This is a genomic window from Tahibacter soli (assembly GCF_025717065.2).
GTDB lineage: Bacteria > Pseudomonadota > Gammaproteobacteria > Xanthomonadales > Rhodanobacteraceae > Tahibacter > Tahibacter soli.
Window position 1 is genome coordinate 173,015 of the sequence record NZ_JAOVZO020000018.1, and the last position, 57,671, is coordinate 230,685.

Sequence of the window (57,671 nt, forward strand, 5' to 3'; positions counted from 1 at the left end):
CGCTGGCGCAAGTGGCTTTCGACGGCACGCTCGACCCGACGTTCGGCGACGGCGGCAAGAGCACGTTCGCATGGGACGTCGACGGCGACGGCGTACCGAACGACGGCGGCGCGCTGGCGATGGACGATCAGGGAACGATGGCGATCGTCGGCGGCAAGACGATGGTGTTGCGAGGGGACGGGTCGGACGATCTGGCCTGGGTGGTGGCGAGGGTGGTGCTGGAGCCGTGAGGGCGCGGCGGTTCTGCGTGTCCGGACGGCGGTGCATCCGGAATTCTCTGACGCCGAGCCGATCAGGCCACACGAGTCCGCTTCGGCGGCGCGATGAGGCTCGCAGCAGGAATGCCGAAATCCGAGTGCAGGCGCCACACCATCTTCAACGTCAGACGGCGTTTGCCGGACAGCACTTCGTAGACGCGATTGGGCTTGCCGATGGCGGGTGCGAGGTCCTTCGGCGACAGGCCCAGTTGCTCCATGCGGAACTTGATGGCTTCGATCGGATCGGGCAAGTCGATCGGAAAAGTCTTGGCCTCGTAGGCCTCGATGAGCGTCGTCAGAATCTCGAAGTAGTCGCCGCGCTCCGACCCGGGCTCAGGCTGGTCGTCGAACATCGCGGACGCTTCGCGCAAGGCGGCGCGATAGTCGTCGTCGGTGTGGATCGGTCGGATGTTCATGGGATTACTCTTGGGAAACGGTGTTGGCGTCGATGTCGTCGTACTGCTGATGCGTACCGATGAACTTGATGTAGGCGGCGCCGAATTCGTACGCCACGGCGACGATGAGTCGATAGTCGTTGCCCTTGATGTTGAACACGACGCGCCGGTTCTTGAGGATGCTGGCCGAACGGTAATAGTGCTTGATGTCGTTCGGCGTACGCCAAACGGCGCTCCTGGCTTCGTCGCACCAGGCTTTCAAGGGCTGCTCGGCATCGGGATGACGCTCCCAAAACTCCCTGAGCTTCGCGATCGAAACGATCTTCATGGGCTCCGACCAGTCCCAATTTGGGACTCGCTGTGATAGTGGCGTCGATGACGCGGGAAGTCAACGTTCTTGCCTACTCGCTCAGTTCGCTCTCGAAGCCGGCTCGGCAAGATTCCAGCGCACCTACCAGTTCGACCACGTAGGACATCAGCCACGCGAAGCTCGCAAGATCGTCGGGGTCGATCGGATTCTCCACATCCTGGCAATGCGCCAAAGCATGGTGCTCGCGACGCGCAAACCTTCAAGCAGACAGGTGCGACCGGACTCGGCCGCATGCCAAATGCGGTCAGCATCGAGAGGCGCGTCGGAAGCGGGACGGACAATCAAGTCGGTGATGCTGGGTTCGGAATCGAGCACGGCACTTCTCCTTCGTTGGGGGAGGAATCTATGAAGCACTAGTGCTTTGTAGCACTGGTGCTTCGTAGATGTAAAGCACTCGTGCTGAGACACTGCGCGTCATGGCCAGAGATCAACCACAAATCAACATTCGGATTCCCGCCGAACTGCGCGACAGACTCGACAAGGCGATGGAGAAGTCAGGCCGTTCGTTGACGGCCGAGATCGTCGCCCGGCTGGAGCAGTCGCTCCTTCAGGCGAGCGCGGACCCGCAAGCAGATGCCGTCATTCGGTACATGCTCGCGTTGAATGCCTACGAGGCTCGGAAAGATTCCGTGTCGAGAATGGTCGATGAGTTCGGGCGCAAGAAGCGCAAGACGGAAGAAGAGCGTGCGGCGATCCATGCTGCGCAAGCGGAACTCATTCTTGTGGCTGGCGTGCTCGATCGTCTCAAGCTTGAGTTCGAAAGCGTCGTTGAGCGTTCCGCAGCAAGTTGAGCGTATTGACCCAGCGTTCCGAATCGTAAGCGTCCAGATTTGCATCGCAACTCTAGAGAAGTCGGTGAGCCTCAAGCCAGCGTCTGTACTTCGAATACTCTGGCTGATCAATTTCCCTGTATTGATCTGCAAATGACTTGTAGAGCTTCACCATCTGCTCATGAGTCAGACGCAGTGCGTCAAAAGCGATCTCCGCATCAAACTCACAAGCAAGATCAATACATTCGACAGATCGGACAAATTCGTCCGGGGGGCAGTACGCGTGATTTTCTACATAATGGACTATTAGCGCAGGAGCCGCAAAGTACGAGCCTAAGTTCGTTTTGTCCGGCACCAATATCTCGCCATTCCCCTTTGGCCTGTCAGCCTCCCCCGAGAATTTCTCGACAGCACAAATAGAACAATAGTGGTAGCCCCGCATACGATTAAACGTATACAGCCTCGGATAGGAAGCTCGACCGATCTCTCGCAAATTACGCAGCGCGAGATCCGAAACCGCCCCAAATTCATACTCAAAACCAGACTCCAACCACCCAATGTTCTTAATCTTGGAAATTGGATTTACGCGAACGTAATCAGAAAGATCCGCATAGCGCATTTCAACCCCTACTCGTCATGATAAACCGCACACACAGACCATTCCAAACACCTTGATTTTCTCCAAGTATTTCAGAAAGACTGATCGGTCGATCCGTTGAGTATGACTCGAAGAAATTCTGGACACCCAAGCTTTGGGTCAGTGCATGCCGGCGATCGTCATGCCTACGACGTGACGTCATTCTGGCGGCGGCGCATCAGGTGATTGCCGCCGAGCCACGCACGAATTTTCCGAACCTTGAATGCCCGGAGTTGCGCCACGAATTTTCTGAACCTTGAGTGTCCGGAGTTGCGCCATCCGAAGTTGCGTCGCCAGAGTTGTGTCCATGTCGTTGCATTCCGTACACCCAAACCCGGCGCTATCTCGTTAGCGTGTCAGCTGCGTTCAACATCGAAAACCCTACGATAAATTCCTTCCGCCCATTTTTTTACTTCGCCGGCATCCTCGAACTCGTTTGCGGTAAGATCATTAATATCTTGCAGTGGAACCTCGTCGTTACTGATCAATTGCAAGAACTGTTTCCGAAGCGCGTCAATATCCAAACCCAATTCACTCGATCGTATCTTGTCCCTGAGATCATCTACACAACACCATTCGACATGCAAAAAATCCCTCATGACTCGCTTCAGAGGGTCATCTGGGTGATCGACTTCGCCGAGCTTCTTCATTTTATAAAATCATGAGTACGGGAACGCGCGGAATTTTTCCGCAATTGAATTTTGGACACTCAAGCATTGCACGTACTCGGAATTCTGGAGCAATGGCTGGAAGCGGTCCAAGCTACCCGGTTGCACCAGTATCCGCATGCCTTGGTGGGTGTGCGTATAGACGGGAAACAATGACCGCCTACGATGAATTTCGGTGGTCCGAAACCGGTTCGCGTACTGATCAGTCAAGACGCTTCGTTATGACGATGCAACCGATCAGGTCGTCGCTTTCACCTGCAACTCCGATGATCGAATGTCGCTCATCGACAAAAGCAAATTCCGAAACACGAAGATCCCTTGGAAGCCCCTCAAGCGCTTCGATCAGTTCCCTGATCCCTTCAAGACGGGCGCCGGTAAGCTTCGACACTTCCAAACGACGCTTGAGCGAAGGAACAAGATCGCGACCACTCCCCGAAAAGGAGGTTGGCCCCAGTCTTCGCAACTCGTAATCTTCCAGAATAGCAGCCGCTTCAGTTGCCCAAGACACTCTCGGGAACCGCTTGAGCTCAACCACCAAGCGTTCTTTGCTGATCACCATTTCACCTCGGCGCCAAAACACAGCAACCTTCTCGAACCCCGCGCAACAGGAGCTCGTCCTCCTGATAGTAGTCGGGAGAAGTCTCCCAGCGCCATTGCACTCCAGGAGGCGGAGCACCGGCCTCGACCCTAAGTACTACGCCGTTTTCTCCGGCCCGGGCGAGAGCATATTCCTTTCTACGCGTCCAAGAGGTGTACGGGCTATCCGCCCAAACCCTGTTTTCATAATTTTCATCACTAACACCCGCCCTCCCGCCCTCCGGACTTTTCCACAAGAACGAACGAAAAAACATATCCCGCACTTCATCGTAAGCGTCCGGCGCCGCCACATTCTCGAACCCGATCATCAGAGCAATGCTTGTCGCTCACCTTCTCAGAGCGCCAAACGTGCAAGCATCGAAGACCGAAGCATTCTGGCGTCGTCACGTTGAAGCGTGGCGATCGAGCGGCCTGACGCAGAAGCAATATGGCGCCAAGCTTGGTATCAATGCGTTGACGTTGGCGCATTGGAGCTACCTGCTCAAGCGCAAGTCGAGCACGCCTGGGCAAGCTCTGGTGCCGGTCCGCGTGGTCGGCAACACACTGCCGGCGACCATCGAGTTGCAGCATGGCGCCTGGCGTATCGCCGTGCCGGTCGGAACGGATCCACGCTGGCTCGCTGCATTGATCCGCGAGACCTTGGCATGTTGAGCCCGACGTCATGGTGGATCGCGGTGGAGCCGATCGATCTGCGTCGTGGCATGGATGGCTTGTTGACGGCGATTGCGATGCAGTTCGGTCACGACGGACTCGCCGGTGGCGCGTACGTGTTCCGCAATCGCAGCGCCACGCGGATCAAGGTGATCTGCGCCGACGGCAGCGGCGTGTGGATGTGCGTGCGGCGCTTGCGCGAAGGCCGCTTCATCTGGCCGCGCAGCAGCGATCGCGTCTGCGAGATCGACGCGCAGTCGTTCGCGTGGTTATGCACGGGTGTGGACTGGCATCGATTGTGCGCAAAACCGCTGGCCGGCGCGCTGGTATAACTTTACAATCGGCGCATGAGTGTTGATGCATCGACCAACGACGATCTGCAAACGCGGTTGCGCGAAGCGCTGGCTGCGTTGGCTGACCGCGATGCCCTCATTGCCCAGCGCGATGCACAGATTACCGAGATGGCAGCGGTCGGCGCTTACCGCGCCGCGCGCATCAAGGTTCTCGAAGCACAGATGGCGGCGATGAACCGCGCCCTGTACGGCCGCCGTTCCGAACAACTCGACCCGGCCCAGCGGCAGCTGTTCGAGGAGTCGCTCGAAGAAGACATCGTCGCGATACAGACGGAGCTGGAGACGCTCAAGGAATCGCCGTCTGCACCGCGGCGCCAGCCCAAGCGCCTGCCGTTGCCGGAACACCTGCCGCGCGAGGAGGTTCGTCACGAGCCCGCCTCGTGCACGTGCACGCAGTGCGGCAACGCGCTGACGCCGATGGGCGAAGACGTCACCGAGCAGCTCGACTGCAAGCCGGCCGAGTTCTTCGTGCGCCGCCACATCTATCCGAAGTACGCGTGTCGCGCGTGCGAGACGGTGACGGCCGCTCCGAGCCAGGCGAGCGTGATCGAACGTGGCCGACCGGCGCCGGGCCTTCTGGCACACGTGCTGATCAGCAAGTACGCCGATCACCTGCCGCTGTATCGCCAGCAGCAGATCTACCAGCGCAGCGGCGTGGAACTGGCCCGTTCGACCCTGGCCGACTGGACCGGTGCCGCCGGCGTCGCGCTGATGCCGCTGGTGTCTGCGATGAAGGCCGATCTGTTGCAGCGCCCGGTGATCCACGCGGACGAAACGCCGGTTGCGCTGCTCGATCCGGGCGCGGGCAAGACAGCACGTGCGTATCTGTTTGCCTACTGCGCCACGGACGGACCGCCGATCACGATCTTCGACTTCTGCACCAGTCGCAGCGGCGAACATGCCAAGAACTTCCTCGGCGCCTTCCGTGGCCATCTCGTCGTGGACGACTACGCGGGTTACAAAGCCCTTTTTGCAGAAAACATCACCGAAGTGGGCTGCTGGGCGCATATTCGCCGCCTGTTCTTCGAGTTGCATGCGGCGAAGGCCAGCGCGCACGCTGAACCGGCATTGCGCTACATCGCCGAGCTGTACCGGATCGAAGCCGAGATCAAAGGTCTGGATCCGCCCGAACGGCTTGCCCGACGACAACGCGATGCGCAACCGGTGCTCGATGCGTTCAAGCAATGGATCGACAACCTGTTGTCTGCCGCTTCACCCAACAGCGGCCTCGCCAAAGCGCTCGCGCATACCCGCAAGCGCTGGCCGGCGCTCGTGCGCTACGTCGACAACGCTTCGCTGCCCATCGACAACAACCCGGTCGAGCGTTCGATCCGGCCCATCGCCGTGGGTCGCAAGAACTGGCTGTTCGCAGGCTCCAAAGCCGCCGGCGAGCGTGCCGCCGCGATCATGAGCCTGATCGCCACCGCCAGGCAGAACGGCCATGAGCCTTACGCGTATCTCAAGGATGTGCTGACCCGCCTGCCGACACATCCCGATCGGCGCGTCGCCGAACTTCTGCCGCACCGCTGGGGCTGACTATCGCGGCTGATGTGGTTGTGGGGAAGGTGGTGAGGCCGAGCGCTTACGCCAGTATCGCGACTGCGTGCCCTGCACTTGGCCGAGCCACGCACTCTCCGATAGACCCAGCCGCCGAACAATGCTCGGCAATGATCGGTCGATGGCGCCGGGTTTGCCACCGCGAATCATGCGTCCGGTTTCGTCGACAAGCTTCAAGTATTCCACTTCGCTGACGCCGCACGACGGGCCGCCTCCCGCGATCGGCTGCAGTGGTCGGTCGAGCGCTTTCGCTCGCTTGATTGCATCGAAGCGATGGCGGAACGACACGTTCTGCGCCGCTTCCGGCGTGTCGACCATGCGCGCTCTAAGCGGATTCAGATCGACATACGTCATTGCGCTCAGGACTGCCGAGTCGTCGAGCAGTGCCTGGCAACGGAACCGACCTTCCCAGAATCGACCTTTGCAGCCATCTTCGGGGTTGGCCGCACGGGCGATCGATTCGTTCAGCGCTCGCATGAACCAGCTGAGGCTGCCGAGTCGCGATCGATACTCGGCGATTTGCGTTTCGTTCCCGACGCCGACGTCGATTCGCTGCTGCAGCGTCTCGCTGATGTCGTGCTTGCGTGGCGATACCGCAAACCAACGACGCAGGACGGTTTCCGCGTTCCACTGCTGCGTACCCTCGGGATCGGTTCGTACGACCAGGTGAACGTGATTGCTCATCACGGCGTATGCGTAGACCGCTACGGCGAACTGCGCGGCCAAGGCGACGATGCGTTCCTCGATCCACCGCTTGCGGTGTGAGAAGTCGCTGCCCGTCACCGGATCACGACCGCACAGCCACGCGCGACGAACGCAGCGCGAAACGACGTGGTAGGTGCCGGCGACGTGGGCGTCAACGATATGCATGCGGGCGATCGTCATGCCTGCAGCGTGCCGTCACTCTGGCGGCGGTGCATCAGGTGATTGCCGCCGAGTTACGCAGGAATTTTCCGAACCTTGAGTGTCCAGAGTTGCCTTCCCGCATTGTCGTAGGTTCGTAGCCGCCGCCCTAGCGAGGTAAGCCACGCATGATCAGCCTGTTCGCCGGAGAAGAACGCTCGGCCAAGCGCGACCGGCCGGGCGACCCGCTGCAAGTGTTGGATCGGCACATCGACTTCGCGGCGCTGGCCAAGGCGGTCGATGCAAAGCTGGTGATCGGCGATGCCGGTCGCGGCGGTCGTCCGCCGTATCCGACGGAGCTGATGATCCGGTTGCTGGTTGTGCAGAACTTGTACAACTTGTCGGACGATGCGATGGAGTATCAGTTGCTGGATCGGGCGAGTTTCCAGCGCTTCGCCGGTCTTGAGCAAAGTGGTCGAGTGCCGGATGCCAAGACGTTGTGGGTATGGCGCGAGCGGCTCAAGAAGCAGGATCTGATCGGCGATATCAGCGAAGCGGTGGGCCGGCAGCTTGCGCAGGCGGGATTCATTGCGCGGGGTGGCCAGATCATCGACGCGAGCATCGTGACGGTGCCGATTCAGCGCAACCGGCGCGATGAGAACGAGGCGATCGGTCGCGGCGAGGTACCGCCGGACTGGAGCGAGGCCAAGCGCGAACAGAAGGATGTCGATGCGCGCTGGACGATCAAGCACGGCAAGAGCTACTACGGCTACAAGCTGCACGCGAACACGGATCGGCGCTGGGGCTTCATTCGCCGTATCGAGGTGACGAGCGCCTCGGTCAACGACACGACGGTGTTCGAGTCGATTCTGGATGCGACCAACACGAGTCGGGCGGTCTACGCGGATCGCGGCTATGCGAAGGCGGCGCGCGAACTCGCGCTACGTGAGGCGGGCTATCGAGATCGCATCCAGCGCAAGGGCCAGGCGGATAAACCGCTGAGCCAGGCCCAGCGGCGTCGCAACCGACGCATTGCGCGCCAGCGGGCGTTCGGCGAGCACCCGTTCGCGCGCTTGGCGCAGATGGGCGGCAAGTGCATCCGCACGATCGGTCTGGCACGAGCGCGGATGATGATCGCGTTGAAGGTGATCACGCACAACGTGATGCATCTGGCGAGGTTGCAGCACCGCGGAATCGTGCCCGTGTGAGGGGCCGCCGCCGCCGCGATGCGGCGAGTGAGCGGCAATGATCTATGTAGCCGCACCCGGTCCAGCCTCATGAATCGTCGCTTCAGCGAGTTTGTGCTGTCGCGAAGGGGTTATTCGAGGTGCCCTTGAGGGGTATTGACCCCGTCACTCTGGCGGCGGCGCATTGGGCGATTGCCGCCGAGTTACGCAGGAATTTTCCGAAACTTGAGTGCCCAGAGTTGCGTCACATGCGGGCGATCGTCATGCCTCCAGCGTGATGTCGTTCGGGCGGCGACGCATCAGGCGATTGCTGTCGAGTTGCGTAGGAATTTTCAGAACCTTGAGTGTCCAGAGTTGCGGAAATATCTGCGCAGTGTAGAACGGCAATTCTGAGCGGAAACCATATCCACTAGGTAGATTAAAATATGCAGATGCTTTCAATAATCAACCTCGACTTATGACCGTGCAGATTGGCGCCTACCTTTTTTTCTGAAATCCCACGTTTAAAAACGCGAAGCCCTTGCATCTGACCCAGTCGTGATCGGCATAAACACCAGACAAGGTTTGTAGCATGTATTTCTTTTCATACAAAGAATTTGAACTCCCAAATATGAATCCCATAAATTCGCCGGGCAAAACTCTATAGATGACATCAGCAAGCAGAAGAGAGTGCTCAACAAACATTTTTTCCAAGCTCGGATAACCCGCATTAACGAGATCAAGATAGACACCGCTCAACTCTTCGTTGAAGCCTTCATCCTCTGACTCTTTCTCAATGAATTTCTTGTAGAAATCTCCAAATTTTTCATTGACACAAGAACGACTAATATCCACCGAGAACGTCATTGCATACTCTAGTGGGATCCGTCTCCCAAACTCGTACGTATCAACCCCTACCAAATTACTATCAACAACGACACCATCTATCTCGCACCTAATGGCTTCGATCATCATCACTCCCTCCCCGGCGGACTTACTTCGACCCCCCGTCCGAGCCGAACAACAAATACCCTGACGGTTTAAAGAAAGCACCTTTCTCGGAAACTGATAGGGATCTCCGTAGACCACTTCGCTGAAAGAAGTCCTGCGGCCTTCCTATCGGCCCGCTTGGCGGCTCGTTTCCGGTAGTTATCCTAATTCCTCTTTCCGAATTTAACACACCATTTTCATCGAATGCGTCGAGAATACTTTCCACTTGCCTGCGCTTCAGATTTGCATCGAAACCGATATCAAGATCACTGTCCGCTCTGTAGGCCCCCTCTCCAAAGAAGGAACGCACACGACTTCCGCCCAATACGACGGGAATATTCTTTCCGGATTTAAATGCGGCATCAAGCAAAGCACGCGCTTGCTTTTTTCGAGCCCAGGAATAGCGCTTGAAGCGTACTGGGCCTGTTCATCGACACTATCGAAAAGGAAGCTTTCCGAGCGATCGAGCTTGAAATCATTATCGGGATTAAGATCAAGCTTTCGCTGCAGCAAGATTTCCTGGCGAGCTGACTCAAGAACGGAAAAGGCCTCGCTTCGCTCGACTGATCGCCTGACTGCATTCGCAACACTTTTCCCACCCGCACGAATCAGCCCTCCACCGCCTGCACCTAGCGACGCTACAGTTATGCCTGTGTCGGCGACCAAATTGCCCTGATCGAAGTAGTCACCACGCTTGCCAGCTTCGTCAATCGCCATGAAGCGATCGGCAGTCTTGTTGACCGCGTAGTCATACGGCCCTTGGTCATAGATTTCTCCGCCGGCACGCACTACACCGTCGACCGCGCTTCCGAGCCGATCCGTGGCTTCGTAGCCACTGGCCAGTCCGACTTGCTCTGCAACTGCCTGACCAAAAGTGGCCGCCGCAATAACTGGCCCGGCAACCAGACTCTCTGCAGTATCGGCAACGGCCATTGCGCCGCCTGCAACACGCGCAGTGTTAGGCGAGATCGCCTGAAACGCACGCTCCTTCTCGGCGGCCGGCGCAAAATGGTAAGCCATCATGCGACACACGAGTGGTGTCGCACAGCGGCCTGAGCGATCGACATAGACCGTCGGGTTTGCATACGCGTACAGGTACCGATGCAGGCTCGGCGGTTCCAGATCCGCACCGTGCGCCGGGTCTTCCGTCGCAAACCTCGCCACCGCCGGGTCGTAATACCGCGCCTTCGCGTAGTACAGCCCGCTTTCCGAGTCTTTGATGTACCCCGTGAACCCCACCGGCTGCTCATCCATCGCCACCAGATTCGCATTCGCCTGATCCCGCAGCGGCGTGACGACCTGCCCGCTCGTCCCCTGCTGCGCAATCACCTCGCCCCACGCGTCATAGCGCGTTCTGGCGCTCACCGCCCCCTGCTGCGTCAACAACGCAATCGGGCTTCTCAGCGCATCGAGCAGATAGTGCCGCTGCTGCGGCGTCGTGCCCGCCTTCGTTTCGCCGATCAACTGCGTCGCGCTGTAGTGATATCGGCTCAACGTATTGCCGATCGCGTTCGTCTCCGCCAGCAGGCTCGTCTGGTCGTACTGGTACTTCGTCGTCTGCGTGCCCTGCGATTTCGCCAGCCGCATCCCCTGCGCGTCGTAGTCGAACGTCAGCGGTGCGTTCGCGCCTTCCTGCATCTGCGTCATGCGGTCGCGCGCGTCGTAGTCGTACGTGCGCAGAACTCCATTGCCCGTCTGCGTCTTGAGATTGCCGCTGTCGTCGTACGTCTGCACGACGTTGACGTTCGCCACCGCGTCCGCGCGGCTCGTCAGCTGGTCTCGCGCGTTGTAGCCGAGGATCGAGTCGCTGACCGGCTGCCCGTTCGCCGTCGCCGTTTCGCGCGTGCGATTGCCGACTGCGTCGAGCACGTAGTTCGTCACGCGTTCCGGTTCGGTCACGCGGTCCAGGCGATCGGCATCGTCGTAGCGATACGCCGTGATAGCCTCGCCGTTTGTCGTGCCGCCGTTCGTTTCCTTCTGCTCGATCCGGTTGCCGTTCAAGTCGTAGCGATACGCGTAGCTCGCGATCGTCTCGCCCGCCTTCGTATGCGCGATCGATTCGATGCGCCCCGCGTCGTCGTACGCGTATTCGCTCTTGCTGCCATCCGGCCGCGTTATCGATGCGAGCTTGCCGGCCTTCGTCTGCGTCTGTGCCGTCGTGCCCTGCCCCGGCACCGTGATCGCCGTGTTGCGGTTCAGATCGTCATAGCCCCACACCGTTTCCGCGCCGTCGTGGTCGACGAGGTGCGTGCGGTTGCCGACCGCGTCGTAGCGGTAGTCCACGCTGCGGCCGTAGGCATCGACTACGCGCTCGACCCGGTCGAACGCGTCGTAACGCCGCGTTTCCGTTCGCGTGTCGCCGCCGATCGTCTCGGCCACGCTCGTCACGTTCGCATTGCCGTCGTAGTGCCGCACCGTCTGCGACGCTTCGTTCGGGCCGGCACCGCTGTACGTCGTCGTCAGCGCGCGGTTGAGCGCGTCGTACGTCGTCGCAATCGTGCGACCGTTCGGCGTGTCGATCGACATCTGGTTTCCGTCGGCATCGTACTTCCACACATATGCCGCGCCGCCCGGATACGTCTTGCCCGCGAGCCGGTTGCGCGCGTCGTACGCGAACGTCGTGATTCGGTGGTTCGCGTCCTCGATCGACGTGCGGTTGTTCGCCGCGTCGTAGCCGTACGTCGTGACGTGATCGAGTGGATCTTCGACCGTCTTCAACCTTCCCGCATCGTCGTAGCCGAACAACCACGTCTTGCCGTTCGGCCGCTGCCGCTGCGTCGGCTGGCCGCTGCCGTTGTACGCGTGCGTCGTCGTCTCGCCGGCCAGCGTCTGCGTTTCGAGATACCGCCGCTTCGTGTACGTGTAGCTCGTCGTGCGCGCGTCGGCGTCGGTCGCCGTTTCGATATCGCCTTCGGGCGTATACGTCCACGACGATTGCGCCTCAAGCGGCCGCGTCTCGCGCGTCTTGCGGTTCGCCTTGTCGTACACCGTGCGCGTTTCGCGGCCCAGCGCGTCGCGCAGCATCGTCACGTTGCCTTCCGCATCGCGCGTCAGCGTGTCGAGGATGCGCCCGTCGCGCGCGTGGCCGATCGCGCGGTTTTCCTTGTCGTACGCGGTGACGCTGAGCACACCGCGGCGGTCGACGTGCGTGAGCACGTTGCCGAGCGCGTCGTACGTCCAGCGCTGCTCGAAGTCGCCGTCCGGCGTCGTCGGATCGGTCTGCCGCTCGCGCTGATTCAGCGCGTTGACCGTGTAGGTCGTCGTCTGACCGCGGCCGTTGGTTTTGGCGACGACGTTGCCGACCTTGTCGTAGGTCGTGCGCGTGATCGCTGCTACGCCGTCGACATCGGGATACCCGGTCGATACGCGCCGGCCGAGCGTGTCGTACGTATGCGTCGTGACGAAGTGGCGCGGATCGGTCTGCGATTCGAGATCGCCGTGGATGTTGTGCACCGTCACGATCGTGCGCGGCGTCGCGCCCGGCAGCGTCTGCGTGTGCGGGCGGTGCAGCGCGTCATACGTCTGCGTCGTGCGGCGGCCGTCGGCGTCGCGCTGCTGCGTGACGAGGCCGTCGCCGTCGAGCACGCGCTCTTCGACCAGACCGTCTTCGTCGTCGGTGCGCGTCAGGCGGTCGGCGCTGTCGTACGCATACGCCAGCACGCGACCGTTCGCGCGCCGTTCGCTCGTCTTGTTGTTGCGCCGGTCGTAGCCGAACACTACGCGCTGGCCCGCTTCGGGACCGAGCTGTTCGACGAGGTTGTTGCGCGCGTCGTAACGCAGCGTCGTGACGTTCGCGCGCGCGTCGGTGCGCGTGAGCACATTGCCGGCCGGATCGTAGGTCTGGCGCCGCGTGCCGTCTTGCGCATCGGTCGTCGTGGTCGGACGACCCGCGTCGTCGTACGCGATGCGACGCACCTGCGTGCCCGAACCGCGCGGGTTCTCGCGCGTCTCCACGGTCTTCGCGTCGTTGCCGTCGTACTCGTCGCGTACGACGCGGCCCAGCGGCGCGGTCTCGACCGTCAGACGGTCGCGATTGTCGAACGTGCGCGTCGTCGAACGGCCTTCGCCGTCGATTTCACGCAGGCGCGAAAAGCCAAAGCTCGCGCGTCGAGGTCAATACAAGTCTCGCTATGGTCGTCGCAGTTTAGCCCCGTGCTCGGCCGGTCAAGGACTGTGCAAGTTCGCTGCGCGAATCCTTGACCGGCCTGCGCGCGGGGCTCTGAAAGGTCGCCCACAGCGATCTATCGCCAGCAAGGGCAGAGCGCGAACGGCGCGGCGCCAACCACGCCGTTCGCTGACCACAAACCACTTACACAGAGGTGGATATGGCTAAGCGCAAGATTACCTCACGCGTCACGATCCGGAAGCACATTCATGTCGGTACGGTTCACTATCCGCCTCTCGATTCGAACCACTACGGCCCCGTTCGAGAAGTTCCCTACATCCGCCTGCGCGGTCGCTGGCTCGTGGCCGCGGGGTTCGCACCGAACGACCTTCTCGATGTTCGCGCTGAGAACGGCCGGATCGTGATAACACGCGTGTAGCACAGAACGGCGAAAGCCTCGCAGGGCGGGGCTTTCGTCGTCCATGTCGTTGAATTCTGGATGTCCAAAACTGGCTGGCCCGGCTTCTTCACATCATCCTTGTGATCGATTTCCGGCTGCCTCATGCCAGGATTTAGAATCCCGCAGCCGCTTCAATACAAGGCAACCCAGCAGCTCGCCGGAACTCGCGTGCCTGAACCCTTGAACCAAGTAATGTTCACTTTTTACCACCAGCACATTGATCGAAGTGTCGGGCGGAAGGCGCTTCATAGCGTCAACGACCTCATGGGCGCCAGACACTTCTAACCCAGCCTCACGCGCACTTTTGATACGAATAGTAAATGTTGCCGCAAGAGAGCCAGCCCCTTCGCTTCCCGGATCACTTGAAAGAGCATTGAAAGGCTCACTCGAAAGCACTTTCAAGGCATATTCGGACCACGCCTTTCCGGGATCCACAGATCTAAGTGCGCTTTTCAAGTCGTCGACTAATTTCATTTCTGTTCCTCCGGAGTGATGACGTCGACCCCATCACGAATACCGCGCAGCAGGATCCCCTGCTCGAACCATTCATCAACAGAATACTCCCCCTCCAAGTGGCATTCTCGGAGCGTTTTGTTAGGCGCTCTAAGTTCAACCATATTGGCTTGGTCGAAAAAATGGTGTTTCCGTATCCTGACGAGGCGTTCATTTTTTCATACCTTTTAGAATTCGACAACCCGCCCAGCCTCTCTAATTATTTTTCCAACTTGACAGATCAACAAACCATTCCTAATGGAATAGAACTCGAATTCATTATCCCCGTCATCATTCACGATCTCGCAAGCGACTTCACCGGCCGCGTCCACTACAACTTTAGACAGACAGTAGAAGAACTTCACGACATTCCTGGAAGTGTCTCTACCCACATAGTCAAACTCCAGATAGTTTGAACCAATATCAGCTTGGACTGAATACTCTTCAGCCAACCTCTTTATCTTCTCAACGTCGGTAGCTTCTAGATCATTAAAGGTTAGGTATGCCGAATATTCCTTCATTGGGGATTACTCCGAAGTGTGGATTTCGAAACGGACGCCAACTCGTTCGCCGTTCCGCCGAATGAAATCCTTCACTTCACTCGCAGGCGCACCGCCGCGGAATTCGAACAATGCCTTTCGCTGCGTTATATGGGCCGCTTCGAGGGTCGCTCGAATTTGTAGACGTCGCTTCTGGCTCATAAAATTCTTCCCACTAAGTTCAAACGCTGGCTTTTCCCCAACGACCTTAGGTCCAAAGGTCTGGCCAACGTATGTATCGCTCACCATATCAAATTCACGATCCCCAAAACCTTCTATTTTTACACTCGACTGCCCGTTGAAACGCCTGGCAAAATCTTCGGCGGCGGGATCAATGTCGTTGGTCAACGTCAGTCGCCTGAAGGGGGAGTGAAAGCCCGCAGCCTCGCTGTCGGCAAAGCCCGCAAAATCATTCGAACTTCTCGGGTTACCGGAGGAACTCTTGACCTGCCGTGTTGGCGCTGAAACTCGCAACGCCGATCGACCCGCAGCACCCTCGATGACGGTTCCCGATCGAAGGAGCGCCGACCCCGCAACGACACTTGATGAAGCTTCGAGGTAGTAAATTGGGTCGGTTGCAGCAGATCTCCAGCTTTCTCCAAAGTTGGTAGCCACGCCAGCAAGATCTTTCCTTATCAAGTCGCGCTGCATGCGCTGAATGTATATGTTGCGGCCGCTGGCTCCGCCGAACGCACGACTATACGCTGCCACGTTCATCATTTTTGACTCGTTCGCGATAAATGAGTCGATCTGCTCCGGCGGCACTACCCAGTCGAACTCACCGTTGGTTTGGTTTTGCGCAGTGTAATAACGAACCGCCTCACCATCGCCACTTGAATCGACATAGGGAACAAAGCGGTAGTTCTCGGTATTCAAATGCTGCTGTTGACCCAGCGCAGAGCTGGGCAGAGCAAGCACGCGATCGGCATCGACTTCGACGAGTTGCGACGGCCCCGACAACGCATCAGGTGCTACTCGCTGCTGAACTGGCCTGTTCGGGGGGGTCCATTGGGAAAGCGGACAATCGTCGACCTCGTGCCCGCGACACGCCTGTCTCCCCAGCGGATCGAAATACACCGTCGGATTCGCATACGCATACAAATACCGATGCAACGACGGCGGTTCCATATCCTTGCCCGCTTCGGGATCCTCCGTCGTAAACCGCGCCACCGCCGGGTCGTAGTACCGCGCCTTCGCGTAGTACAGCCCGCTTTCCGAGTCTTTGATGTACCCGGTGAACCCCACCGGCTGCTCATCCATCGCCACCAGATTCGCATTCGCCTGATCCCGCAGCGGCGTCACGATCACGCCGCTCGTCCCCTGCTGCGCAATCACCTCGCCCCACGCGTCGTATCGCGTTCTGGCGCTCACCGTCCCCTGCTGCGTCAGCAACGCAATCGGGCTGCGCAGCGCATCGAGCAGATAGTGCCGCTGCTGCGGCGTCGTGCCCGCCTTCGTTTCGCCGATCAGCTGCGTCGCGCTGTAGTGATATCGGCTCAACGTGTTGCCGATCGCGTTCGTCTCCGCCAGCAGGCTCGTCTGGTCGTACTGGTACTTCGTCGTCTGCGTGCCCTGCGATTTCGCCAGCCGCATCCCCTGCGCGTCGTAGTCGAACGTCAGCGGTGCGTTCGCGCCTTCCTGCATCTGCGTCATGCGGTCGCGCGCGTCGTAGTCGTACGTGCGCAGAACTCCATTGCCCGTCTGCGTCTTGAGATTGCCGCTGTCGTCGTACGTCTGCACGACGTTGACGTTCGCCACCGCGTCCGCGCGGCTCGTCAGCTGGTCTCGCGCGTTGTAGCCGAGGATCGAGTCGCTGACCGGCTGCCCGTTCGCCGTCGCCGTTTCGCGCGTGCGATTGCCGACTGCGTCGAGCACGTAGTTCGTCACGCGTTCCGGTTCGGTCACGCGGTCCAGGCGATCGGCATCGTCGTAGCGATACGCCGTGATAGCCTCGCCGTTTGTCGTGCCGCCGTTCGTTTCCTTCTGCTCGATCCGGTTGCCGTTCAAGTCGTAGCGATACGCGTAGCTCGCGATCGTCTCGCCCGCCTTCGTATGCGCGATCGATTCGATGCGCCCCGCGTCGTCGTACGCGTATTCGCTCTTGCTGCCATCCGGCCGCGTTATCGATGCGAGCTTGCCGGCCTTCGTCTGCGTCTGTGCCGTCGTGCCCTGCCCCGGCACCGTGATCGCCGTGTTGCGGTTCAGATCGTCATAGCCCCACACCGTTTCCGCGCCGTCGTGGTCGACGAGGTGCGTGCGGTTGCCGACCGCGTCGTAGCGGTAGTCCACGCTGCGGCCGTAGGCATCGACTACGCGCTCGACCCGGTCGAACGCGTCGTAACGCCGCGTTTCCGTTCGCGTGTCGCCGCCGATCGTCTCGGCCACGCTCGTCACGTTCGCATTGCCGTCGTAGTGCCGCACCGTCTGCGACGCTTCGTTCGGGCCGGCACCGCTGTACGTCGTCGTCAGCGCGCGGTTGAGCGCGTCGTACGTCGTCGCAATCGTGCGACCGTTCGGCGTGTCGATCGACATCTGGTTTCCGTCGGCATCGTACTTCCACACATATGCCGCGCCGCCCGGATACGTCTTGCCCGCGAGCCGGTTGCGCGCGTCGTACGCGAACGTCGTGATTCGGTGGTTCGCGTCCTCGATCGACGTGCGGTTGTTCGCCGCGTCGTAGCCGTACGTCGTGACGTGATCGAGTGGATCTTCGACCGTCTTCAACCTTCCCGCATCGTCGTAGCCGAACAACCACGTCTTGCCGTTCGGCCGCTGCCGCTGCGTCGGCTGGCCGCTGCCGTTGTACGCGTGCGTCGTCGTCTCGCCGGCCAACGTCTGCGTTTCGAGATACCGCCGCTTCGTATACGTGTAGCTCGTCGTGCGCGCGTCGGCGTCGGTCGCCGTTTCGATATCGCCTTCGGGCGTGTACGTCCACGACGATTGCGCCTCAAGCGGCCGCGTCTCGCGCGTCTTGCGGTTCGCTCTGTCGTAGACCGTGCGCGTTTCGCGGCCGAGCGCGTCGCGCAGCATCGTCACGCTGCCTTCCGCATCGCGCGTCAGCGTGTCGAGGATACGGCCGTCGCGTGCATGGCCGATCGCGCGGTTTTCCTTGTCGTACGCGGTGACGCTGAGCACACCGCGGCGGTCGACGTGCGTGAGCACGTTGCCGAGCGCGTCGTACGTCCAGCGCTGCTCGAAGTCGCCGTCCGGCGTCGTCGAATCGACCTGCGTCTCGCGCTGGTTCAGCGCGTTGACCGTGTAGGTCGTCGTCTGACCGCGGCCGTTGGTTTCGGCGACGACGTTGCCGGCCTTGTCGTACGTCGACCGCGTGGTCGCGGCCGTGCCGTCGACCGGCGGATACGTCGTGACCACGCGCGACGAACGCAGCGCGAAACGACGTGGTAGGTGCCGGCGACGTGGGCGTCAACGATGTGCATGCGGGCGATCGTCATGCAGCGTGCCGTCACTCTGGCGGCGGCGCATCAGGTGATTGCCGTCGAGTTACGCAGGAATTTTCCGAACCTTGAGTGTCCAGAGCTGCCATTCACCGATGGCTGACACCCGCTAAGCCCCCCATCTTGTAGAAGGTGCGAAAGAAGCACGTCTATTTCCTCATCGCTGAACCCGCTATCTCGACCACCAATCTTCCACTTCCATATTTGCTGTATATCATCGAGTGTAATTTTTTCTGCATATATATCTGCCGCGACCCACCCGGCCCTGTGCGCTTCTATCCCATGCACTTCCATTGCTTGACGGAGCATTGCTGCGATCGACTGTTTTTCCTGCGCAAAGGTCCGCCACTTTGCGAACTCTTCCGATGGCACTTCTGGCTCCGTCATTGGCTTGGATCCTTAGGTGGTTTTCTAAATTTCGCCCGCACACCTTTGTATATTTCTTCCACGCTCTCAACATGCGTAAATCCAAATTCTTCGGCTCGTTGACCTGTCCAAGTAGTCGCCGCGGCTTCCTCTGCAGACGCGCCCGTCAAACGAGCAGCATGATATCCATCGTAGTTAGTGCTTCGCCCGCCGGCCTGCCATTGTCCGTTGATACCATTGACTTCGACCCCCTCGGACTGCAAACGCCTCATCATGCTGTAGAACATATCTTTTCCACTTCCGAGTCGTGTTGCATCGCCACCGGCCTTAATTTCAAATCCAAGTATTCCATTCTTGTCAACGTAGGCATCTAGTCCATGCGTATCAGACCGCCCATACGAGAGACTATATGCACCGTTGTCACGACTCTTGAATTTGAATTTGCTAGCCACATCAACTCGTGGCTCAAGCCGAGAAACGACCTTAACCGGATGGACAATTTGATCCCCTACAAAATCATTCTCCGCATTCATCGCCAACCGCTGCTCCCAAGTCGGAGCGACCTTTGACGAAGCCTTCAGCACCGTCTTGCCGGATGCGCCTTCAAAGGCGATGTACGTGGTGCGGCCGGCCACGCCAGCCGCGCTAGCCAAGCCTGCTACTTCCGTCGCGTTGCCGGCAAGTCGAGCGCCCGATGCGCCCATGCCGACGTAGTCGTTGCTGGAGCTCGCATCCCTGAAGTCGCGTACGTTCGTACCGATACTCTGACCCAGACTCTTCAGGTAGTACCCCGCGGCACCATAGAGCGCTATCTCTTGCGCAGCGCTCATTTCGGCATGCGCCTGAGCAAGCGCAACCTCGGGAGTGACGGGTGGCGGCTCCCAGCCTTCGATTCCCAGAGCACGGCCCAATTCCAAAGACGTTTGCACGAACGGGACTGCCGCTCCGACAGTTAGGCCCAGCGCGGGATTCGAGTTCGCCATCGCACGAGCCGCGACGAGACGTTCTTCGTCGGTCTCCGCGTACGCATAGGCCATACCGGCCGCGCACCAGTTGTTCGCACAACGCCCCGTCGGATCGACGTACACCGTCGGATTTGCATACGCATACAAATACCGATGCAACGACGGCGGCTCCATATCCTTGCCAGCTTCGGGATCTTCGGTCGTAAACCGCGCCACCGCCGAGTCGTAATACCGCGCCTTCGCGTAGTACAGCCCGCTCTCGCCGTCCTTGATGTACCCGGTGAACCCCACCGGCTGCTCATCCGTCGCCACCAGATTCGCATTCGCCTGATCCCGCAGCGGCGTCACGATCACGCCGCTCGTCCCTTGCTGCGCGATCACCTCACCCCACGCGTCATACCGCGTTCTGGCGCTTACCGCCCCTTGCTGCGTCAACAACGCAATCGGACTGCGCAGCGCATCGAGCAGATAGTGCCGCTGCTGCGGTGTCGTGCCCGCCTTCGTTTCGCCGATCAGCTGCGTCGCGCTGTAGTGATATCGGGCGAGCGTATTGCCGATCGCGTTCGTCTCCGCCAGCAGGCTCGTCTGGTCGTACTGGTACTTCGTCGTCTGCGTGCCTTGCGACTTCTTCAGCCGCATCCCCTGCGCGTCGTAGTCGAACGTCAGCGGCGCGTTCGCGCCTTCCTGCATCTGCGTCATGCGGTCGCGCGCGTCGTAGTCGTACGTGCGCAGAACTCCATTGCTCGTCTGCGTCTTGAGATTGCCGCTGTCGTCGTACGTCTGCACGACGTTGACGTTCGCCACCGCGTCCGCGCGGCTCGTCAGCTGGTCTCGCGCGTTGTAGCCGAGGATCGAGTCGCTGACCGGCTGCCCGTTCGCCGTCGCCGTTTCGCGCGTGCGATTGCCGACTGCGTCGAGCACGTAGTTCGTCACGCGTTCCGGTTCGGTCACGCGGTCCAGGCGATCGGCATCGTCGTAGCGATACGCCGTGATCGCTTCGCCGTTCGTCGTGCCGCCGTTCGTTTCCTTCTGCTCGATCCGGTTGCCGTTCAAGTCGTAGCGATACGCGTAGCTCGCGATCGTCTCGCCCGCTTTCGTGTGCACGATCGAGTCGATGCGACCCGCATCGTCATAGTTGTATGCGCTCTCGCTGCCATCCGGTCGAACGATCGACGCCAGCTTGCCGGTCTTCGTCTGCGTCTGCGTCGTCGTGCCCTGCCCCGGCACCGTGATCGCCGTGTTGCGGTTCAGATCGTCATAGCCCCACACCGTTTCCGCGCCGTCGTGGTCGACGAGGTGCGTGCGGTTGCCGACCGCGTCGTAGCGGTAGTCCACGGTGCGGCCGTAGGCATCGGTCACGTGTTCGACGCGGTCGAACGCGTCGTAGCGGCGCGTTTCCGTTCGCGTGTCGCCGCCGATCGTTTCGTCGACGCTCACGACGTTCGCATTGCCGTCGTAGTGCCGCGTCGTCTGCGACGCTTCGCTCGGTGTCGCGCCGCTGTACGTCGTCGTCAGCGCGCGGTTGAGCGCGTCGTACGTCGTCGCAATCGTGCGACCGTTCGGCGTGTCGATCGACGTCTGGTTGCCATCGGCATCGTACTTCCACACATATGCCGCGCCGCCCGGATACGTCTTGCCCGCGAGCCGGTTGCGCGCGTCGTACGCGAACGTCGTGATTCGGTGGTTCGCGTCCTCGATCGACGTGCGGTTGTTCGCCGCGTCGTAGCCGTACGTCGTGACGTGACTCAGCGGATCTTCGACGGACTCGAGCCTTCCCGCCTCGTCGTACGCGAACGTCCACGTCTTGCCGTTCGGCCGCTGCCGCTGCGTCGGCTGGCCGCTGCCGTTGTACGCGTGCGTCGTCGTTTCGCCGGCCAGCGTCTGCGTTTCGAGATACCGCCGCTTCGTGTACGTGTAGCTCGTCGTGCGCGCGTCGGCGTCGGTCGCCGTTTCGATATCGCCTTCGGGCGTATACGTCCACGACGATTGCGCCTCAAGCGGCCGCGTCTCGCGCGTCTTGCGGTTCGCCTTGTCGTACACCGTGCGCGTTTCGCGGCCCAGCGCGTCGCGCAGCATCGTCACGTTGCCTTCCGCATCGCGCGTCAGCGTGTCGAGGATGCGCCCGTCGCGCGCGTGGCCGATCGCGCGGTTTTCCTTGTCGTACGCGGTGACGCTGAGCACACCGCGGCGGTCGACGTGCGTGAGCACGTTGCCGAGCGCGTCGTACGTCCAGCGCTGCTCGAAGTCGCCGTCCGGCGTCGTCGGATCGGTCTGCCGCTCGCGCTGGTTCAGCGCGTTGACCGTGTAGGTCGTCGTCTGACCGCGGCCGTTGGTTTCGGCGATCACGTTGCCGGCCTTGTCGTACGTCGTACGCGTAGTCGCGGCCGTGCCGTCGACCGGCGGATACGTCGTGCTCGTGCGCCGGCCGAGCGTGTCGTACGTGTGCAACGTGGCGAAGCTGCGCGGATCGGTCTGCGATTCGAGATCGCCGTGAATGTTGTGCACCGTCACGATCGTGCGCGAGTCGGCGCCCGGCAGCGTCTGCGTGTGGGGACGATGCAGCGCGTCGTACGTCTGCGTCGTGCGACGGCCGTCGGCGTCGCGCTGCTGCGTGACGAGGCCGTCGCCGTCGAGCACGCGTTCTTCGACCAGGCCGTCGTCGTCTTCGGTGCGCGTCAGGCGATCGGCGCTGTCGTACGTGTACGCCAGCACGCGGCCGTTCGACCGCCGTTCGCTCGTCTTGTTGTTGCGCCGGTCGTAGCCGAACACCACGCGCTGACCCGCTTCCGGGCCGATCTGCTCGACGAGGTTGTTGCGCGCGTCGTAGCGCAGCGTCGTGACGCTCGAACGCGCGTCGGTGCGCGTGATCACGTTGCCGGCCGGGTCGTAGGTCTGGCGCCGCGTGCCGTCCTGCGCATCGGTCGTCGCGGTCGGACGGCCCGCGTCGTCGTACGCGATGCGACGCACCTGCGTGCCCGAACCGCGCGGGTTCTCGCGCGTCTCCACGGTCTTCGCGTCGTTGCCGTCGTACTCGTGGTGTACGACGCGACCCAGCGGCGCGGTCTCGACCATCAGGCGGTCGCGATCATCGAACGTGCGCGTCGTCGAACGGCCTTCGCCGTCGATGCTTTCGATCGCGTTGCCGTTGCCGTCGTAGCGCGTGGTTTCTTCGACCCACGTCGTGCCGCTTTCGCTGTCGAGCTTGCGGCGCAACTGCGTGCGGCGGTACTCCGGATCGTCGTAGACGTATTCGGTGACGCGGTCGCCGACGGTTTCGCGCGTGACGTGGCCCAGCGCGTCGACCGCGTAGAGCGTCGTGCGGTTTTCCGGCTCGTGCTTTTCGACCAGGCGGTTCGCGTCGTCGTACACGAACGTCGTCGTGTGGTTTTCACGGTCGGTCGTCGTCAGCACGTTGCCGTTCTTGTCGTACGTGTTGACGATCGCGCCGATCGGGCTGCGCTCGTCGAGCACGCGGCCCATCTCGTCGAACGTGGTGACGGTGGCGACGTTGCGCGCGTTGACGACGCGGCGCGAGCGCTGCGTGTCGTTCCACGTCGTCGTCTCGACGGCGGCGCCGGCGTCGGTCGCGGGATACTGCACGCGCACGACGCGGTCTCGCGCGTCGTAGGCCCAGGTCGTGGTGTTGCGGTTCGCGTCGGTCTGCGCGAGCTTGCGGCCGCGCGCGTCGTGCCGCGTCGCGGTGACGTTGGCCAGCGGGTCTTCGGTTTCGCTCGGGTTGCCGTTCGCGTCGTAGCGGAACTTCCACACCTTGCCGCGGCCATCGGTGCGCGTCGCGCGGTCGCCGTTCGCGGCGTAGCCGAACGTTTCCTCGACGCCGCCGCGCGCGACGCGCGTGGCGTTGCCGCGCGCGTCGTAGCCGTAACCGGCGACGATGCTGCGCGCGTCGGTTGCCGTGTTCACGCGATTGTTGATGTAAGGCGCCGCGAACTGCGCCGGCGGCACGTAGGTCCACGTGCGCGCAAGCACCTGCGCGTTGCGCGTGATCGTCTCGCGCGTCTTGTTGCCGAACGTGTCGTATTCGTACGCGCTGACGGTGCCGAGCGCATCGGTCACGCGCGCCGGCTGCATCGCGGCGAGATTCCATTCGGTCTGCGTGACGCCGGCGGGATCGGCCGCGCGCTCGGTCGCGCCGTAGCGGTTCATCTCGTAGCGCGTGCGCTTCGCGCGCGCGTCGAGCACCTCGGTGTTCACCGGTCCGCTGCCGCGAATGCCGTCGTACGCGAACTGCGTGACGCCGAGATCGGGTTCGGTCAACGTCTTCGCGCGCTGCTCGGGTTCGAGCCAGTCTTCGCCGCCGCTGCGCGCGACCGACCAGCCGAGTTCGTACTCGTACGTGCGCGCAAGCTGCGTCATGCCGTCGCGCGCGGCCGTCAGCCGATAGCCGAAGCGCTTGACCGTCAGGCGGTCGCCCATGCCGACGGCCTGCCAGCCGTAGTCGCGGTATTCGTACAGGCTCACGCGCGTGCCGAGGCCGCTGCCGTCCTTGCGAGTCACTTTCGACAGATTGCCGTTCGCGTCGTAGTCGTACGCGATCTCGATGCCGTCGGGGCCGCGCGCGCTCGCGAGCATCGTGTAGTGCTGCTCGACGGGCACGCCGTTGATCGGCGCCGTCACGACGCGCCGCGTGTAGCCGAGGTCGATCTGCCGGCCCGCGCTGTCGCTCATGCGCACGACGCGCGGTTCGCCGTCGTTGCGCTCCCAGGTGTAGACGACGCGGTTGCCGTTCGTGTCTTCGGCGTACGACAGCCGCGGGCCGGCGACGTCGGCCTCGGCGAAGTGATGCCGCGTGCCGTCCTTGGCGTAGTAGTCGTACGCGCCGGCGCGCTGGATCAGCACGCCGTGATAGCCGTTCAGCGCCTCGAAGCGTCGCGCGCCGTCGGGTTCGATCCCGACCGGCCGGAAGCGCTGCCCCTGGCCCGTGCCGCCAGTCATGATGCGTTCGTCGCAGCCGGTCGTGCGCACCTGGTTGTCGAGATCGACCGACCAGCCGCTGCCGAAGAAGCCCGGATCGGCGCCGCCCTGATGGCTCGCGTACGTGCGCACGAGGCGCAGGCCCGGGCCGCGGCCGGCGAGCGCGATGTCTTCCTCCGTGAGCGTCGCGTTGCCGCTGAACACGTCGACGCCCTTGACGATGCTGTGCGCGAGCGGCAGCGCGTCGTGGCGTTCGATGTTGTTCGAGATGCGGCCGGTATACTTTTCGTATTTGCCGTCGGCAGCGGTCGCCTCGAGCGTGTACGCGTAGTCGCCGGGACCGAGACGGTTCGGTTCGATCGTCGTGTCGTGCAGGCCTTCGTCGCGCTGTTCGTTCGCGATCTGCACGTATTCGGCGATCGTCGACGGGTTGCCTTGCGCGTCGAGCGGGTTGAACTTCAGCGTCACGCGCGCCGGCTGCGCCAGCACGTAGCCGAAGCGCGCGCCGGTCGAGCAGACGTAGCCCGACGGAATATCGATGTCCTGATTGAGAGAAATCGATTTCGGGAAATTGCCGCTGAGGAACCCGGAGATATCGGCCGGCACGCCGCCGCCCGTGCCGCCGCCGCTGCCCGGCAGCGTATCGCTCGCGCCGGCCGCGATGACGCCGTAGCCGGCCACGACGCCCTGTCCGAACGCGAGCGTCGTCGACGCCGACACCATGCGGAACGGCGTGTCGTCGTTGAGCACCGTGCGCACTTTGTACGTCGCGTCGCGCTCGACGACGAAGCCGCGCGAGATCGTGCAGCCGACGTCGCTGTTGTCGCGCGGGTTGCCGCACTCGGTGACGACTTCGTCGTTCTTCAACAGTTCGATGCGCACCGGCGAGGCGTAGTAGTCGTCCGGCTTGAACGCGCCGGTCAGTGTGACGTCGTGCTCGGTCGCCGAGAACGCGTTCAGCCCGATGAAGTCGGGCGACACGGCCGGCTGGCGCGGATCGACGGTCCAGCCTTGCAGGCTGTCGGCGCGCGCCGCCTTCTTCGCGGCGATCGTGCGGCCGCCGGCCTCGACGATGCGGTAGGTGCCGGTGATGCGTCCGGGTTCGGGGCCGCCGCGCAGGTCGTACAGATACGTGCCCGGCGCCGTCATGCGCACGTTCTCGCCGCCGCCGTTGGCGAAATCGAAGTCGAGCGTGGCGCCGACGACGGGCTGCCACTCGACGACGTTCACGCGGCCGTTGCGATACGTCGCGTCGTAGAGGTCGACGCGCAGCGGATACGGCGCGAGCTCGCCGGGCCGCGCCGCTTCCATCAGGTCGGCGACGTTGCGGTCGGACGGAACGAGGCCGTGCGTGCGCGTGTACAGCCACGGCTGGATCAGGTAGTCGTGGCTGTCGCAGCTCTCGTACGCCTCGCCGGTGCGCAGCGTCAGCGATTGCGTCGCGCTGCCGGCGGTCGCGACGAGCGTCACCGTCGCCGGCGCCGCGTTCGGCGGCACGAGCAGGAACGGGGCGCCGAACGAGCGCGACGCGAGCGTCACGCTCGGCGTCGCGCAGCCGTTGCCGGTCAGGATCGGCGCGTCGACGGGACACTGGCCGATCGTCGCCAGCGCCGCGTCGATCGTGTCCGGAATCTGGATACCCGGATCGCCGCACGCGAGATCGCGGAACGCCGTCGACGCGTCGATGGTGATCGGTGCGTTCGCGATGTCGTTGTCGTACTGGTCCGCGACCGCGACCGTCAGCGGCCGCGAGGCGATGCCGACCGACAGCGTCGGCGGCTCGGTGTTGCCGAACACGAGTTTCGCCGGCGCGTCCGGCTTGATCCACGCGCGGATCGGCTCGCCGACGCCGATGCGTCCGGCGCGTGTCGGCGCGCTGACGTCGACGACTGCCGCGCCGAAGAACTGCGGATACTCCCAGTCGGGTTCGAGGCGATAGCGGCCGACCTCGCCGAGCGTCGTGTCGAGCCGCAGCCGCGCCTCTGCGATGCCGCGCGCGTCGGTCGCGACGGTGATCGTCGCGCCTTCGCCTTCCGGACCGACGAGCCGCGACGCGCCCACTTGCATCGCGAACGTCACCGACGCGCCGCGCACCGGCCGTCCGCGCGCATCGGCGACGACCACGCGCAGCGGTCGCGCCAGCAGCGTTCCGGCGACGCCGTCCTGGTCCTGGCTCGCGGCGTCGACCGACATCAGCGCGGCGGCGAGCGGATCGTCGTTCGGCGGTTCGCCGTACGCGTTGCCGAGCAGTTCGACGAGATTCTGGAAGTACCACATCGCCGGTGGCAGCGTCGTCGCGCCGCCGGCAAGATCGCCCGCGATGAACCAGCCCGACTCGCCGGTCGCGAGCGCGCGTACGCGCCACGCCGCGCCGGTCCACGCGTTGACCGTCAGCGGATCGCGCGGCACGTCGACAACGTAGCCGCGTGCGAGCCACGCCGCGATCGCGTCCTTGACAGTCTGCGGCTGGTTCAGGCCGGCAACGCCGGTCGAATTGGACAGTTGCACAACGGGAATATTCTGCGCCGTCGCGAGCGCAAGCGCCCTGTCGGCGGATATGCTGTCGACGGCCCACTGCTGTTCGAACACGCGATGTTCGAGCGCCGAGCCCTGCAGCGCGGAGAGTTCGGTGAAGTCGACTTCGGCGCGGTTGTCGGCGACGCCGGCGAACGCTTCGGCCGGGCGCATCGCGGCGTCGAGCGCGACGCCCTGCCACGCCATGCCGTCGACCACGCCGCCGACGCGCGCGACCGCATAGCGATTGATGACGAACGCGAGCGCCGGAAACGGCCGCACCACGCCGACACCGGCGAGCCGCGCGAGCTCGTCGTCGGCGTCGTCCCACGAGGCGAGATAGCGCGCGCCGAGATTGCCGAGCACGCGCGCCGCGGCGGTTTCGCTCTCGCCGGGCAGCACGACGTCGTCGGATTGCTGCGCGGGACGATCGGCCTGCGCGTCGACGACGAGCGACGCCATGCCGCCGGCCACGACGTCCTGCGCTATCGGCGCGGCGCTGCCGGCCGGGCCGTCGAACGTCACCTCGACGCGATGGGTCGCGCCGTTCTCGAGCGCGCCCGTGCCGTGCCGCGCGGGCATGCCCGCGACATTCAGCACCGGACGCACCTCGATCAGCGACGGCGGCACCGCACCCAAGCCGCCGGCGCGATCGGCGATATTGCCGTCCTCGATCGACGCCGGCTCGTACGCGAGCGTGACGCGTCGGTCGGCGACATCGGCGAGCGGCAGCGTCGCGTCGACGAGCGCGGCATCGGCCGCGCCGCGCACGACGATGCGCACGTGCTGGCGCAGGCGTTCGGGCAGCCGCGCGAATTCGCCGGTCACCGCGAGGCTCGCCGCCGGCAGGCTCGCCGGCAGCACTTCGAGCGGCGGCGCGTCGACGCCGTGCCGCGCGAGCTGGTCGTCGTACGCGAGCGGCGGCGAAGCCTGCGCGAGCGTCTGCGTCACGGTGTCGCGCAGGCGATCGAGCGGCGCCTGCGTCTGCACCGAGGCGATCGTCGCGTCGGCGAACGCGCGCGCCGGGACGTTCGCCGCGGCGAGCGCGCCGCGCGCGGGCACGAACCGGTGCGGCTTGAGCGCCGGTGCGAGCGGCAGCCAGGTCCTGCCGTCGAGATCGGCGCTCGTGCCGCGATAGTTCGTCAGCGGCAGGTACGCGTCGACCCACACGTGCGCGATCGCGTACGCGGCGATCCGGCCACCGCGCACGACGGGCTTGTGCGCGACGCCGGCCGCGGCGAGCGCCTGGCCGATCTTGTCGGCGCGAACGGCGAGCGACGCCGCGAGGTCGGCGACCGGCACCTCGACGACGCCCTCGACGTAGCGCGCGGGTGCGAGCGACGCGCGCAGCAGCGCGATCAGCAGGCTCGCCTGGTCGACGTCGTTGCCGGACAGCGTGCGCAAAGTACCTTTTGCGCCTTTCTGCGCGCCGGCGTACCACTGCGTGCGCACTTCGCTGCGCACGAAGTCGGCGATGCGCGCATAGTCGTGGCCGAGGCTCGCGGCTTTCGAGCGGATATCGGCCGACAGCGGCGCGTCGTCGGCTTCCATCACGTCGTCGGCGGTCGGCGCGACGTCTTCCGCCGCGTTCGCGTACGCCGGCACGACCGCCGGCAGCAGCACCGGTTCGCGTGCCGGCAGGCGCGGACGATGCACCGGCAGGTTCGCGCCGTAGATCGACGGGGCGTTCTGCGCGGCGCTCGCGGACGCCGCATCGACGAGATCGGCCAGCTGTGCGGTTTGCCCCGCGCGCTTGACCGACGTGAGCGCCTGACGCGCCCGCGCGAGCGCCGCGTCGTCGCGCGCGAGCGCCGCGGCGAGCGCGGCCTTCTTCGCGGTCCAGCGCGTCGCGGCGGGCGGCGGCAGCGTCGCGACGCGCGCGTCGATCGCGGCGATGCGCGCGTCGACGAGCAGGCGCTGCGCGGCGAGGTCGTCGAGTGCGCCGCGCAACGCGTCGGGCGCGGCGCCGTCCCGCACGGCGCCGGCGAGCGCACCGGCGCGCGCGAGACGTCGCGCGTAGCCGGCGAACGCGCCGTCGTCCGCGACGATCTTCGCGGCGGGGGGCGGCGCGCCGTCACGCTGCGCCTGCGCGATCGCGGCGCGCGCGTCGGTGCCGGCGACGAGCGCCTCGATCACGCGCGCCGACGGCGGCACGGGTTCGGCGGCATGGGCGCCGCAGGCGACGGCGCAGATCAGACCGAACGCGAAGTGACTGAGTTTCTGCATGGCGTTTCGCGTCGTCGGGTTCGGATGGCGGCGGTCGGTCGGGTTCATCGCGTCACTCCCGCGTAGCGCTGCGCGGCGAGCACGTAGCGCGCGTAGGCGAGCCACGGCACGGCGTCGGGCGTCGATCGCCGCGACGCCGGCGTCGCGGCGACGAAGTCGAAGCCGTCGCAGAAGATGTGGTCGACGAGATCGAAGCCATTCATGAAGAACCGGTCGGGCGGCTCGCCGTTCACGCATGGCGCGTAGATCTGCGTGGGCGTCTCGGCCAGCAGCGTCCACGCCGGCGTGCCGCCGCTCGCGGCCTGGAACGCTTCGAGCCGCAGGCGATAGTCGCCGCCGTCGAACGCGGCCGTGTCGAACGTCGCGTCGAGCGTTTGCGCGCCCTGCGATGCGAGGCTGACGGTCGTTTCGCGCGACGCGGCCGGCTCGCTCGCGCCGAGCGCGAACAGCCGCACGCGCACCGGGATGCCGTCGACGGCGACCGCGCCGGGATTGCGCACGGTGTACGGCGCGACGAGCGGCGCGCCGCGCAGCACGATCGGCGCGACCGTGCCGAACTCGCCGGTGACGAGCGACACCTCGGGCACGTACGTCACGACGATGCGGGCCTGCGCGCCGACGTTGCCGGCGCGATCGGTCGCGGTCGCCGCGATCGTGTTCGCGCCCGCGACGAGGTTCGCCGCGGCGACGCCGAACGCGCCGCTCGCGTCGGCGAAGACGGTCGCCGCGAACGTGCCGATCGCGATATCCACTCTGGCCAGCGGTTCGGTCGTGCCGGCGATCGCGACGGTCGATGCGTGCACGGTCGCGCCGTCAGCCGGGCTCGCGATGACGACGGCCGGCGGTTCGCGGTCGATCGCGAACGCGATCTGCCGCTGCGCCGCGTTGCCGGCCGCGTCGGTCGACGCGATGCGCAGCACGTACTCGCCGCTCGCGTCGATCGCCGTGCCGGAAACGAACGGCGCGCCGTTCAGCGCGATCGTCGTCGTGCCCGGATGCGCGTCGGTCACCGCGATCGACGGCGTCACCGCGTGCGCGACGAGATCGCCGTCGGCGACGCCCGTGACGGCGATCGACGGCGCCGTGTCGTCGACCGCGAACGCGACCGGCGCGAGCGTGCGCACGTTGCCGGCGCCGTCGGTCGCGCGCAGTTCGGCCGCGCGGTCGCCTTCGTCGAGCGCGAGCGGCGCGCTCGCGAACTCGCCCGGCGTCGCCGTTGCCGTCAGCGCGAACCACGCCGCACCGTCGATGCGTGCCTCGACCGACGCGATGCCGCTCAACGCGTCGCTCGCCGCCGCGCGCAGCGCGACCGGCGAGCGCAGCACCGCGCCGGCCGCCGGCGCGAGCGCCGCGAGCACGGGCTGCGCGCGGTCGACGACGTCGACGGCTTCGGCGTCGAGCGTCGTCCAGGCTCCGCCGCGATCGACCGCGAGCGTCACGCCGACGCTGCCGAGCGGCCACGCGTCGGACGCGAACGTGCGATCGGTCGCGAACGTTTCGCCGGCGGCGAAGTCGCGCTCGACGGTGTCTTCGGCGAGCACCTGCGCCGTCGCGGTTTCGACGCGCACGCGCAGACGCTGTGCCGGCAGCGCGGTCGCGCCCGGGTTGTGCGCGGTCAGCGTCACCGCGAGCGGCGTGCCGTGCGCGAGTTCGGCCGCGCCCGGCTGCACGGTGCCGACGAGCGCGGCGCTCTGCGTCTCGTAGCGCACGCGCACGCTGGCCGGACCGCCGGCGTTGCCGGCGCGGTCGCGCGCGGTCGCCGCGATCGCGTTGTCGCCGGGCGCGAGCGGCACGGCCGCGAACGTCGCGGTGCCGGCGGCGTCGGCGGTCTGCTGCGACTGCCACGCGCCGGCCGCGAGCGTCGCCGTCGCGTTCGCCTCGGTTTGCACAATGACCGAAACGGTACTTTGCGATACGACGGCGCCGTCCGCGGGCTGCGCGATGGCGACGGCCGGCGCGACGCGGTCGATCGCGAAACGCACGGTGCGCTGCGCGACGTTGCCGGCCGCGTCGGTCGCGCGGACCGACAGCAGGTATTCGCCGTCGGCGTCGATCGGCGTGCCCGACACGTACGGCGCGCCGTTCAGGCGCACGTCGTCGGTGCCGGGATGCGCCTCGACGATCGCGATCGTCGGCGTCACGACGCGGCTGACGGCGTCGCCGTCGGCGATGCCGTCGATCGCGATCGACGGCGCGGTCGCGTCGACGTCGAACGTGCGCTCGTCGCTCGTCGTTTCGTTGCCCCAGGCGTCGCGCGCGCGCACGACGACGCGGTGCGTGCCGTCGGCGAGGCCGTCGACGCCGCGCAGGTAGTAGCCCTCGGCGCCCATGCCGAGCGGCTGCCACGCGCCGCCGTCGACGCGGAACTGCGCCAGCGCGATCGTCGAATGGCGATCGACGATGCTCGCGCGCAGCGCGACGACCGCGGACTGCGTCGCGGCGCTCGCCGGCGACAGCACGACGATCTCCGGCGGCAGCGCGTCGACGACGCCGAAGCCGAGCCGCGCGAGCACGCGCCAGGCGTCCGGCGCGTCGCCGGGCAGCCGCGCCTCGAGAACCGCGCCGTGCGGCACGAGCGCGAGCGGCGGCGCGGCGAGCGACAGCGCGCCGTTGCCGTTCGCGCCGGGCGCGAGGTCGAACGTCTGCTGCGTCTGCGCCACGCTCGTCGACGAGCCGGCAACGGCAACGCGCACGCGCGCGACGACGCCGGCGAGCGCGACGTCGCCGCGATTGGTCAGCGTGAAACGCAAGTCGCCGCCGAAGCCCGCCGCGACCGATTCGGCCGGCGACAGCGCGAGCGCGCCGGCGAGCGCGATCGTCGGCGCCGCGGCGTCGAGCGTGACCGAGCTTTCGGCGAGCGTCGCGTAGTCCGGCGCGACGAGGCGCAGGCGCAGGCCGTACGCGCCGGGCGCGAGGCCCGCGGTATTCCACAAATCGTCTTTGCGGATTTCGTAGCCGGGCAGCAGCGTGCCGAGCGGCTGGTCGGCCAGCGCGATTTCCGCGCCGCCCGGCGCGAGCGCGACGAGCACGAGCCGCGCGCCGTCGATCGGCGCGTTGCCGTCGGCGAACGCAACCTCGCTGCGCACGCGCAACGGGCCGCCGACGGTGGCGGTCGCCGTTTCCGGCGCCACCGCGAGCGCGACGTGCCGCACGCGCGCGACGGCGAACGCGCTCGTGCGTTCGACGAGCGTCGCGCCGTTCGCGCCGACGAGCCGCGCGCGCAAGCGATAGTCGCCGGCGAACACGCCGGCGGCGTTCCAGCGCACGGCCTGCGTCCAGCGCTCGCCGCGCGCGAGCGTCGCGACCGCGTAGTCGCCGAGTTCGTCGACGACGGCACCCGCCGCGTCGACGACCGCGACGCGCACGCGTGCGCCGGCGATCGTGCCGGCGACGACGACTTCGCCCGTGACGGCTTCGCCCGGCGCGTACAGGCCGCGATCGGCCTGCACGTCGAGCTGCGGCGCGGCGTCGGCGACGACGCGCACGAGCGCTTCGGCGCGGTTGTTCGCCTCGTCGCTTTCGGCGATGCGCGCGGCGGCGTCGGCGTCGATGCGCAGCCGCCACGTGCCGGCCTGCGCGAGCGCGCCGAGGTCGAGCGTCGACACGTACGTCGCGCCGGCGCCGAGCGCCGGCACGGCGGTGTCGGGCAGTGTGCGCACCGTGCCGTCGGGCGCGACGAGCGTCGCGCGGGACACGCTCGCCGCGGCGAGCGCGTTGCCCGCGTTGCGCAGCGTCGCGAGCGCGAGCACCGTGTCGCCGGGTCGCGCGTCGGCCGGCACGACGAGAATGTCCGCCGAGCCGATCGCGAGATCGGGCAGGCCGGTACCGGGGCTGCGCACCTCGATCGGCGATGCCGGCAGGCTGGCGTTGCCGGCCGCGTCGCGCGCGATCGCGGTGAACGTGTGCCGCGCCGCGACGAGGTCGATCGCGCCGCCGCAGAACACGCCGGCCGGGACGAGCGTGCGTATCGTGCCGTCGGTTTGCGCGACGACGATGCGGCCCGACGCGGTCCATGCGAGGTCGCTGTCGAACGCGTCGATCGGCTCGCCAAGCGCGTGTCCGTCGGCCGCGTCGAGCACGGCCAATGCCGAGCCGTCGTACGCGGCGATGCGCGTGCCGTCGGGCGACCAGGCCAGGCGCACGAACGAGAACGGCGCGGTCGCCAGCGTGAACTCGCTGCCGTCGGCGAGGTTGCGCACGCGCGCTTCGGCGTCGCCGTTCGCGGCAATACGCACGTACGCGTAGCGGCGATCCGTCGACCACGTCGGTTCGACGTCGCCGAGCGCCGCATGGCGTTCGAGCACGGCGGCCGACGCGGTGTCGACGACGACGATCTCGTCGGCGAGCGCGACGAGCGCGAGGTCGCCATTCGCCGACCAGCGAATGCCGCCGCGCGCGATCGACGCCGCGTCGATGCCGTCGATCCGGCGCGCATCGGTGCCGTCGACGCGCGCGAGCCACACGCCGTTTGCCGGCGCGCCGCCCGCCGCGTAGTCGCCGCCGAACAGGATGTGCGTCTCGTCGGGGGAGATCGCGAACGCCCACAGATCGTCGACGGCGATGCCGAGCGCGGTCGACGCGCCGCCCGGCTCGTGCCGGCGGATCGCGCCGCTCGCGGCGTCGAAATAGTACAGCGCGTTGCCGCGCACGGCCCATTGCACGAGCCATCCGACCGGTGCGACCGGTTCGGCGATGCCGCCGCGCGTGTCTTCGATGCGCAGGCTGTCGTCCGCGCCGAGCGCCGCGACGTGCGCGCCGTCCGGTGCCGGGTAGAACGCGTCGCCGCCGAAGCCGATGAGCCTCGACGTTTCGGTCTGCACGGCCGCGGCGGTCGTTCCGGCCACGGCGAGGCCGTCGCGTTCGATCGCGACGGCGCTGCCCGGTTCGGCGAAGCCGCACACGAGCGTCGACGACGCACCCGTCGTCAGCGCGCGGCCGGCGACGGTCGGATACGTCAGCCGCGGCTGCGCCGGCGGCTGCGCGTCGCGCGGCGTGCCGGACGCCGGCGCGCTCGGGCCGCTCGCGTTGCCGAACGCGTCGATCGCTTCGATCGTGTAGAACGCGGCGACGCCGTTCGGCAGCGGCGCGTCGCGCAGCACCGTTGCGGAAACGCGCGCGATTTCGACGAACGGACCGCTCGTCGACGCCGCGCGTCGCACGACGTAGGTCGCGGGCGCGTTGCCGTCGCCGGCTTCCCAGGCGAGGTCGAGCATGCCGCCCGGCGCGGGCGCCGTGACGCGCGCGTTGCGCGGCACGCCGGGCCCGCCGCCGGCCACCGTCAGCGTCACGGCGTTCGACGGCGCGCTCGCGTTGTCGTGCGCGTCGAACGCGACCACGATCCACGTATGCGCGCCGTTCGCGAGGCCCGCGTCGGTCGCTGCGAGCGGCGCGTTCGCCGCGACGTTCGCGACGAGCCCGCCGTCGCGGCGCAGTTCGTAGCGCGCGACGTCGGCCGACGCGCTGGCGGTCCATGTGAGCTGGGCGGCATTGCCGGCAAGCGAACCCGCGAGCACGACCGGATCGGGTGCGACGGCGTCGCCGACGTCGGCCACGGCCGGCGCCGACGGCGCGCTTTCGAAGCCGTGCGCGTCGACCGCCGACACGCGATAGTCGTAGCGGCCGTCGAGCAGCGTGTCGGCGATCGTCGTCGCGTCGAGCAGCGGACGCTCGACCAGCGCGAGTTCGGCAAGGTCGTAGCGCTGCGTACCGGCGACGCCGGTGCCGCGCACGACGACGCGCACCTTGTCCGTGCGATACGGCTCGGATGGCAGCAACGTGTGGTTGCCGGCGATCGCGCCGCTCGCGAGCGTCACCCACGCATGGCCGCTCCACGCCTGCAGTTCGACGGTCGCGGCGCCTTCGACCGGCTGCCACGCGAGATTCGCGGCGACGACGAGGCGCGGCGACGACCACGCGAGTTCGAGCGCTGGATCGCTGTCGCGCGGCTGCGCGCCGAACGCATGCTCGAAGAACCACGCGGTCTGCGGATCGCCGTCGATCGCGGCCTCGGGCGCCCAGCCGGTCGTCGCGCTCGCGCCCGGCGTTTCGCCGAGCGCGCCGTCGGCGAGCGTCGCGGTGCCGCGGCGGAACACGCGATAGCCGACGACGTCGGGCTCGGCGTTCGCGTTCCAGCTCGCGACGACGTCGTAGCCGTTCACCTGCACGGCGAGGCCGGTCGGCGCAGCGGGCGCGTCGCCGCGGTCGACGCGCACGTCGCTCGCGCGGCTGCGATCGCCGTTCGCGTCGGTCACGCGCAGCACGAAGCGGTTGGCGCCCGCGACGAGCGCATGCGTCAAACCGATCGTGCCTTGCGCGTCGAGCGTCGCGGGCGCGAGGTCGATGCCGCCCTGCGCGTTTTCCACGCGGACGGAAAGCGTGCCCGTGCGCGCGCTGCGGCCGGCGAGCGCGACGCTCGCATCGCGCGTCGGCGTGTACGGCTGGAGCAGCGTCAGGCCGAATACGTTCGCGGTCGCGACGTTCGACGCCGCCGAGCGGTTGCCGTAGGCGTCGATGGCGAACGCGCGGTAGCGCCATGCGCCGTCGGCGCGGCCGGTGTCGGTATGCGCGAGCGCGTTCGTCGGCATGCCGGCGAGCGGTTCCCAGTCGCCGTCGCCCCGGCGTTCGATGCGATAGCCCGCGATGTCGTTCGCGGTACCGGCGCTCCACGCGAGCGCGACCGCGTCGCCGTCGGCGTGCGCGGTCAGCGCCGTGGGCGCGTCAGGCGGCGTGAGGTCGGCGTAGACGACGCGGACGACCGGCGGCGTCGGATCGACGTTGCCGGCCGCGTCGCGCGCGACGGCGCGGATGTCGTAGTCTCCCCACGGCAGCGCGCCCGGCGTCCACGTCGCGCGGTACGGCTCGGCGGCCAGCGGCGCGCCGATGTCGATCCAGTCGCCGCCGCTCGCCGCACGGTAGGCGAAGCGCACCTCGACGATGTCGCGGTGCTCGCTCGTCGCGACGATCGCGACGCTGCGGTCGAAACGCGTACCCGGCAGCGGCTGCGCGAGATCGAGATCCGGCGGTCCGAAGTCGAGCGCCGGCAGTTCGGCCGGCGGCGACGGATCGCTGATGTTGCCGGCGCGGTCGATCGCGTGGATGACGTACGTGTGCGCGCCGTCGGCGACGGCCTCGTCGAGCCACGCGGGATCGGGCACGGCGAACGGCCGCAGATCGTCCGGCGGCGGCTGCGGCGCGTTGCGCAGCGCGCCGTCGCGATAGACGAGATAGCCGAGCAGGTCGCCTTCGACGTTCGCGTTCCAGCACACGCGCACGTCGCGTTCGGTACCGGCGAGCGTCGGACACGGCGCGGCCGGCGCGGTCGCGACCGCGGCGACGACGCCGGTCGGCGCGGCCGGCGCGGCGTTGTCGACGACGAGATCGACCGACGCGCTCGCGACGTTGCCGCTGCGGTCCCGTGCCTCGAGGCGGATGCGCACGCGCGCGTCTTCGGCGTAGCCCTGCGTGTTCCAGTCGCCGAGCGCGCCCGACTGCACCGGCAGCGGCGAGCGGCGCAGTTCGACCGGCGCGCCGGGCGGCGCGACCGGTTCGAGTATCAGACGGTACTCGTCGAAATCGCCCACGCTCCACGCGGTGCCGGCGATGCCCACGATGCCGCGCACGCGCTCGCCGTCGGCCGGCCGCGCGAGCGCGACGGCGGGTGCCGTGCGATCGAGCGCGAACGTCACGGTGTTGCTCGGCGCGCTCTCGTTGCCGGCCGCGTCGATCGCGACGACGTGATAGCGCTGCGTGCCTTCCGGCGCGTCGAGGTCGGCGTACTGCGCCGGCACGACCGGCGCCGCGGTGATGCGCGCGCCGCCGCGGTAGACGTGGTAGCCGGCGAGATCCGGCGCCGCGACCGCGTTCCACGCGAGCCGCACGTCGCGGTTGTTCTCGACGCGGCCGACGAGCGCGAGCGGCGCCGGCGGCGGTTCGGCGTCGATGCGCACGCGCACCTGCGCGGTCGCGGCGAGGCCGGCCCGATCCTTGACGGTCAGGCGCAACGTGTAGTCGTCGGCCGGCAGCGGCAGGTTCAGCGCGGCGAGGCGCGCGGCGTCGACCGGCGCGGTGCCGACGTACACGTCGGACCACGTGCCGCCGGGCAGCGCCGAGGTTTTCAGAAGACTCAGACGGTATTCCGCGAAATGCGCGTCGGTTGCCGTACCGGCGACATCGAACGCGCCGGCCACGACCGCGCCGTCGACCGGCTGCGCGATCGCCGCGACCGGCGGCGTGCCGTCGACGGTGACGAGACGCACCGCGTCGGCCGTGTTGCCGGCGCGATCTTCGGCGCGCAGGCGCAGGCGGTAGTCGCCGTCGGGCCGGTTCGGCGTCCACGCGAGGATTTCCGCCGCGTCGATCGCGGCGGTGCCGCTCGCGAGGGTCTGCCAGTCGTCCGCGTTCGCCGACGCGATCGACAAAGTATAGGTTGACAAATTGGCATCTTGCGCGCTGCCGCGCACCGACGCCGGCGTCGCGGCGGCGACGATCGCGCGATCGCCGGGCGCGATCAGGTCGACGGTCGGCGCGGTCGCGTCGAGCATGAAGTCGAACGTGCGCTCGGCGCGGTTGCCGGCGCCGTCGCGCGCGGCGAGGCGCAGCGCGTACGCGCCTTCGGCCGCGCCGGCCGGCACGACGAGCGTCGCGGCGCCGGCGTCGCGGCCCGTGGCCGTCGCGACGATCGCGCCGTCGCGGCTCAACGTGGCCACGTATTCGACGAGATGCGCGTCCTCGACCGAGAAGGCGATCGGCTGCGCCGGCCGCAGATAGCCGCCTGCCGGTGCGACGATCGCCACGGCCGGCGCGGTCGCGTCGACGGCGACCGGCAGTCGCGCCTGTTCCGGCGCGAGCGCGCCCTGCGGATCGGCCGCGTCGATGACGATCGCGTAGTCGCCGTCGGGCAGCGCGGCGCCGTTCCACGGGTAGCCGCGAGAACCGGCGGCGGCGGCGCCGTCGTACAGCGTCGCGACGATCGCGCCGCCCGCGTCGTGCGCGCGGATCGCGACGTTCGCGGCGCGCAGCAGCGTGAGTTCGATGCGCGTCGCGTCGAGCACGCCGTCGGCGTTCGGCGAAAACAGCGGCGGCTGCGCGGCGGCGGCGGCGACGATCTTACCCGGCGCGCCGAGCACGACCGGCAACGTCGCGACCGCGGCATTGCCCAGGCGGTCGACCGCGCGCAGGCGGAACGTGACGGGGCCGGTGCGCTGGCCGCGCGACCACGCCGCGAGCGGCGGAAAATAGTCGCCGATGCGCGGCATCGCGAGCGCTTCGCCGGCGATCGGCTGCCAGGCGTCGGGCGCCGCGTCGTCGGCGACCTCGAGCGTCCAGCGATCGAGAATCGGATCTTCGATCGCACCGGCGATGTTGACCACGGCCGACGCGATCGTCGCGCCGGCGGCGGGCGCGCCGAAGGCGACGAGCGGCGACGCGTTCTTGACGAGCAAGGGATACGTCAGCGTCTTCGTCTGGCCGCAGTCGTCGGTCGCCGAGACCCTGATCGTGTAGCCGCCGTCGGGGGCCATGGCGCCGTCGACGAGACCGTTCCAGTCGACGTCGATGTCGCCGTCGGCGCGCGCGTTCTCGTACAGCCGCACCGGCGCGCCGGTCGGGCGTTCGAGTTCGGCGACGACCGACAGCGGCTCGTTCGCGCGCAGTCGCAGGCTCGCGAGCGTGTAGCCGCCCGAACCGAACGGCGCGAGGCCGATCGTCGCGACGCCGCCGATGTCGATCAGCCGCGACGGCGCGGCGCGCTGTTCGAGCGCGACGTCGGCGTCGATGCGTACGGTCGCCGTCGTGCAGACGGTGCCGCCGGACCAGTTGAACGCCTTGAGTTGCAGCGAGGCCAGGCCGTTGAACGGTCGCAGCCGCTGCGCGAGCACGTCGGGCGCGATGTCGCCGAGCGGCTCGGCGATCTGGCTCGTCGCCCGGATGTTGCGTACGCGCGCATAGTCGAGGCACCCGTCGCGCACCGACGTATCGCCGTCGTCGGCGCCGACTTCGCTGACGCATTCCCACGACACCGGCGCCGCGCCCTGTCCGACCAGCAGGCGATGGCTCATCGTCGTCTGCGTCGTGAGCGTGGCGCGCGAATCGGACAGCAGGCGGCTCGCGCAGACGCGCTCCGCGTCGGCAGGCCGCACGATCGCAATGTTCGGCGGCGCGCGTTCGACGATCGCATTCGCGGATTCGGCGGGCACCCAGGCGACATGGCCGGCGTCGTCGCGCCAGCCGGCTTCGAGATGGATCGGATACGTGCCTTCGGGCCAGCGCGATACGTCGAGCTCGAAACTGAAATCCGGCGCTTCCGCGTACGTGTCGATCGGCTCGGTCGAGACTTCCTCGAGCGTGTCGCCGTCGATGTAGGTCCAGCGCATGAACGCCGGCAGGACCGGAGACCGCGGATCTTGCGGCACCGCGTAGCCCGTCACGAGCAGGCGGCCGCTCGGCTCGCCGTCGCAGCGGTCCTGTACGACCGGAGAGACGATCGCGTCGTACATCACGATGTTGCCCGGGATGTCCTCGCACGGTTCGGCACGAAGCGACCGGTGCCGCACGCCGGACTCGTCGACCGCCTGCGCCGTCATGGCGAAACCCCGGAGGTGAACCGGCAATCCGAGCGCGGCCTGCGATTCGTCGATGGACTCCGCGGGCAAGGTCACGGTCGTGCCCGACGCGTTGCCGGTCGGCGCGAACGTCACCGACGCCTCGCGCAGCGTCCCGGCGTTGAAGTCGTCCACGACGATCCGGATGCCCGTCCGGGACGCCTCGCAGCGCGGCATGCCGATGCCGCCGAGTCGCACGGCGATCTTGTTCGACGTCACGCGCGAACCGTCGTCGCGCTCGCCGACGAGGCGCGCCTGGTACGCGTTGCCGCGTGCGAGCGACTGCGACGACAGCTCGACCGCGACATGCGGCGCGCACGGCGGTTCTTCGCAGTCGAGCGGGCGCGGCGTCGCGACGGCCAGTTCGGTCCACGGCGAATCGGGCGGCGTTTCCAGCCGCGCCTGCAGCGCGACCGTCCGCAGCGACGACATCGCCGGCGATACGAGCAGGTCGACCTTCGGCGTCACTTCGTCGAGCAGCAGCGGCGGGTTCATGCCGACGTTCACGGCGTCGCCGAACGGCAGCGCCTCGTAGGGGATGCGCGTCTGCTCGTACCGCGCATCGTCGAAGCCGGCCAGCACGAGCCGCTGCGGCGGCCGCGCGATATCGCGGACCGCGCGGTTGCCGGCGGCGTCGGTCACCGCGACGCGGAACGACGCGTCGGCATACGTCCGGAACGACACCGTCGTCTTGGCGCAATCGACGCCCGAGCATAGCGAGACGACCGTGCCGTCCGTCGCCGACACCGCATCGACGGCGTAGCGCAGCGGAACGGCGTCGCTCGCCGCGACGTGCAGCGCCGGCTCCGTCGCCGCGACGTAGCCCGGATGCCCCGAGTTTTCGGGATCGGACTGGTAGCTGCGATACGCGTCGTCGAGCGTCGCCGTGACCGCCGGCGCGACGGTATCGACGATCGCGACGCCGTCGCTGTCGCCGAGCGCGACGCGATAGCGCCCGTCCGGCACGACGACGCCGGCGTCGTTGCGGCCGTTCCAGACGACGCTCTGCGCGCCGATGTCGCCGGCGCCGAACGTCAGGTCCTCGGTGCGCACGACGTTGCCGTCGGCGTCGGACACGCGCAGCTGCAGCGATACCGGATCGCGCACGCGAAAGCGCACGTCGACCGTATCGAGCAGGCCGTCGCCGTTCGGCGACAGGTAGCGCGACGACAGCGCGAAGCCGTCGATCGGCGAACGCCGGTCGGCCGTCACGCGCGTGGTCGACGTCGTGGCGTTGCCGGCGCGATCGACGACGCGCAGGCGCACCTCGTAGACGCCCGGATCGGGCGGCGACCACGTCGTGAATTCGTCGGGCGCCACCTCGCTGTCGGTCGGCGGCACGAGCGCGTGCCACACGCCGGGCGCGTCGGCGCGCGCGTAGTCGATTTCGTAGTACGCGAAATTGCGGTCGGCCGCGACGCCGGACAGCCGCAGCGACGGCCCGACGCGCTGCGCGCGGATCAGCGCGTAGCCGTTGAGCAGCGACGTGCGGATCGCGCCGTCGGCGAGCGCGCGATTTTCGTCGGGCCAGATCTCGGCGATCTGGCGCACGAGCGGCTGCGGCGACACGCCGCGCGAAACGCTGAACACCTGCCCGGTCGACAACAGGCGCGCGCCGTCGCCGAGGATCAGCTCGGGCCAGCCGACCGGCCGGTTGTCGGGGCACGCGGCCGGCCACAGCGGGTAGCGTCCCGTATCGGCCGGCAGCGCGAACCCGAGCGGCGAACCGGCGCCGACGTCTCGCACCTGCCGCGACGCGAAGCCGACGTCGACGAACTGCGACGCGCCGTCGAGGTACAGCGCGTAGTCCTCGCCGACGTAGCGCCGCACGCCGACGATGTCGACGAGATGCACGAACAGCGATTCGCCGACCGGGTCGTACAGCCGGCTCCGCGCGCGCATCGCGTCGGGCATCGACAGGCAGCCTTCGGTGTAGCGCGGCGTCGCGGTCGATGCGAACGCGTGCGCGAACACGTCGCGCGGGTCGAGCACGTAGGGTCCCGCGCGTTCGACGAGCGGCAGCGCGATGTCGTCGATCTGCGCGCCGTCCGCGTCGAAGCGCAGCAGGCGGCGCAGGCGGCCGTCGACGACGGCGATCTCGTCGCGCGGCGCGATCCACGCGTAGGCGAGTTCCTGCACGCTGCCGACGCCGTCGAGCAGCGGCGACGCGAACGCGTCGTTCGGGCGGTCGACCAGCACGCGGCGCGCACCGGTCGCGAAATCGACGAGCGTCAGCGTTTCGCGCAGCGGCAGGCGCGCGTGCAGCAGCGCGCGCGAGCGGTCGGGGCTCAGCGACGTCGCGTAGCGGGTGGTGGAACCCGGCGCCGTTTCCGGCTCGAGTTCGACGATCGGCCGCGCGGTGTCGCGCGGCGCGAAGTACGCGGTGCGCTGCGACCAGCGCGTCGACACGACGACGCCGAGCGGCGCCGGCGTCAGCACGCGATCGTCGAGCGGCAGGTCGCGGAACGGTCGTATCGTCGACGTACGCGCGTCGAACACGTCGGTCTCGCTGCCGCCGCCGCGTTCGAGCAGTATCTCGTTCGCGTCGAAATAGCCGGCGACGCGCCGGCTGACGAGATCGTTCTCGCTCTGCAACGGACGTATCGCGTCGAGACCCATCGCGTCGGCGCGCATCGCACGCAGCTGCTGCGTCGTACGGTTCTGCAGCGTGAAGGCGATCTGCGCGCCGTCGGGGCTGAATGCAAAATCGTGAATATTCCCATTGTTCCTATTCGCCCACGCCGCCGAGATCACCGGCACCGGCTGGTCGAGCGCTTCGTTGACGCGCTCGAGCGGCGATCTCGCCGAGCCGTACAGCCACGCGGCGCTCGCGCCGCCGGGCGGCGGCACGAGGGGTTCGTTGAACGGTATCGGCGTCGTCAGCGCGCGATCGGCATGGATCGCCTCGAGCACCGACGAGCGGTTGTTGTCGACGGTGACGCGCGTTTGCCCGGCCGAGCGGCCGTCGGCGCCGACGACGTCGACGCGATAGTCGCCGTCCGGCACGATCCGCCCGCTTTCGTCGCGGCCGTCCCAGATCGCCTGCGCGCGACCGCTCGCGTCGAGCGCGACGTCGGCGTAGCGGCGAACGACGCGTCCGAGGCCGTTCGCGATCGTCACGTCGGTCGCCGCGGCGCCGCCGCCGAGCCGCACGACGAGCGCGGTCTCGTCGCGCACGCCGTCGCCGTTCGGCGAGAGGTAGCGCTCGCTCGCGAACAGCGCGCCCGACTGCACGTCGAACGGCAGCGTCGCGCGGTTGTTCGCCTCGCTCAGTTCGCGCAGCGCGCCGGCCGGGTCGACGACGGCGGTGATCGCGCGCGCGTTCGCGCCGAGCGTCCACTGCCACTCGACGTCGGCGCCGCCCCCGGCCGGCAGCAGCGCGATCGTGCGGTCGCCGAGGTTGACGGAACCCGCGCCGCCGTCGCCTTCGAACAGGCGCACGACGACGTCGCGCGCGTCCTGCCCGCCGAGGTTGCGCACCGCGACGCGCGCACTCGTCGCTTCGCCGCCGACCGGCGACGACGGCGTCAGCGCGATGCCCGCGAGCGTCGCCGCCGGATCGGGCAGCGCGATCGCCTGCAGCGGCTTGACCGCGATGTTGTTGCCTTCGTCGAGTTCGTCGACGGCGCGATCGGCGTCGACTTCGACGAACAGCGACACGTTGCCGGCGAGATCGAGGTCGGCCACCGCGATCGCGACGACGGTTTCGGCGGACCCGGCAAGGCCCGCGACGGTCGTGGCGCCGATGCGCGGCGAACCGATGCGCGGATCGCCCGCGTACAGGCCGACGACGAACGGGGCGGTCACGTCCTGGCCGTGATTGCGCACGCGCAGCGACGCGAGCAGCGGCGCGCCCTGCAGCGCCGGCGTCGGCGTGAATTCGAGCGTCGCGGCGACCGGCGCGAGGTCGGGGCGGTCCGCCGCGACGACGGAGAAATCCAATAGTGCCGAATTGTTGTCTTCGCGCGACTCGGGAATCTGGTTCGCGCCGTCGACGACGACGCGCAGCTGCGCCGCGCCGGCCGCGCCCGCGCGCCACGAAAAGCGCCGTTCGACCGTACCGCCCGCGGGCACCGGCACGAGGCCGTCGAAGACGACGGACGTCGTGCCGTTCTGTTCGACTTGCGCATGCAGCGCGGCGTCGGGCGACGCGAGCGTGCCGCGGTTGCGCACCTGCACGCGGAACGCGACGTCGCGGCCGGCCACCGCCGCGCCGTCGAGCGCGAGATCGGCGGCGCCGATGTCGAGATCGAGCGAATCGCCGTAGACGAGCGCGAGCGTCGCGGTGTTGTTGTTCTCGCGCGCCTCGGCGACCGCGTCGTCGGGGTCGGCCGTCAGCACGAGCGCGAGCGCGCCCGTGTCGGCGACCGCGAACGTCAGGTCGAGCGGCGCGCTGCCGCGCGCCGGCACGTCGAGCGTCGCCTGCGCGAGCGCGACGGCGGGACGATTCGCCGCGTGCAGGCGCAACGTCGCACCGGCCACCGCGGCCAGGCCCCCGTTGCGCACGACGCCGGTCAGGCGCACCGTTGCCGGCAGCGTCGACAGCGACGGCGGATCGAACGCGAAATCGGCCGCGACGACCTGCAGGTCGGGCTGCTGCGGCGCGCCGGCGACCGTGAGCGCGAGTGCGGCCGTGTTGTCGGCCTCGCTCGTTTCGACGACGGCGGCGTCGGGGTCGGCGACGAAACGCAGCGCATGCTCGCCGGCGCGGCCGCCGGTATCCCATTCCACTTCTGTACGCAACTGCGCGCCGCCGACGATGGCCGGCAACGCGATCTCGCCGATCGGCATGCCGCCCTGCGCCGGATCGCCGTCGTACCAGCGCGCGACGGCCGGCGGCGACGCTGCGTTGCCGCGATTGGCGACGACGGCGGAAAGCTTCACGCGATCGCCGTCGTACGGCTGCGCGGGCGTCGCGACGAGCGCGCCGGCGATCGCGAAGTTCGGGCGCAGGTCGCGCAGCGACGCGAGCGCCGCGGTCGCCGTCAGATACACGCTGCCGCCCCAGTCGCCGGCGGAAGCCTGCTCGCGGCTCACGAACGCGCGCGCGGCCGAGGCGACGCTCGTCGCGAACGGCACGCGGCCGACCAGCGCGTACGCTTCGATCGTTTCGGACAACGACGGCGCGGTCGGACCGGCGCCGCCGCCGACGCTGCCGCCGGGACGCACGGCGAACCAGTCGGCCGCGTGCCGCGCGAGGTCGCGATGCTGCGGCACGGCGCTCGCCTGCAGCAGCCGCGCCGCGCGCAGCGTCGGCAGGACGCGACCGCGCCCGCCGGTCGCCGCGCCGAAACTGCCGTCGGCATTCTGCTGCGGCGCGAGGGACGCGAGCGCATGCGCGATCGCGGCGTGATCCGGATCGGCCTGTGCGAGCGCGCCGGCCACGGTCGCGGTGTCGAACGGGCTCGTCGCGAAACCTTCGGCAAGACCCCAGCCGCCGTCCGCTGCCTGCGCCGAAGCCAGCGCGACGGCGTGCTCGTTCGCCTGCGTGCCGACGAGCAGCCAGGCGCGCGCGTCGAGGCTCGCGACCGCGCGGCCCGCGATCCACTGGCGAGCACGCGGTATCGCCGACGACTGCGGCGCGAGTTCTTCGAGCGCGCGCAGCGCCGCGGCGGTGTCGCGCAGCGCGGTCGCGGGACGGTCCGCCCAATGTCCGTCGTCGGCCTGCCGCGCTTCGAGCCATGCCACCGCCGCGGCATAGCCCGGCGGCGTCGGCGTGGGACTGCTGCCCTGCAGAACGGCCGGCAGCGCCGGCCGGTCGTCCTTGTTGCTTTCGGTAAAAATACGAATGTGCGCGCGACCGTCGGTCATCTGCGCGAAGCGCTGCTGGAACCGCACGCGCAGCGCTTCGAGCGACTGCACGAGCTGCGGCGACACCGTTTCGTCGCGCCGGGTCAAGAGCACCATCGCGGCGCGGAAGCTTTTCGGCGCATCGGCGGCCGACGGCACACGCGCGCCGTTCGCCGCGACGATCTGCCCGATCGTCACCGTTTCGCCCTGTCCCGCGACGGTCGCGCCGAGCTGCGGCAGCGCGCTCGCATCGCCGCCGCCGCGGATCAGCGTCATCGGCGGCACTTCGCCTGCGGCGGCGAACCCCGCGACGTAGAGGTCGAGCGGACTGTAGCGCCGGCGCACCGCGACGGCTTCGTAGCGGCCGTCGGGCCGCCGCTGCCAGTCGCTGCCGTACATCACGGACGCGTCGCTGTCGAGGAAGTAGCTCCAGTGCATGGCGTCCTGCCCGAGCAGCGCCGTGCTGTTCGCGCCGCTCTCGTCGCGGTACGCGACGTTCGCGCCCCACTGATGCATCAGCTCGTGCGCGAGCGTGTTGAGCAGCGTTTCGTGACGCGGATCGCGCGCGTCGAACGCGTAGCGCGACATCGCCGCCATGTCGATGTAGCTCTGCAGACGGCCGGCGCTGCCGTACGACGCGCCGTGGTCGTACAGCGGCTGGCCGATGCCGGCGACGTCGTTCCTGACGCGGTTGTTGAACGCGATCGCGCCGCCGGTCTCGAATTCGAACGTCGTGAAGACGATCAGGAAATCGTAGGCGTCCGGATGCGAGGCGTAGAAGTTCCGCGCGACTTCCTCGCGCGCCGCGAACTGCCCGCGCGCGTAGTCGCCGGCGAATTCCATGATCGTGACGTTGCCGACGTCGCCGGCGTCCCACACCGTCTTCGGCGCGTTGCCGCCGGCCTTCGACGGCTGCGCGATCTCGACGCAGCGCTCGAGCGCGGGCTCGCTCGCGGCGACGCCGGCGGTGAAGACGAGCACCGCGAGCGCGGCGGCACAGCGTTGCAGTCGGCGCATCAGCGATTTCCGGTGTTCGCGTCGCCGCGCGACGGTTGCGATTCGTGCGGGGCGGGCGCCAGGCGCTCGCCGACGGTCAGATGCATCTCGACGATGCGCCCGTCGAGGCGTCGTTCGGCCTTGAGCACGGCACGGCCGTCGCGGATCGCGGACAGACGCCACGCGTCGTCCGGCGTGCGTTCGCCGACGGCGACCTTGCGCATCGTGCCGCTCGCGTCGGCGAAGACGACCGCCTCGACGTCGGCGGCGACGGCGGCGAGCGCCCACGCGCCGGCCTGCGGCGGCGATGCGGCCGCGATCGAAAAGGCGTACAGCGCCGCGACGGATCCCAGAACGGATCGACAGAAAGCCACGATGAATCCCCTGAAAGCGGTCGACGCACAGCCCGTATTGCGCGAGCCTGCGGCCACGCGACAACGCGTGCGCACACCCGTCGACCGACCCTTTGCGACGCGCGTGCCGGACCTTGCGAGCCCGGCGAACGACAGCATCGCCCCCAGACTGTGAAGGCTATCGCAAAAAATCCGTTTTTGCGCGTGCCCGCGACGCTACTGTCGGCGGAGCGCGCGTTCTCTCACGACCGGGGCGCGCCGCATCGGGCGGGCTCCGCAGTAGCCTCGGACTTTTCCGAGTCAGCGTTCGGCGACCACCTGATTGCGGCCCTTGCCCTTTGCGCGATACAGACACTGGTCGGCCGCTTTGAGCACTTCCTGCGCGGAGCGGCGCTTCGCGTCGCGCGCGGCGAGGCCGATGCTCGCGGTGACGTTGACCGTGCGCTGCGGCTCCTTCGTCTTCGTGCCCTTGCCCGCCTTCGACTTCGCTGCCGGTTTCTTCGGCAATGCGACCGCCGTCGCTTCGATCGCGGCGCGTGTTTCCTCGCACGCCTCGGCCGCGCCGTCGGGCTTGCGGAACAAGAGACAAAACTCTTCGCCGCCGAAACGGAACGCCGCCGCGCCGCGCGTCTTCGCGAGCACGCGCGCCACCTCGATCAGCACGCGGTCGCCGGCGTCGTGGCCGTGCTTGTCGTTGAACTGCTTGAAGTGATCGACGTCGACCATCGCGAGCGCGTAGCCGCCGGACAGGCGCGCGAGCGTTTCGTCGAGCGCGCGGCGGTTCGGCAGGCCCGTGAGCGCATCGAGAAACGCGAGGCGCCACGACGAGTACACGACGCCGAGCGCCGCGACGAGCGCGGCGATCGTCAGCCAGCGCGCGAAACCGACCCCGGCGACGTCGAACCACGCGCACGCGGCGAGGGCGAGCGCCAAGGCGAGCGCGAGTTCCAACGGCGCGCCGCGGCGCAGCCAGCGTGCGAGAGGAACGACCGATGCGACGAGGCACAACGTGCCTGCGACGCGCGACGGACGCCACGACAGCGCGCCGAGCGGGAGCGCGTCCTCGAGACCGCGCCACACGTGCTCGGGCGCGGCGAGCGCGAGCCACGCGACGAAACCGAGCAGGCCCGCGAACGCGAGCATGCGGCGCGAGCGCAGCGGCGGTTCGGGCACGAGCACGGCCGCGAGAAACAGCCACGGCGCGAACATCGTCGCCGCCGACACGGCGCGCAGGCCGAGCGCGCCGTCGTCGGCGAGCGCGAACTGCGCGAGCGCGATCGCCGCGAGGATCTGCGCGGCGCGATGGCGGCGAAACGCGAGCGCAAGCGCGAAGGCGAGCGCGCAAAGGAGCGGTGCGAACGACACGGCTGGCGGCGACGATCGGGACGAAGCGGCAAGCATTGCAGATCGCGTGCCGGGCGGAAACCGGTCGGGCGTCGTCAGCGCTTCCAGCGCAGAAAGTCGTCGATCGCGGCGGCGGCTTCGCGCGGCGCGATCTGGAAAATCAGATGCGGCGAATCGATGTCGACGAGACGGCCGTCGCGGGCGCGCGCGACGATGTCGTCGCCGTGGCGTGCCGCGATCAGGCGATCGTGGCGCGCACGCAAGTACAGGAGCGGTACGTCGATCGTCGGAATCAGACCGCGCACGTCGACGTCGAACGCGGCCGTCGCGCGGGCGCGCAGCGCGGTGTCGGAAACGCGATCGAGGATGCGCGCGATCGTCGCGGCCCATTCGCGCGTCGCCGACTCGCCGAGCATCAGCGCGGCGGCGACCGCCGTCGGCATCCAGTGCTTGGATGCAAACGGCAGCACGAACCGCAACGGCCGCAACCACGGCGACGGGTTGCGCGCGAACGTGGCGCTGAGGACGACGGCGCGCAGACCGCGCGGGCGCTGCGCGGCTAGCATCAGCGCGACGGGGCCGCTGAACGATTCGGCGACGAGGACGACGTCGCCGTCGGTCGGCCACGCGGCGAGCACTTGCGCGACGAGATCGGGGTAGCCGAGTGGGCGATCGGTCGGATAGGCGATGGCGATCGAGCGGCCCTGCGGCGCGAGGGCGTGTGCGAGGTCGGCGTAGAGGTCGTCGGTGCCGTGAAGGCCGGGGAGGAGGACGAAGGTGGGCATGGGGGGAGCGTAAACGCTAACCGGCGGGATGGGCGAAAGCCTCGACGGGCGAGGCTTTCGCGACGACGGTGCTAGGCGCGTGTTATGACGAGGCGGCCGCGGGTGATGCGGATGACGACGAGATCGTTCGGGGCGAAGCCGGCGTTCGAGAGCCAGTCGCCGCGGAGGCGGATATAGGGGACGGGGCGCGCGGCGTGGTAGAGGCCTCGGGAATAGTGGGCCGTACCGATGCGGATTTGCTTTGTGGAAGGTTTGCGTGAGGTAGGATTGCGGTTGATCATGATCCACTCCGATAAGTGGGTTGTGGTTAGCGAACGGCGTGGAGCCAACCGCGCCGTTCGCGCTTTCGCCCTTCAAGCGATTGGTCGCTGTGGGCGACCTTTCAGAGCACCGCGCGCAGGCACGTCAAGGATTCGGTTTTATCGAACTTGCGCAGTCCTTGACGTGCCGAGCACGGTGCTAGGCTGAGACGACCGCAGCGAGCAGTTGTATTGCGCTACACGCTGCGCGCTTTGGCTTCTCGCCGGACGAAACGGCAACGAAGACCGATGCGTCGCCCCCTCACCCAACCCTCTCCCCCAAAAGCGTTTGGGGGAGAGGGCTAGGCGTGGCGTGACTTGACGTCTACGCGTTTACTTTGCGCAAAAAGCTGGATACCGGCCTTCGCCGGTATGACGGCTTTGTAGAAGCGCCACGCCTTGGCCGTCGCCGTCGCCGTTGCCGTTGCATCTGGCGGCAGGAAGCCGCCCGCTCTACCCGGAGCCCCGTCGGTCGCGGCGAGATTGCGGAGGATCAGCCCGCGCAGCGGGTGCGCACAGGATGTGCGCTGTTCGTTGACGGGCCATGGATGGCCCATCAACGAACCCCGGAGCGATCTCGCGGAGTCGGAGGGCAGGATGCCCGGAGACCGCGGCCGTCGGGGTGTCCTTGGAGAGTGCAGAGAGGGATTGGACAAGCAATCTCTCTCTGCTCGCTCGCGGCAGCGAGCGAAACGCTTTGTTCAACGCGCGGCAGCGAGCGAAACGCTTTGTTCAACGCCAGGCGTAAGGACAAAGCGATAAACAAAAACTGGATCCCAGCGTTCGCTCACTGCTGTCCGGAATATTTGTATACGAGCAAGCGAAAAGTGTTGCGGCGCTTGGATTAACGGGTTAAGACCCTGAGCGCCAACTCAAATCCGAGCGCCGCAACGATGTACAGAGTAAGCCGCCTGGGCGAACTATTGGAAGAGAGCTTCCGCGCCCGCTTCGACGCGCAGGTGCGTCAGCACAACGCCGACAAGCACCTCAAGAAGTTCAAACGCTGGGACCAGTTCGTGGCGATGACCTGTGCGCAGTTGCAGGGCGCCACGAGCCTGCGCGCGCTCACCGGCGGTCTGAAGGCGCTGTCGAACCACCACTATCACCTGCGCACCAGACTCGTTGGCCACTCGACCTTGGCCGATGCCAACCAGCGCGATCCGGCGGTGTTCGGAGCGGTGGCGCAAATGCTGATGTCGCAGGTGGCGCGCAAGCTGCGCAAGGAGTGCCAGCGGACGCTGGTACGGATCGACTCGACCTCGATCACGCTCAAAGGCAACGGCTTTGACGCGTGGACGTCCGATACGAGCAACTGCTTCACGCAAGGGCTGAAGCTGCATGTGGCGCTCGACGATGCGGATGTGCCGGTCTATCACAGCATCACGGCGGCCAACGTCAACGATGTGACCGAAGGAGCGAAGATACCGATCGAACGCGGCACGACGTACGTGTTCGACAAGGGCTACTGCGACTATGGCTGGTGGTGGTCGATCCACCAGGCCGGCGCATGGTTCGTCACGCGAGTGAAGACCAACGCGGCGCTGAAGGTCGAGCAGACACTGCCGATTCCTCCGGGCAATCGATCCCGGATTCTGGCTGACGAAGTCGTGCGTCTGAGCAACAAGAACCCCGGCGCGGGCCGCAAGAATCCTTATACCGCGCGGCTGCGGCGTATCACGATACGAAGAGACAACGACCAGACGCTCGTGCTGATCAGCAACGACCTGGACCGCAGTGCTGCGCAGATCGCCGCCTGCTATCAACAACGCTGGGACGTCGAATTGTTCTTCAAGTGGCTCAAGCAGCACTTGAACATCAAGCGCTATCTGGGCCGATCTCCCAACGCGGTGCGTACACAATTGCTCATCGCGCTGATCGTCTATCTGCTCGTGGCCTTGTTAAGACATCGCACGAAAACCGACGCGACGCTCTGGCTGTTCACCGCCGTTCTACGCATGACTTTGTTCGAGCGGCCGCAGTTGCACGAGGACATGCGACAACGACGAGCGACCAAGGCTGCCGAGCTCGATGCTCGACAGCCTCAACTGGCTGATTGGAAATGATATTTATTCCGGACAGCAGTGAGCGTTCGCCGGGATGACGAGCCGAGAGCCCCTCGACCAACGTCGCAGTTGAAATTAAATTCAACGTCAATTAAATTTCGCGCCATGCCGAACAAACCCACCCCGACACCCCCAAGCGAGGCCGCGGCCGCCCGCCAGCCGACGCGACGACGCCCGACGTGCGGGAACGCCTGCTCGACGCCGCGCTGACGCTGTTCTCCGAGCACGGCATCGCCGGCACCGCGCTGAGCCTCGTCGCGCGCAAGGCGCGCGTCACGCCGGCGCTGATGCACTACTACTTCGGCAACAAGGACCGCCTCGTCGACGCCGTCATCGACGAGCGCCTCGAACCGCTCGTGCAGGCGTTCGGCGCGAAGGTCGGCGCACTGACCAACGATCCGCGCCGCGCGATCGAAACCTTCGTCGCCGAAGTCATCGCCACGCTCTCCGCGCACGCCTGGCTGCCCGGCCTGTGGCTGCGGGAGGTCGTCATCGAAGGCGGCCAGCTGCGCGCGCGCATGCTCGAACGCCTCGCGCCGCAGGTCGCCCACGTCGTCGCCGACGGCGCCCGCCGTGCGCAAGCCGCCGGACGTCTGAACCCCGATCTCGAGCCACGCCTGCTGATGGTGTCGCTCGTCGGTCTCGCCGTGTTTCCGGTCGCCGCGCAGTCGATCTGGCGCAAGGTGTTCGACGCGACCGACATCACCGCCGACACCCTTACCCGTCATGTGCTCGCGCTGCTGATGCGCGGCCTGGAGCTGCCCGATGAAACGCGCCGTTGAAATTTCTCTGTTGTTTTTCTGCGTCACGCTCGCCGCGTGCTCGCGCGAGCGTGCCGAGGCGCCGCTGCTCGGCACGCTCGAATGGGATCGCATCGCGGTCGCCGCCGAGGCTTCCGAGCCGATCGTGCGCATCGCCGTGAAGGAGGGCGACGCCGTCGAAGCCGGCCAGCTCATCCTCGAACTCGATCCGCGCCGCGCCGACGCGCGCCTCGCGCAGGCGCGCGCCGACCTTGCGCAGCGCGAGGCGGCGCTGTCGGAACTCGTCAACGGCGCGCGCGTCGAGACGATCGCCGCGGCCCGCGCCGACCTCGCGCGCAACGACGTCGCCGTGGCCGACGCGCAGCGCGAACGCAGTCGCCAGGCCGACCTGCGCCAGCGCGGCCTGAACGCGCAGGCCGATCTCGACCGCGCCGACACGACGCTGAAAGCCGCGCGCGCGCAAGCCGCGTCGAGCCGCGCCCAACTGCAGCAGCTGACGAACGGCTCGCGCGTCGAGGACGTTGCGCAGGCGCAGAGCGCGCTCGACGCGGCGCGCGGCCAGGTCGACGAGCTGACCGTCGCGCGCGAGCGCCTGACGGTCAAGGCGCCGCAGGCCGGCCGCATCGACGCGCTGCCGTTCAAGCTCGGCGACCAGCCGCCGCTCGGCGCCGCGATCGTGTCGCTGCTCAGCGGCGCGGCGCCTTACGCGCGCGTCTACGTGCCCGAGCCGCGCCGCGCGGCGACGCAGAACGGCCAGCGCTATCGCGTGCACGTCGATGGCGCGAAGGAGAGTTTCGACGCGACCGTGCGCAGCATTCGCGCCGAGCCCGCGTTCACGCCGTACTACGCGCTGTCGGGCGACGACGCGGCGCGGCTGTCGTATCGCGCCGAACTGGTGATCGCCGGCGACGCCGCGCGGCACTTGCCGGCCGGCTTGCCCTTGCAGGCGGAGCGCGTCGCCGATGAGCGCTGACACCGCCTCGAACGGCAACGCGATCGTCGCGCGCGGCCTGACGCGCCGTTTCGGCACGCTCGTCGCCGTCGACCACGTCGACCTCACCGTCGCGCGCGCGCAGGTCTACGGCTTTCTCGGACCGAACGGCTCGGGCAAGTCGACGACGATTCGCATGCTGTGCGGCCTCCTGATGCCGAGCGAGGGCGAAATCAGCGTGCTCGGCCATTCGATTCCCGCCGAGGCCGAAGCGCTCAAGCGCCGCATCGGCTACATGACGCAAAAGTTCTCGTTGTACGAAGACCTCACGGTGCAGGAGAACCTCGAGTTCCTCGCCGCCGTGCACGACGTGCCGCGCGCCGCGACGCGCGCGCGCATCGACGAACTGCTCGAACGCTACTGGCTCGGCGACCGGCGCAAGCAGCTCGCGGGCACGATGTCGGGCGGCCAGAAACAGCGCCTGGCGCTCGCCGGCGCCGTGCTGCACAAGCCGGAACTGTTGTTCCTCGACGAGCCGACCAGCGCGGTCGACCCGCAGTCGCGTCGCGAGTTCTGGGAATCGCTGTTCGAACTCGCCGACGCCGGCACGACGATCCTCGTGTCGACGCATTACATGGACGAGGCCGAGCGCTGCCATCGTCTGGCCATTCTCGATACCGGCCGCCTCGTCGCCGACGGCACGCCGCGCGAGTTGTGCGAAGAGTTGCCGTACGCCGTGCGGCTGATCGAAACGCCGGCGCCGCGCCGCGCGCAGCTGGCGCTCAAGCACGTCGCCGGCGTCGTGTCGATGGCGCAGATCGGCGCGGAACTGCGCGTGCTCGCCGACAAGCGCGAGGCGGACGACGGCGCGCTCGACGCGGCGCTCAGGGCCGCCGGCATCGACGCGCGCGTCAAGGAAGGCCGCGCCAATCTCGAAGACGTGTTCGTCGCCGCCACCCGCAAACCGTTGACGGAGGCCGCATGAGCCTGCGCCGCATGCTGTCGGTCGTGGTCAAGGAGCTGCGCCAGCTGCGCCGCGACCGCCTGACGTTCGCGATGATCATCGGCATTCCGACGATGCAGCTGATCCTGTTCGGCTTCGCGATCAATCTCGATGTGCGTCATTTGCAGGGCGCCGTGCTCGACGAAGCCAACACCGCGCGTTCGCGCGAACTCGTCGCCGAACTCGGCGCCTCGCAGGTGATCGAATTCCATCGCCGGCTCGCGACGCCGCAGGAACTCGACGATCTCTTGCGCGAAGGCGCGATCAGTGCCGCGCTGGTGATTCCGGCCGATTTCGAAACGCGGCTGGAACGCCGCGATCACCCGCCGCTGCAGGTCGTCGTCGACGGCTCGGACCAGGTGGTGCAGTCGGCCGCGCGGCAGCTCGCCGCGTATCCGATCGAACGCCTGCGCAATCCGCTCGCGACCAGCGTGAACAATGTCGAGATCGTGAATTTCTACAATCCGGAACGCCGCGCGCCGGTGAACACCGTGCCGGGGCTCGTCGGCGTGATCCTGACGATGACCATGGTGATGTTCACGGCGATGGCGCTCGTGCGGGAGCGCGAACGCGGCAACATGGAAATGCTGATCGCGACGCCGGTGTCGCCGTGGGAGCTGACGGTCGGCAAGGTGCTGCCGTTCGTCGGCATCGGGCTCGTGCAGGTGACCGTCGTGCTGTTCCTCGGCACGCTGATCTTCTCGGTGCCGATACGCGGGCATCTCGTCGACGTGTACGTCGCGGCGCTCGCGTTCATCGTCGCGAGCCTGGCGCTCGGGGTGTTTCTCTCGACGCTCGCGAAGAGCCAGTTCCAGGCGATGCAGCTCGCGTTCTTCACGTTTCTGCCGCAGATCTTGCTGTCGGGATTCATGTTTCCGTACGCCGGCATGCCGAAGCTCGCGCAGTGGATCTCCGAGGTTCTGCCGATGACGCATTTCATCCGCCTGATCCGCGGAATCATGCTGCGCGGCGCATCGCTGGGCGACCTGTGGCACGAACTGGCGGCGCTCGGCGTGTTCAGCGCGCTGATGCTGTCGATCGCGGTGGCGCGGGTGAGCAAGCGGCTCGACTGAGTTGCGAATCCCCCGTTTGAGCCAAGGACGATTCCCGCAACGGACCTTTAAACGAAACGCCGAACGCGTTCAGAGTTTCTGCGAGCCACGGATGGCTCGTCTTGAACACGTCCGGGATGGACTTGTTCAAGGCTTCCTTAAATATTTTCTAATCGCCTGCGACCATTCTGTATCCCTAAACGTAGAGACGACAGACGATAGCGGAGGTGTCCCGTGTTGCACGTTGTACCAGCCTCGGCCGCGCAGCTCGCGGCGCTGGCCGAGGGCGACGAGGTTTTCGCCGCGCGCTTCGACCGCGCCGTGGCCAAGGGTTATTGCGAGTTTCCCGGTGCCGCCGAGCGCGGCCTCGAAGGGTTGTGGAACGGCGAGGCGACGCCCGCGTGGTGGACGCACCTGTTCCTGCTGCCGGCCGGCGACCTGATCGGCCTCGGCGGTTACCAGGGCGCGCCCGACGCCGAAGGCACGGTCGAGATCGGCTACTGCATCGCGCCGGCGCACCGCGGCCGGGGCCTGGCGACGCAGGCCGTCGAGTCGCTCGTGCGGCGCGCGTTCGCCGACAGTCGCGTACGCTGCGTCGTCGCGCATACGCAGGCTTACCACGGCGCGTCGACGCGCGTGCTCGAACGTTGCGGCTTCGCCCGGGCGTTCGCGTTCTACGACCCGGCCGAGGGTTCGCTCTGGCGCTGGCAGCTGTGGAACGCCGGTCTCGAATACACCACGACCTACACGCGCAACGAAGGCCGGGCTACCATGCCCGGCGCATGAACAACCCCGGCATCCTGATCGGCCTCGACGCCGTCATCATCGCAGTCACCGGCGAGGCGCCGCGCGTGCTCACCGTCGTCGACGCCGCCAGCGGCGCCGACGCGCTGCCTTCGGGCCCGCTCGATCTCGAATCGCACGCGACGCTCGAACGCGGCGTGCGCGACTGGGTCGCGCAGCAGACCGGCTTTCAGCTCGGCTACGTCGAGCAGTTGTATACCTTCGGCGACCGCTTTCGCGATCCGCGCGAGCGCGCCGGCGGCGAGCGCGTGATTTCCACGGCGTATCTCGCGCTGGTGCGCGAAGAATCGCTGCCGGCGAAGGCCGGGGCGCATTGGCGCAACTGGTACGGCTATCTGCCGTGGGAAGACTGGCGCAGCGGCCGGCCCGCGCTGATCGATCGCGACCTCGCGCCGCGCCTGCATGCGTGGGCCGCGCGCGACAAACGCAAGCGCGAACGCATCGATCTGACGTTCGGTCTCGACGACGCGCCGTGGGACCCCGAACGCACGCTCGAACGCTACGAGCTTTTGTGGGAAGCCGGTCTCGTCGGCGAGGCGCAGCGCGAGCGCGACTGCGCCGCGTCGACCGCGAGCGGCCACGCGATGGCGCTCGACCATCGGCGCATCCTCGCCACCGCGCTCGGGCGTGTGCGCGGCAAGCTGTCGTACCGGCCGGTCGTGTTCGAGCTCTTGCCGCCGGAATTCACGTTGCTGCATCTGCAACAAGTGGTCGAAGCGCTCGCCGGCAACCGGCTGCACAAGCAGAACTTTCGCCGGCTGGTGGAAAGCGCGGGCCTCGTCGAAGGCACCGGCAGGCTTGCCGCGACCACGGGCGGGCGGCCGGCGGAGCTGTTCCGGTTCCGCCACGACGTGTTTCGCGAGCGGCCGGATCCGGGAGTGTATTTTCCCGGCGCCTGGTGGGGGCGGTAGCGATTTACTCCCTCTCCCCCAAACTCGTTTGGGGGAGAGGGCCGGGGTGAGGGGAGAGCGTGTCGCACTTCGTCGAGGTCGACGAAAACCGTAGCGGCGCCCCCTCATCCCAACCTTCTCCCCCAAGCGAGCTTGGGGGAGAAGGAGTCCAAGATTCAGCACTTCAGCGCTACTTCCGCGTCGCGAGAAACACCCCGCCCGCCGCCAGCGCGAAGCCCGCGAATTTGAACGCCGTCAGCGATTCGCCGAGCACGAGCCAGCTCATTGCCGCGGTCGCCGCCGGCACGAGATAGAACAGCGCCGCGACGCTCGTCGCCGCGCCGCGGCGGATCAGCACGAACAAGAGGCCGAAGCCGCCGAGCGAGTTGACCGCGACGAGCCAGCCCATCGACAGCGCGAACGCCGCGCTGCCGTCGTGGCGAAATCCCTCGTGCACGGCGAAAGGCAACAGCGCGAGCGTCGCGGCCGCGTGCTGCACGCCGAGGCCGATGCGCAGGTCCACGTCCGTCGCGTGGCGTTTCTGGTAAACCGTGCCGGCGCTGATGCCGACGAGCGCGACGAGCAGCGCACCGAACGCCGCCGGCGTCAGCGCGTTCGGATCGATGCGGTCGGCCACGACGAGTACGACGCCGGCGAAGCCGAGCGCGAAGCCCGCCCACTGCCGGCGCGTGAG

General features: G+C 67.3%; 33 protein-coding genes (2 of these 33 running past the window's edge). 14 read left to right on the forward strand and 19 right to left on the reverse strand.

Annotation, left to right across the window (positions count from 1 at the left end; genetic code table 11):
• Window positions 1–230, forward strand: partial view of a delta-60 repeat domain-containing protein gene (locus OD750_RS14395; protein WP_263542421.1) — the end only. 691 nt of this gene lie to the left of the window's left edge; 230 of the gene's 921 nt are visible here — the last part of the coding sequence; its start codon lies off the left edge, out of view; the stop codon is at window positions 228–230.
• 62 nt (window positions 231–292) lie between these two features.
• Here OD750_RS14395 and OD750_RS14400 read toward each other — a convergent pair whose 3' ends face one another.
• Both OD750_RS14400 and OD750_RS14405 read right to left on the reverse strand, forming a co-directional pair.
• On the reverse strand, window positions 293–673 hold the full coding sequence (locus OD750_RS14400; RefSeq protein ID WP_263542422.1) for a helix-turn-helix domain-containing protein: 381 nt from the start codon (window positions 671–673) through the stop codon (window positions 293–295).
• A gap of 4 nt (window positions 674–677) precedes the next feature.
• Entirely contained in the window at window positions 678–980 is a 303-nt protein-coding gene (locus OD750_RS14405) for a type II toxin-antitoxin system HigB family toxin (protein WP_263542423.1), read from the reverse strand.
• A gap of 458 nt (window positions 981–1,438) precedes the next feature.
• Between OD750_RS14405 and OD750_RS14410 the strand changes: the two genes are divergently transcribed.
• Entirely contained in the window at window positions 1,439–1,813 is a 375-nt protein-coding gene (locus OD750_RS14410; RefSeq protein WP_263542424.1) for an Arc family DNA-binding protein, read from the forward strand.
• Between the two features lie 52 nt (window positions 1,814–1,865).
• Here the strand turns inward: OD750_RS14410 and OD750_RS14415 are convergent, their stop codons facing one another.
• The 3 genes from OD750_RS14415 to OD750_RS14425 form a co-directional block, all read right to left on the reverse strand.
• The gene (locus OD750_RS14415) at window positions 1,866–2,411 is read right to left on the reverse strand and encodes a DUF7919 family protein (RefSeq protein ID WP_263542425.1); all 546 of its coding nucleotides are present in this window, start codon (window positions 2,409–2,411) and stop codon (window positions 1,866–1,868) included.
• 374 nt (window positions 2,412–2,785) lie between these two features.
• A complete protein-coding gene (locus OD750_RS14420) occupies window positions 2,786–3,079 on the reverse strand; it encodes a hypothetical protein (protein ID WP_263542426.1) in 294 nt (97 codons plus the stop codon).
• A gap of 220 nt (window positions 3,080–3,299) precedes the next feature.
• Window positions 3,300–3,656, reverse strand: a complete 357-nt coding sequence (locus OD750_RS14425) for a hypothetical protein (protein ID WP_272841984.1) — start codon at window positions 3,654–3,656, stop codon at window positions 3,300–3,302.
• Between the two features lie 386 nt (window positions 3,657–4,042).
• On the opposite strand from OD750_RS14425, the gene tnpA reads away from it, so the two are divergent.
• The 3 genes from tnpA to tnpC are packed head-to-tail and all read left to right on the forward strand — an operon-like array spanning window position 4,043 to window position 6,234.
• Window positions 4,043–4,345 carry an IS66 family insertion sequence element accessory protein TnpA gene (tnpA, locus tag OD750_RS14430; protein WP_263542428.1) on the forward strand — a complete coding sequence of 101 codons (303 nt, stop codon included), beginning with the start codon at window positions 4,043–4,045 and terminating at the stop codon, window positions 4,343–4,345.
• Window positions 4,339–4,677 (forward strand): IS66 family insertion sequence element accessory protein TnpB, encoded by a 339-nt coding sequence (tnpB, locus tag OD750_RS14435; protein ID WP_263542429.1) that lies wholly within the window; start codon window positions 4,339–4,341, stop codon window positions 4,675–4,677. The genes tnpA and tnpB overlap by 7 nt, the downstream gene beginning before the upstream one ends.
• 15 nt (window positions 4,678–4,692) lie before the next feature.
• Window positions 4,693–6,234: an IS66 family transposase gene (gene tnpC / locus OD750_RS14440; protein WP_425508230.1), complete on the forward strand. Its 1,542-nt coding sequence runs from the start codon at window positions 4,693–4,695 to the stop codon at window positions 6,232–6,234.
• Here tnpC and OD750_RS14445 read toward each other — a convergent pair whose 3' ends face one another.
• Entirely contained in the window at window positions 6,235–7,140 is a 906-nt protein-coding gene (locus OD750_RS14445) for a transposase (protein WP_272841985.1), read from the reverse strand. It lies immediately after the preceding gene.
• Window positions 7,141–7,286: 146 nt separating this feature from the next.
• Between OD750_RS14445 and OD750_RS14450 the strand changes: the two genes are divergently transcribed.
• Window positions 7,287–8,306 carry an IS5 family transposase gene (locus OD750_RS14450; RefSeq protein WP_272841986.1) on the forward strand — a complete coding sequence of 340 codons (1,020 nt, stop codon included), beginning with the start codon at window positions 7,287–7,289 and terminating at the stop codon, window positions 8,304–8,306.
• Between the two features lie 456 nt (window positions 8,307–8,762).
• On the opposite strand, the gene OD750_RS14455 is transcribed toward OD750_RS14450, so the two are convergent.
• The gene (locus OD750_RS14455; protein WP_263544596.1) at window positions 8,763–9,239 is read right to left on the reverse strand and encodes a hypothetical protein; all 477 of its coding nucleotides are present in this window, start codon (window positions 9,237–9,239) and stop codon (window positions 8,763–8,765) included.
• A 252-nt stretch (window positions 9,240–9,491) separates the two neighbouring features.
• On the reverse strand, window positions 9,492–13,208 hold the full coding sequence (locus OD750_RS14460; RefSeq protein WP_263544597.1) for an RHS repeat-associated core domain-containing protein: 3,717 nt from the start codon (window positions 13,206–13,208) through the stop codon (window positions 9,492–9,494).
• 371 nt (window positions 13,209–13,579) lie between these two features.
• On the opposite strand from OD750_RS14460, the gene OD750_RS27505 reads away from it, so the two are divergent.
• Entirely contained in the window at window positions 13,580–13,798 is a 219-nt protein-coding gene (locus OD750_RS27505; RefSeq protein ID WP_425508231.1) for a SymE family type I addiction module toxin, read from the forward strand.
• Between the two features lie 93 nt (window positions 13,799–13,891).
• Here OD750_RS27505 and OD750_RS14465 read toward each other — a convergent pair whose 3' ends face one another.
• From OD750_RS14465 to OD750_RS14510, 10 genes are all read right to left on the reverse strand, one after another.
• Window positions 13,892–14,293, reverse strand: a complete 402-nt coding sequence (locus OD750_RS14465) for a hypothetical protein (RefSeq protein WP_263544598.1) — start codon at window positions 14,291–14,293, stop codon at window positions 13,892–13,894.
• Window positions 14,294–14,499: 206 nt separating this feature from the next.
• Entirely contained in the window at window positions 14,500–14,832 is a 333-nt protein-coding gene (locus tag OD750_RS14470; RefSeq protein ID WP_263544599.1) for a hypothetical protein, read from the reverse strand.
• 6 nt (window positions 14,833–14,838) lie between these two features.
• Entirely contained in the window at window positions 14,839–17,880 is a 3,042-nt protein-coding gene (locus OD750_RS14475) for an RHS repeat-associated core domain-containing protein (protein ID WP_272841987.1), read from the reverse strand.
• Window positions 17,881–18,332: 452 nt separating this feature from the next.
• The gene (locus tag OD750_RS14480; RefSeq protein ID WP_263544601.1) at window positions 18,333–18,692 is read right to left on the reverse strand and encodes a hypothetical protein; all 360 of its coding nucleotides are present in this window, start codon (window positions 18,690–18,692) and stop codon (window positions 18,333–18,335) included.
• On the reverse strand, window positions 18,689–29,308 hold the full coding sequence (locus tag OD750_RS14485; RefSeq protein WP_263544602.1) for an RHS repeat-associated core domain-containing protein: 10,620 nt from the start codon (window positions 29,306–29,308) through the stop codon (window positions 18,689–18,691). Before OD750_RS14485 ends, OD750_RS14480 begins: the two co-directional genes overlap by 4 nt.
• Window positions 29,309–29,352: 44 nt before the next feature.
• Complete coding sequence (locus OD750_RS14490) at window positions 29,353–46,713, reverse strand: CARDB domain-containing protein (RefSeq protein ID WP_263544603.1); 17,361 nt, start codon at window positions 46,711–46,713, stop codon at window positions 29,353–29,355.
• On the reverse strand, window positions 46,713–47,066 hold the full coding sequence (locus tag OD750_RS14495; protein WP_263544604.1) for a hypothetical protein: 354 nt from the start codon (window positions 47,064–47,066) through the stop codon (window positions 46,713–46,715). Before OD750_RS14495 ends, OD750_RS14490 begins: the two co-directional genes overlap by 1 nt.
• Window positions 47,067–47,345: 279 nt before the next feature.
• Window positions 47,346–48,410, reverse strand: coding sequence for a GGDEF domain-containing protein (locus OD750_RS14500; protein ID WP_272841988.1), 1,065 nt, complete (start codon window positions 48,408–48,410; stop codon window positions 47,346–47,348).
• A 74-nt stretch (window positions 48,411–48,484) separates the two neighbouring features.
• Window positions 48,485–49,174, reverse strand: a complete 690-nt coding sequence (locus OD750_RS14505) for an alpha/beta fold hydrolase (protein ID WP_263544605.1) — start codon at window positions 49,172–49,174, stop codon at window positions 48,485–48,487.
• A gap of 71 nt (window positions 49,175–49,245) precedes the next feature.
• Entirely contained in the window at window positions 49,246–49,455 is a 210-nt protein-coding gene (locus tag OD750_RS14510; protein ID WP_263544606.1) for a SymE family type I addiction module toxin, read from the reverse strand.
• Window positions 49,456–50,366: 911 nt separating this feature from the next.
• Here OD750_RS14510 and OD750_RS14515 point away from each other — a divergent pair.
• From OD750_RS14515 to OD750_RS14545, 7 genes are all read left to right on the forward strand, one after another.
• Complete coding sequence (locus OD750_RS14515) at window positions 50,367–51,536, forward strand: IS4 family transposase (RefSeq protein WP_272841989.1); 1,170 nt, start codon at window positions 50,367–50,369, stop codon at window positions 51,534–51,536.
• A gap of 179 nt (window positions 51,537–51,715) precedes the next feature.
• Entirely contained in the window at window positions 51,716–52,318 is a 603-nt protein-coding gene (locus tag OD750_RS14520; RefSeq protein ID WP_263541402.1) for a TetR/AcrR family transcriptional regulator, read from the forward strand.
• Entirely contained in the window at window positions 52,302–53,270 is a 969-nt protein-coding gene (locus OD750_RS14525; RefSeq protein WP_263541403.1) for an HlyD family secretion protein, read from the forward strand. The genes OD750_RS14520 and OD750_RS14525 overlap by 17 nt, the downstream gene beginning before the upstream one ends.
• Window positions 53,271–53,292: 22 nt before the next feature.
• A complete protein-coding gene (locus OD750_RS14530; RefSeq protein WP_263542101.1) occupies window positions 53,293–54,213 on the forward strand; it encodes an ABC transporter ATP-binding protein in 921 nt (306 codons plus the stop codon).
• Window positions 54,210–55,304, forward strand: a complete 1,095-nt coding sequence (locus OD750_RS14535; RefSeq protein ID WP_263541404.1) for an ABC transporter permease — start codon at window positions 54,210–54,212, stop codon at window positions 55,302–55,304. The genes OD750_RS14530 and OD750_RS14535 overlap by 4 nt, the downstream gene beginning before the upstream one ends.
• Before the next feature lie 213 nt (window positions 55,305–55,517).
• Window positions 55,518–56,069: a GNAT family N-acetyltransferase gene (locus OD750_RS14540; protein ID WP_263541405.1), complete on the forward strand. Its 552-nt coding sequence runs from the start codon at window positions 55,518–55,520 to the stop codon at window positions 56,067–56,069.
• On the forward strand, window positions 56,066–56,998 hold the full coding sequence (locus OD750_RS14545; RefSeq protein WP_263541406.1) for an NUDIX hydrolase: 933 nt from the start codon (window positions 56,066–56,068) through the stop codon (window positions 56,996–56,998). Before OD750_RS14540 ends, OD750_RS14545 begins: the two co-directional genes overlap by 4 nt.
• Before the next feature lie 169 nt (window positions 56,999–57,167).
• Here OD750_RS14545 and OD750_RS14550 read toward each other — a convergent pair whose 3' ends face one another.
• Window positions 57,168–57,671: the 3' portion of a DMT family transporter gene (locus tag OD750_RS14550; RefSeq protein WP_263541407.1), read on the reverse strand. 387 nt of this gene lie beyond the right edge of the window; the window shows 504 of its 891 coding nt (coding positions 388–891); its start codon lies beyond the right edge, outside the window; its stop codon occupies window positions 57,168–57,170.

Coding starts and splice junctions, on each gene's coding strand:
- tnpC (WP_425508230.1), top strand. CDS start 4,693: ATGAGTGTTGATGCATCGACCAACGACGATCTGCAAACGCGGTTGCGC.
- OD750_RS14420 (WP_263542426.1), bottom strand. CDS start 3,079: ATGAAGAAGCTCGGCGAAGTCGATCACCCAGATGACCCTCTGAAGCGA.
- OD750_RS14505 (WP_263544605.1), bottom strand. CDS start 49,174: ATGCCCACCTTCGTCCTCCTCCCCGGCCTTCACGGCACCGACGACCTC.
- OD750_RS14400 (WP_263542422.1), bottom strand. CDS start 673: ATGAACATCCGACCGATCCACACCGACGACGACTATCGCGCCGCCTTG.
- OD750_RS27505 (WP_425508231.1), top strand. CDS start 13,580: ATGGCTAAGCGCAAGATTACCTCACGCGTCACGATCCGGAAGCACATT.
- OD750_RS14450 (WP_272841986.1), top strand. CDS start 7,287: ATGATCAGCCTGTTCGCCGGAGAAGAACGCTCGGCCAAGCGCGACCGG.
- OD750_RS14425 (WP_272841984.1), bottom strand. CDS start 3,656: ATGGTGATCAGCAAAGAACGCTTGGTGGTTGAGCTCAAGCGGTTCCCG.
- OD750_RS14490 (WP_263544603.1), bottom strand. CDS start 46,713: ATGCGCCGACTGCAACGCTGTGCCGCCGCGCTCGCGGTGCTCGTCTTC.
- OD750_RS14510 (WP_263544606.1), bottom strand. CDS start 49,455: ATGATCAACCGCAATCCTACCTCACGCAAACCTTCCACAAAGCAAATC.
- OD750_RS14515 (WP_272841989.1), top strand. CDS start 50,367: ATGTACAGAGTAAGCCGCCTGGGCGAACTATTGGAAGAGAGCTTCCGC.
- OD750_RS14415 (WP_263542425.1), bottom strand. CDS start 2,411: ATGCGCTATGCGGATCTTTCTGATTACGTTCGCGTAAATCCAATTTCC.
- OD750_RS14535 (WP_263541404.1), top strand. CDS start 54,210: ATGAGCCTGCGCCGCATGCTGTCGGTCGTGGTCAAGGAGCTGCGCCAG.
- OD750_RS14410 (WP_263542424.1), top strand. CDS start 1,439: ATGGCCAGAGATCAACCACAAATCAACATTCGGATTCCCGCCGAACTG.
- OD750_RS14405 (WP_263542423.1), bottom strand. CDS start 980: ATGAAGATCGTTTCGATCGCGAAGCTCAGGGAGTTTTGGGAGCGTCAT.
- OD750_RS14445 (WP_272841985.1), bottom strand. CDS start 7,140: ATGACGATCGCCCGCATGCATATCGTTGACGCCCACGTCGCCGGCACC.
- OD750_RS14465 (WP_263544598.1), bottom strand. CDS start 14,293: ATGAAATTAGTCGACGACTTGAAAAGCGCACTTAGATCTGTGGATCCC.
- OD750_RS14480 (WP_263544601.1), bottom strand. CDS start 18,692: ATGACGGAGCCAGAAGTGCCATCGGAAGAGTTCGCAAAGTGGCGGACC.
- OD750_RS14485 (WP_263544602.1), bottom strand. CDS start 29,308: ATGCAGAAACTCAGTCACTTCGCGTTCGGTCTGATCTGCGCCGTCGCC.
- OD750_RS14470 (WP_263544599.1), bottom strand. CDS start 14,832: ATGAAGGAATATTCGGCATACCTAACCTTTAATGATCTAGAAGCTACC.
- OD750_RS14455 (WP_263544596.1), bottom strand. CDS start 9,239: ATGATGATCGAAGCCATTAGGTGCGAGATAGATGGTGTCGTTGTTGAT.
- OD750_RS14475 (WP_272841987.1), bottom strand. CDS start 17,880: ATGCTGCGCGACGCGCTCGGCCGCGAAACGCGCACGGTCTACGACAGA.
- OD750_RS14545 (WP_263541406.1), top strand. CDS start 56,066: ATGAACAACCCCGGCATCCTGATCGGCCTCGACGCCGTCATCATCGCA.
- tnpB (WP_263542429.1), top strand. CDS start 4,339: ATGTTGAGCCCGACGTCATGGTGGATCGCGGTGGAGCCGATCGATCTG.
- OD750_RS14525 (WP_263541403.1), top strand. CDS start 52,302: ATGAAACGCGCCGTTGAAATTTCTCTGTTGTTTTTCTGCGTCACGCTC.